We start from the raw sequence: 56695 nt of genomic DNA on the forward strand, positions 1-56695 counted from the left end.
CGCATGACCGAGGACTGGCGCCACCGCTACAACCATCAACGTCCCCATCGCTCACTCGGCGGACTCTCGCCCGTCGCGTTTGCCATGGCATCATCAACTACCTCTATTTCCGGGTGACTCGGGAAAACGAGGACGCTTCATTTGCTCGTGAACCCGAGCTCGGCGCTCGGCCGACACAGTTCGCGTCTCGGCCGCTCCACCTCAAACGTCCGACCAGAGCCGGCTTCCCAGGGAGAAAGTGCGCTAGGCATGGATCAGCCCAGGCCAGCGCGGCGACGGCATATCGCCTTCACGCAAGCCACGTTCTACGATGCGTTTCCCTCGCCACGGCAGACGACGAAGCCATGCTGCAGTACGCATTTAAGGTCATCGTTTCGGCCCTCATCATCGTGGCCGTGTCGGAGCTGGGAAAACGCAGTTCATTCTGGGGAGCGCTGCTCACCTCGCTGCCGCTGACGTCGTTGATGGCGTTCATCTGGATCTGGCGCGATACGGGCAACACCGAGGCCATCGCATCGCTGTCGCATGGCATCTTCTGGATGGTGATCGCGGCGTTGCCGCTGTTCCTGATACTGCCGGCCCTGCTCCGTAACGGAGTGGGGTTCTGGTCGGCGCTGGGGCTGTCGTGCCTCGTTACCGTCGGCGTGTATTTCGCGCTGACATGGGTGTTGGGGCGGTTCGGCGTGCGGATCTGATGTTCCGTACCACCGGAGGAAGCCCGACATGCCCAAGTCACTCGATCACATCGCCCTGGTGGTGCGCGAACCCGCACGCAGCGCAGAGTTGTTTGCACAGGTGTTCGACGACGCGCGGGTGGAGCCGGGTGCAGGTGACCACGACACCCTGGTCTGGCTGGGTGGCGTCTGCCTGGTGTTAGTGCGCGGCGAACCGCCGGCCACGCGCAACGGTGACCACATCGCCTTCGCGATGGACAAGGACGAGTTCGCGGTCTGTGCGGAGCGGCTGCATGCGGCAGGCATCGCCTGCCTGATGGCGCGCGGCGACAGCGCGCTGTACTTCGACGACTACGACAACCACGTGTTCGAGCTGGACGTGCTGGAAGGCGGCTGATCCAGGGCGGGACTTAAAGACGTAGACCGCGTTAGCGTTTCGCTATGCCCATGTGGTTCATCAACTCGGAAAGTTGCGATACTCGCGCTCTGGCTTTGTCCAGTAGAGCGCGATTGAGGTGCCGCTCCATCCACCCGGGTTCATGAGCTTCGCCGCCGGTGTGCTCTTCGAACTTATTCTTCATGTGCCGAGTATCGCCTTCGGTTTCGACGCCGAGGATTTGCAACAGCCATGCTTCCAGGCAGGGATTGGCCTCGATCACGCTTACTGGGTGCTTGCCGACGCGGGCTTTTCGCGCTCTTGCGCGTAGCGCATCGTTCCAGTCCTTGTCTGTATCCAACAACAGAACCAGCTTGTCGGTTGCGCGATTGTTCTTCGCGTGGCGCAGTCCGGCCTCGAGCACATTCTTCCCGCCTTTGCCGTTTGCGCTGTGCCACTGCACAGCGCGCCCCAGCGCGTCGGCATAGGTTCGCTTCACAAAACGAACGAACGCAATCTCGGCATCGCCTTCGCAGACGATGAGCAAGGTTTCCCTGACTGTGCGCGTTTTGGCAGGTTGCAGCGGTGTCATAGTTGCGGCACTGCTCCATAAGCGCCGCTCATGTATTTCGCATACAGGTTGTCCTGGCTGCGCACGCCATCCATCGTGTCCAATCGCCAGGCTTCACTCTCGCAGTCCTTCTTTTCGACCAGAACGACCTGCGATTTGCCGAGCAGGCCCATCACTTCAATCGAGTGGCTGGTAAAGATGATCTGGGCTTTGTGCGGATTGGTATGCGGGCTGGCAAACAGATCAAGCAAAGGCTCGATCATGTGCGGGTGCATGTCGCTTTCCAGTTCATCGATCACGGCGATGCCGCCACTGGCCAGCACGCTCAACAGGTACCAGAGTTGTGTGAACGCCGTCCGCGTGCCGCTGGATTCTTCCAGCATTTGCAGCTCGTGCCTGGAACCATCCTTCAAGGTGTGGACACCGAAAACGAGATATTGCGGCGGTAACTTCATGCCATCAGGGAGTTTCATGTCTGGCGACATGGGCATATCTAGTTTCCTGATATCCACGCCGGACAGGCCGAAATCCAGATCGTGCAACAGCGTCTCCATCTGCTTCTTCAAGACAGCATTTTCGTGGAAGAAAATGGATGCATTCAGGAAGCCAAGGTTTGGATCAACCCGGCCAACTTGAATAATGTTGCTGGCGACATACGCGCCGATCAGGTGCTGTGCGACTCCCACGCCATACTGCGCTGCCGTCGAAATCAGCGAGGCGTTTGGGCGGACCTTTTTTGCTTCGGCAGGGTTGAGGTCGAAGCCATCCTGTTTGATGAAGTATTCCTTCGAGGCCTCATCCCAGTTCCGCTCGAACACATAGGAAAACTTTGCATGTTTCTTGTTCGGGCGTTTGTAAACGGCCTCGTACAGGACGCGCTCCGGCGTGGCTTTCAACACGTAACGCCAAAGCGTGCCATTCATATCATCGGCTTCAATTTCGAACTCCACCGGATCGCTTGGAGTGGAGAAATGCGGCTTGATCGGGATTTGTGCGTTCGGCGCGCTTTGCAGGAACGAGTGGTTGATGAACCAACTCAAGAACGCCAAAGGCTTGATCAGCGAAGTCTTGCCAGCACCATTGGCGCCGATTACAGCCAAAGCTGTGGCGAGGCGCTGGCCAGCCGGCGATGATGCGTCCCAGCCGTGCGAACTGGCCTTTTGGGTCAGGGCAAAGGACACCTCGGTTCGTTCCTTGAACGAGAGAAAGTTCTTGAACGCAAAAGAGTGGAGCATGGGTGAACCCGCCGAAGCGACCCAAATACGGCCGTGAAACTCATTTTAAGACAAAATTTTGTCTATTTCAAAGTTTTAATGGCAAAAATGGCCGATGAGACCATCGTCCCGGCCTTTGTCGTGATGGCCATGTTGGATGGCTCGGCGCGCAGATCGGACCGTTCGCGATCCGGGCAAAAGTCGAGATGACGAACGGCGCTCCCTCAAGTCGTCGCCTCGTTAGGTTGCGCTATGCCCAGCCGCCCCAGATCCCGCACCGCCCCGTTCGCCGCATTCGACGCCATTGCCGCATAGGCCTGCAGCGCCACCGAAACCGGTCGCGCACGATCCAGGGGTTTCCACGCCGCACGTCCGCGCGCTTCCATCGCGGCACGGCGCGCTGCGATGACTTCTTCCGGCAGGTCGAGGCGGATGCCGCGATTGGGGATGTCGATGGCGATGGGGTCGCCGTCTTCGACCAGGGCGATCAGGCCGCCTTCGGCGGCTTCCGGCGAAACGTGGCCGATGGAGAGGCCCGAAGTGCCGCCGGAGAAGCGGCCGTCGGTGATCAGCGCGCAGGCTTTGCCCAGGCCCTTCGACTTGAGATAACTGGTGGGGTAGAGCATTTCCTGCATGCCGGGGCCGCCGCGCGGGCCTTCGTAGCGGATCACCACCACGTCGCCGGCCTTCACCTTGTTGCCGAGGATGCCGCTCACCGCGGCTTCCTGGCTTTCGTAGACCTTGGCGGTGCCGTGGAAGACGAGGATGGATTCGTCCACGCCCGCGGTCTTCACGATGCAGCCTTCCGGCGCGAGGTTGCCGAACAGCACGGCGAGGCCGCCGTCCTTGCTGAAGGGGTGTTCGGCGGAACGGATCACGCCGCGCTCGCGGTCGGTGTCCAGCGTTTCCCAGCGCGCGGACTGGCTGAAGGCGGTCTGAGTGGGCACGTTGCCGGGGGCAGCGCGGTAGAAGTGGTGGGTGGCTTCATTGCTGCTGCGGGCAATATCCCACTGCGTCAGCGCGTCGCCCATCGAGGGCGAATGCACGGTGGGGCGCGTGGCGTCGATCAGCCCGGCGCGGTCGAGTTCGCCGAGGATGCCCATGATGCCGCCCGCGCGATGCACGTCCTCCATGTGCACATCGCTCTTGGCGGGCGCCACCTTGCACAGGCAAGGCACGCGGCGCGAGAGGCGGTCGATGTCGGCCATGCCGAAATCCACGCCGCCTTCGCGCGCGGCGGCCAGCAGGTGCAACACGGTATTGGTGGAGCCGCCCATGGCGATGTCCAGGCTCATCGCGTTCTCGAATGCGGCACGGTCGGCGATGCTGCGCGGCAGGACGCTGGCGTCGTCGCCTTCGTACCAGCGGCGCGCGAGTTCGACGACGACATGACCGGCGCGGCGGAACAGCTGCTCGCGGTCGGCGTGCGTGGCCAGCACCGAACCGTTGCCAGGCAGCGCCAGGCCCAGCGCTTCGGTGAGGCAGTTCATCGAGTTGGCGGTGAACATGCCTGAGCAGGAGCCGCAGGTGGGGCAGGCCGAGCGTTCCATCGTCGCCACTTCGGCGTCGCTGTAGCTATCGTCGGCGGCGGCCACCATGGCGTCGATCAGGTCCAGTGCCTTCTGCGTGCCCTTCACCAATGCCTTGCCGGATTCCATCGGGCCGCCGGAGACGAACACCGCGGGGATGTTGAGGCGCATCGCGGCCATCAGCATGCCGGGGGTGATCTTGTCGCAGTTGGAGATGCACACCAGCGCGTCGGCGCAGTGCGCATTGACCATGTACTCCACGCTGTCGGCGATCAGCTCGCGCGAAGGCAGCGAATACAGCATGCCGCTGTGGCCCATGGCGATGCCGTCGTCCACCGCGATGGTATTGAACTCCTTGGCCACGCCGCCGGCCGCTTCGATCTCCCGCGCCACCAACTGGCCGAGGTCCTTCAGGTGCACATGGCCGGGCACGAACTGGGTGAAGCTGTTGGCCACCGCGATGATGGGCTTGCCGAAGTCCCCGTCCTTCATGCCGGTGGCGCGCCACAGGCTGCGCGCGCCGGCCATGTTGCGGCCGTGGGTGGTGGTGCGGGAACGGTAGGCAGGCATGGGTTTCGTGCTCCGGGGATCGATAGGGGTGTGTTGTCAGCTGCGCAGCAGCAGGCGGTAGGCGGCGTTGTCGCTTTCGTCGCAGTGCGGATAGCCCAGCGATTCGAGAAAGCTTTGCAACGCGGCCTGTTCATCCGCCGGCGCCTGGATGCCGACCAGGATGCGACCCTGATCGGCGCCGTGGTTGCGGTAGTGGAACAGGCTGATGTTCCAGTCCGGGTGCAGCTGCGCGAGGAAGTCGGGCAGCGCGCCGGGGCGCTCGGGGAAATCGAAACGGTACAGGCGTTCGTCCTGCGCCAGCGGTGAGCGGCCGCCCACCATGTGGCGCAGGTGCAGCTTGGCCAGTTCGTCGTCGCTGAGGTCGAGCACGGCGAAGTCCTGCGCGCGGAACGCGGCCACCACGGCGGCGCGCTCGTCGCGGCTGGCGGTCTGCACGCCTACGAAGATGTGTGCTTGCCGTGCGTCGCCGATACGGTAGTTGAACTCAGTGATGCTGCGCCGGCCCAGTGCGTCGCAGAAGCGGCGGAAGCTACCGCGCTCCTCGGGGATGGTCACCGCGAACAGGGCTTCGCGCTGTTCGCCGGCCTCGGCGCGTTCGGCGACGAAGCGCAGCCGTTCGAAGTTCATGTTCGCCCCGGAGACGATGGCGACCAGCGTGGCGTCGCGCAGCTCGTGGGTCGTGGCGTATTGCTTCAACCCGGCCAGCGCCAGTGCGCCGGAAGGTTCGGGCACGCTGCGGGTTTCCTGGTAGACGTCGCGGATCGCGGCGCAGATCGCGTCGCCGTCCACGCGCAGCATCGCGTCCACGTGGCGGCTGCAGAGCTCGAAGGTGAGCGCGCCCACCTGCTTCACCGCAGTGCCGTCGGCGAACAGGCCCACCTCGGGCAGCGCCACACGCACGCCGGTTTCCAGCGAACACGCCATCGCGTCGGAATCCGCCGCCTGCACGCCGATCACCTTCGTCTGCGGCGACAGCGTCTTGATGTAGCCGGCGATGCCGGCGAGCAGGCCGCCGCCACCCACCGGCACGAGTACTGCATCAGGAGCTGTGGGCAACTGGCGCAGCAGCTCCATGCCCACGGTGGCCTGGCCGGCGATCACGTCGATATCGTCGAAGGGATGCACGAACACCAGGCCGCGTTCGGCCTCGATGCGCGCGGCGGCGGCTTGCGCGTCGCTGTAGGAATCGCCGGTGAGCAGCACTTCCACGAACTCGCCGCCGAAGCGGCGCACCGCGTCCACCTTCACCTGTGGCGCGGTCATCGGCATCACGATCACCGCGCGGATGCCGAGCTTCGCCGCGGCCAGCGCCACGCCCTGCGCATGGTTGCCGGCGGAGGCGGCGATCACGCCGCTCGCCCGTTCGGCCGCACTCAGCGCGGCCATCTTGTTGTACGCGCCGCGCAGCTTGAACGAGAACACCGGCTGCAGGTCTTCGCGCTTCAGCAGCACGCGGTTGCCGAAGCGCGCGGAGAGCAGCGCGGCAGGCTCCAGTGGTGTTTCGCGCGCTACCTCGTACACCCGTGCAGCCAGTGTGCGGCGCAACAGGTCCAGATCGGCAGGCGAGTCATCGGCCTGCGCGCGCGTGGCGAGCAGGGCAGTCATGCAGGCGTGGCGGCGAGCAGGCCGCCGTCGCGGCCGCCGACCAGCGACAGGCTGTTGGCGTCCAGCACGTCCACCAGCTTGCGCACCTGGCGCAGGATCTGCTGCAGCGTGCCTTCGTCGCCGTGCAGCACCAGGGTGAGCTGCGACACCGCGGGGTCGTGCGTGGCGGCCACGGTTAGCGTGTCGATGTTGACGTGGCGCGCGGCGAACAGGCCCGCCACGCGCACCAGCGCGCCGGATTCGTTCTGCAGCAGGATGGAGAGGGTGTGTTTCATGGCAGTGCTCCGCAAGACAAACCGCGAACCTTCAAGAGTGGAATCCCTCTCCCTTCGGAAGAGGGCGCCGGCAGGCGGGTGAGGGTTCGGGCGAAGCGAGGCGCTTCGCCTTGGCCGAACCCTCATCCGGCCCTGACTCGCGCCATCCCTGGCGCTCGCCCCTGCGGGGCCGGCTTCGCCGTTCCGCCGGCGCATCCGCACCGGCAGGTCGGGCCAGCTACATTCGGTACATCCATGTGCCTCACCCTACGGGCGGCTGCGCCGTGCAAATCGGCAGTCCTGCCGATTTGTCTCCCGGAGGGAGAAGGGATGAAGCTCAGAACATCGATGTCGAAGGAACCTCGATTGCTTCGACCGGAGCCGCCCCCCGCGAAGCGATGAAATCCCCTGTGATCATCTGCGCATAGGTCGCGCCCGGTCCCACCATCGGATACACGCCGGCGTCGGGGTCGATCACCACCTCGAGGAAGGCCGGGCCGTCGAAGGCGAGGAAGTCGGCGACGGTGGATTCCAGCTGCGCCTTGTCGTCGAGGCGGCATGCCCATTCGAAGCCGTCGGCCTGCGCGGCGAGCACGAAGTTCTTCTTGTGCAGGCTCTTGTCGGAGGCGGAGAAGCGGCCCTTGAAGAACAGCTTCTGCCATTGCCGCACCATGCCGTCGCCGCTGTTGTTGAGCACCACGATCTTCAGCGGCAGGCCGTAGGTGGTGACGGTTTCCATCTCGCCCAGGTTCATGCGGATGCTGGCGTCGCCGTCGATGTCGATCACCAGCGCGTCGGGCCGCGCGAACTGCGCGCCGATCGCCGCGGGCAGGCCGAAGCCCATCGTGCCCATCGAGCCGGAGGTGAGCCAATGGCGCGGCGCGCGGAAATCGAAGTACTGCGCGGCCCACATCTGGTGCTGGCCCACGCCGGTGCTGACGATGGCGCGGCCCTGCGTGATGCGGTTGATCGCCTCGATCACCGCATAGGGCTGGATCAGCGCGCTGTCGCGGTCGTAGTTCATCGCGTGGTCGCGCTTCAGTGCGGCGACGTGCGCATGCCATTCCGCGAGTTGTGGTTGCAGGCCGCGTGCGCGGCCCCAGGCGGTGAGCCGTTCCAGCGCGGGAACCAGCTGGCCCATGTGGTGCCAGTCCACCGCCTTCACCTTGGCGATCTCGGCGGGGTCGATGTCGATCTGCGCGATGAACTTTGCGCGCGGCGCGAACTTGTCGGGCACGCCCGCGACGCGATCGTCGAAGCGTGCGCCCAGCGTGAACACGAAATCGCAGTCTTCCACTGCATAGTTGGCGAAGGCGGTGCCGTGCATGCCCAGCATGTGCAGCGCCAGCGGCGCCGTGCTGTCGCAGGCGCCCAGGCCCATCAGGGTGGTGGTGACGGGCAGGCCGAAGGTGTCGGCGAATTCGCGCATGGCGGTCGCCGCCTCGGCCGCGATCACGCCGCCACCGGCATAGATCAGCGGGCGTCTGGCCTGCATCAGCGCATCGAAGAAGGCGGCGCAGGCGGCATCGTCCAGTCGCGCGTTCTCGACGGTGCGCAGCCGCGAGCGGTAGCCGGGGATGGGCAGTCGGCAGGCGCCGTCGAAGTGCAGCGCGGCGTTCTGCACATCCTTCGGCACGTCCACCACCACCGGGCCGGGGCGGCCGCTGCGCGCGATCTCGAACGCGGTGCGCAGCGTGGCCTCCAGTTGCGCGACATCGGTGACCAGGAACACATGCTTGGCGCAGGCGCTCATGATGTTGCTCACCGGCGCTTCCTGGAACGCGTCGGTGCCCAGCGCGGGCGTGGCCACCTGGCCGCAGACCACCACCATCGGCGTGGAATCGGCCATCGCGTCGCGTACCGGCGTCACCGTGTTGGTGGCGCCGGGGCCGGAGGTGACGATGGCCACGCCCACTTTGCCGGAGGCGCGTGCATAGCCCGCCGCCATGAAGCCCGCGCCCTGCTCGTTGGCCGGCACGATCAGCGGCATCGGTTCGCGGCCGTCGGCCGTGATGTGCTCGGCGTTGTAGCGGAACACCGCGTCGTACACCGGCAGGATGGCGCCCCCGGAATAGCCGAACAGCACGCCCGCGCCTTCGTCGGCCAGTACCTGCACGATCGCCTCCGCGCCGGTCATGGCGTGGCCGGCGAACGGGTGCTGGTCGAGGGTGGGAGCCGCGAGAGCGGTCTGCGCTGAAGTGGTCACGTCGGGTTCCTGTGGGTGGATGCGTGCTTTTCTTTGTCGTCATCCCGGTGCAGGCCGGAATGACGAATTGCATTCGTCAATTGCGGATCAGGTCGCGTTCGACCGCGGGATGCACCGGCACGCCGAAGGTGGCGATGATCTGCAGGTCCTGCTCCAGCGTGGAGAAGCGTTCCCAGGCGATGCCGTTTACGTCGGTGCTGCTGCTGAAGCCCTGCGCGCTGTCGTCCTCGAAGCCGAGCTGGCAGATCTGGCCGGCTTTCTCCGGCTGCTGGCGGATCGAGAAATTGAGATTGTCGGTGCGCCACATCGCATAGATACCGTAGACCAGGGCCTGCGGCGGCTGGCCGAGGCGCTTGCTGTAGTCGGCGATGGAGGCGTCCAGGTCGGCGACGGCCAGGGCAATGTGGAAGCGTTTCATGGCGTACCTCGTACTCGTTGGTGCATGGAAAACGGGCCGCGCGCATCGCGCGCGACCCGGCGTTGCGTCAACCGACCTTCTTCAGCGCCTCGGCCGGCTTGGCGGCATTGGGCTGCAGCCACGGCATGCGCGCGCGCAGCTTGTGGCCCACCTGCTCGACCGGGTGGTCGAGGTCGGCCTGCTTGAACTTCCGGTAGTTCGGCAGGCCGGCGTTGTACTCGGCGATCCAGTTGCGCGCGAAGGTGCCGTCCTGGATGTCGGTCAGCACGCCCTTCATGCGTTCCTTCACGCCGGCGTCGATCACGCGCGGGCCGCTGACGTAGTCGCCGTACTGCGCGGTCTCGGAGACGAACTCCAGCATCTTGGTGATGCCGCCTTCGTAGAACAGGTCGACGATCAGCTTCAGTTCGTGCAGCACTTCGTAGTAGGCGATCTCAGGCTGGTAGCCGGCTTCCACCAGCGTCTCGAAGCCGGCCTGCACCAGCGACGAAGCGCCGCCGCACAACACGGCCTGCTCGCCGAACAGGTCGGTCTCGGTCTCTTCCTTGAAGTCGGTCTTGATCAGCATGGCGCGACCGCCGCCGATGCCGTCGGCGTAGCTGATGGCCTTGACTTGTGCATGGCCGGACACGTCCTGGTAGACCGCCCAGATGCAGGGCACGCCGCGGCCGCGTTCGTACTCGGTGCGCACCAGCGCGCCAGGGCCCTTGGGCGCGACCAGGATCACGTCGATGTCCTTGCGCGGCTCGATCTGCTTGAAGTGCACGTTGAAACCGTGCGCGAACAGCAGCGCGGCGCCGGGCTTGATGTTCGGCTCGATGCTTTCCTTGTAGAGCTTGGGCTGCACCATGTCGGGAGTGAGCACGGCGACCAGGTCGGCGTTGGTCACCGCGTGCGCCGGTTCGACCACCTTGAAGCCGTCGGCTTCGGCCTTGGCCCAGGTGGGGCCGCCGGGACGCAGCCCCACGACCACGTCGAGACCGGAGTCGCGCAGGTTGAGGGCGTGGGCGCGGCCCTGGCTGCCGTAGCCCAGGACGGCGATGCGCGCCTTGGCCAGCGTGTCGTTGGTGGTGTTGCTGCTCATGCGGTGACTCCTTCGTTGATGGCGATGCGTGCGTGTGTGGTTGGGACGTGGCGGGTGATGGTTGCCTCCCCTGTGCGCGCAACGGCGCCGAGTCGGGGGCGACGACGGGACATGGCCGGGGAGTAGGCGGCCGTCGTCAGGGGCGCCGCGCGCGGCGCACAGGGGAGGACAAGGGTGGCGACGGCGCGAACGCCTTCGCCGTGGAAACGGGGGCGCGTGCTCAGCCGCATGCGCGCGCTCCGTCGAAATAGCTGCGGTGGGTGGTGGCGTAATCCGCCAGCGCCTTGAGCACGGCGTCGCGTACTTCGACGGTGCCGGCGTCGCCGCCGACGTCGCGGGTGCGCGGGCCATGCTGCAGCACGTGGTCGATGGCGGCTTCCACCGCCTGGGCTTCTGCCTCCAGTCGCAACGAATGGCGCAGCAGCAGTGCGACGGAAAGGATGGTGCCCACGGGATTGGCCACGCCCTTGCCCGCGATATCGGGGGCGGAGCCGTGGATGGGCTCGTACAGGCCGTTGCTGCCTTCGCCCAGCGAGGCCGAGGGCAGCAGGCCCAGCGAACCGGCCAGTGCGGCGGCCTCGTCGGTGAGGATGTCGCCGAACAGGTTCTCGGTGACCACCACGTCGTAGCTGCCGGGGCGCGTCAGCAGCAGCATGGCCATCGAATCGACCAGCTGGTGCTCCAGCGTCACGTCGGGGTAGTCGGCGGCGATGCGGGTGACGGTGCGCCGCCACAGCCGCGAGGTCTCCAGCACGTTGGCCTTGTCCACCGAAGTGACATGCCTGCGACGGGCGCGTGCCAGCTCGAAGGCGCGGCGCGTCACGCGCTCGACTTCGGCCACGGTGTACTTGCACTCGTCGGTGGCGGCGTCGGCGGTTTTCGTCTTGGCGCCGAAGTACGCGCCGCCGGTCAGCTCGCGCACGAACAGTACGTCCACGTCCTTGAGCTTCTCGTTCTTCAGCGGCGACAGGTCGGCCAGCGCGGGATGCACGGTGAGCGGGCGCAGGTTGGCGTACACGCCCAGCGCAGCGCGCAAGGCCAGCAGGCCCTGTTCGGGACGCACCGGCGCGTTCGGGTCCGACCACTTCGGGCCGCCCACAGCGCCCAGCAGCACCGCGTCAGCCGCCTTGCAGGCATCCAGCGCATCGGCAGGCAGCGGTTCGCCGGTGGCGTCGATGGCGGCGCCGCCGATCAGCTGTTCGTCGAACGCGAACTCGTGCTCGTAGTGCGCGGCCACTGCTTCGAGCACGGCGACCGCCGCGGCGGTGACCTCGGGGCCGACGCCGTCGCCGGGCAGGGTGACGATGTTCGCTTTCATGCTGCTTGCTCCTGTTGTTCGTAATGGGCGATCAACTTCTCGTTTTGCAGCAGGTAGCCGAGCTGGTCCACGCCGTTGAGCAGGCAGTGGCGTGCGAACGGCTCCAGAGTGAAGCTGATGCGGCCGCCATCAGGCAGGACGATGTACTGGCCCTGCACGTCGATGCTCAGTTCGACGCCCGGGTTGGCCAGCAGCCATTGGTGCTCCGCGGAGGAAACCACGATCGCGAGCAGGCCGTTCTTCAGCGCGTTGTTGCGGAAGATGTCCGCGATCTCGCTGCACAGCACCGCCTGGATGCCGTAGTCCAACAACGCCCACGGCGCGTGCTCGCGCGAAGAGCCGCAGCCGAAGTTGCGGCCGGCAACGACGATGGCGCAACCCTTGGCTTCCGGCTTGTTGAGCGGGAAGGCCGGGTTGTCGCTGCCGTCCGGCAGGTAGCGCCAGTCGTTGAAGCACAGCTTGCCCAGGCCCGTGCGCGTGGTGGTGGTGAGAAAGCGCGCCGGGATGATGCGATCGGTGTCGATGTTCTCGTCCGCCATCACGGCGGTGCGGGAATGGATGCGGGTGACGGGCTTCATGCGGCCTGCTCCTGGTTCAGGTAGTCGCGCGGGTCGGCGATCGCGCCGGCCACGGCGGAGGCCGCGGCGGTGGCGGGGCTGGCCAGCACGGTACGTGCGCCCTTGCCCTGGCGGCCTTCGAAGTTGCGGTTGGAGGTGGAGACGACGAGCTGGCCGGGCTGCGCCAGATCGCCGTTCATCGCGATGCACATCGAGCAACCGGGGATGCGCCATTCGGCGCCGGCGGCGCGGAACACTTCGTGCAGGCCTTCGGCTTCGGCATCGCGGCGCACGGCTTCGGAGCCCGGCACCACCAGCATGCGCACGCCACTGGCGACATGACGACCGCGCAGCACGCTCGCCGCCTCGCGCAGGTCGGACAGGCGCGAGTTGGTGCAGCTGCCGACGAACACCACGTCCACCTTGGAGCCCTGCATGGGCTGGCCGGCGCGGCTCTGCATGTAGTCCAGCGCGCGCTGTTCCATCGCATTGCGCGCGGCGGGCACCGGTGCGTCCATCGCGATGGCCATGCCGGGGTGGGTGCCGTAGGTGACGGTGGGCTTCACCGTACCGGCGTCGATGCGCACTTCGCGGTCGTAGCGCGCGCCGTCGTCGGTCTTCAGCGTGCGCCAGTGCGCCACCGCGCGGTCCCATGCTTCGCCCTGCGCCACGCGCGGGCGGCCCTGCAGCCACGCGAAGGTGGTTTCGTCGGGAGCGATCAGGCCGGCGCGCGCACCGGCTTCGATCGACATGTTGCACACCGTCATGCGCTCTTCCATCGACAGCTTCTCGATGGCCGCGCCGCGGTACTCGATGACGTGGCCAGTGCCGCCGTCCACGCCGATGTGGCCGATGATGTGCAGGATCAGATCCTTCGCGCCCACGCCTTTCGGCAGTTCACCGTCGACGTGGATCGCCAGCGTCTTCGGCTTGCGCTGCAGCAGGCATTGCGTGGCCATCACGTGGCCCACTTCGGTGGTGCCGATGCCGAAGGCCAGCGCGCCGAACGCGCCGTGCGTGGAGGTGTGGCTGTCGCCGCAGACGATGGTGTTGCCCGGCTGCGTGGCACCCAGCTCGGGGCCGATCACGTGCACGATGCCGCGCTCGCTGCTGTCCCAGCCGTGCAGTTCGACGCCGAACTCGCGGCAGTTTTCCTCCAGCTGCGCGACCTGTGCCTTGGCCTCGGCGTTGGCGTAGGGGCGCTCGCCGTCCGCGCCGGCAGGCAGGGTAGGCGTGGAATGGTCCAGCGTGGCCAGCGTGCGATCCGTGCGGCGCAGCTTGAGGCCGCGCGAGCGCAGTTCGTCGAAGGCCTGCGGCGAGGTGACTTCGTGCACCAGATGCAGGTCGATGTAGATGATCGCCGGGGTGTCGGCGGTCTCGGGGGCGACCACGTGGGCGTCCCAGATTTTTTCGAACAGTGTGCGTGCAGCCGTCATGCCGGGATCTCCAGAGAAGCGGGCTTTTCCTGATGAGTGCGGGCATGGATGCCCGCTTCTTGACCTTGGTGGCCATGGACGGCCACAGAGGCAGCTCCATGGATGGCCGCTTTTTGATCTTCGCGGTCATGGACGACCGCACTGGTAAACCCTTGGCCCAGGGTCGCCGCGCGAGTCGGATCAACCACATCCAACCAGCCCCACTTGTCGTGGGTGCGGCCATCGAACAGACCGAAGAACGCCTCGCGCAGCGCGCGCGTCACCGGGCCGGGCTTGCCGTTGCCCACGGATTTGCGGTCCACCGAACGCACCGGGGTGATCTCGGCGGCGGTGCCGGTCATGAACATTTCGTCGGCGGTGTACAGCGCCTCGCGCGGCAGTTCGCGTTCTTCCGCTTCGATGCCCAGATCGGCAGCCAGCGTGAGCACGCTGTCGCGGGTGATGCCGGCGAGGATGCCGGCGCTGGAAGGCGGCGTGACCAGCTTGCCGCGCTTGACCAGGAACAGGTTCTCGCCGGCGCCTTCGCTGAGCAGGCCGTTGTGGCCCAGCGCGATGCCTTCGTCGTAGCCGCCGCGGCGCGCTTCCAGCCCGATCAGCTGGCTGCTGAGGTAGTTGCCGCCGGCCTTGGCCCAGCTCGGGATGGTGTTCGGCGCGGGGCGGTTCCACGAGGACACGCACACGTCCGCGCCGCGCTCGGCGGCGTCGCCGAGGTAGGCGCCCCACGCCATCGCCATGATCGCCACGTCCACCGGCGCGCCATCGCGCGGCAGCACGCCCAGGCCGCCGGCGCCGCGGAACACGATGGGGCGCACGTAGGCGGATTGCATGCCGTTGGCGCGGATCACCTCGTGGCAGGCGGCGTCGATTTCGGCTTCGCTGTAGCCGACGTCGATCTCGTACACCTTGGCCGATTCGAACAGGCGGCGCGTGTGGTCGGCGAGGCGGAAGTAGGCCGGGCCGTTCGGCGTGGCGTACACGCGCTCGCCCTCGAACACCGAGGAGCCGTAATGCAGCGCGTGCGTGCTGACGTGGACGTTGGCTTCGGCCCAGGGCTTGATGCGACCGTTGTGCCAGAGGAAGGCGGTATGGCTCATGGATGGTTCTCCTTTTGCGCGCTTCCCTGCGCGCGAAGATCAAAAAGCGGCCTTCCATGGCCGCACTCTTCAATGGATGACTCGGGTCGGCTCTGCGCAGCCTGCCGTTCGATGCGGTTGACGATGGCCAGCGCGGCTTGCGCGGCGGCTTCGACGATGTCGGTGCTCACGCCGTGGCCGCGCCAGTCGCGTTCGCCGTGGCGTGCGGTGAGCTGGGCCTGGCCCTGGGCGTCGCCGCCCGCGCTCACCGCGCGCACCTGGAATTCGGTGACGTCCAGCGTGTTGCCGGTGACGCGTTCGATGGCGCGCAGCACCGCGTCCACCGGACCGTCGCCGATCGCCGCCTCGCCGGTTTCGCGGCCGTCGTCGTGGCGCAGCTTCACCGACGCCGAGGCGCTGCCGCCCAGGTGCGTGTTGCTGCTCAGCTGCACCAGTCGCCACGGGCCCAGCGCTTCCGGGTCCTGGCCCAGCGCGATGGCTTCCAGGTCCTCGTCGTGGATCTCGCGCTTCTTGTCGGCCAGGGTCTTGAAGCGCGCGAAGATCACGTCCATCGCGGCCTCGTCGGGGTCATGTCCCAACACCTGCAGGCGCTGGCGCAGCGCGGCGCGGCCCGAGTGCTTGCCCAATACCAGCTTGGTCTCGGCGATGCCCACGTCCTGCGGACGCATGATTTCGTAGGTGCCGCGGTGCTTGAGCATGCCGTGCTGGTGGATGCCCGACTCGTGCGCGAAGGCGTTGGCGCCCACGATGGCCTTGTTGCGCTGCACGTTCTGGCCGGTCAGTTCGCTGAGCAGGCGCGAGGCGGGGTAGAGCTTGCGGGTGTCGATGCGCGTGTCGGTGCCGAACCAGGTGCCGCGCACCTTCATCGCCATCACGATTTCTTCCAGCGCCGCGTTGCCCGCGCGCTCGCCAATGCCGTTGATGGTGCATTCCACCTGGCGCGCGCCCGCGCTCACGGCGGCGAGGCTGTTGGCCACACCCAGGCCCAAATCGTTGTGGCAGTGGCTGGAGAACACCACGTGTTTGCCGCGTTTGACGTTGGCGATCAGGTAGGCGAAGCGCTCGGCGATTTCCGTCGGCGTCATGTAGCCCACGGTGTCCGGCGCGTTCAGCGTGGTGGCGCCCGCGGCGGCGGCGGCGTCGAACACCTCGACCAGGAACTCCGGCTCGGTGCGCATCGCGTCCTCGGCCGAGAATTCCACCTCGTGCGCCAGCTGCATGGCGCGTTCCACCGCGGTGACGGCGGTGTCCAGCACCTGCTGCTTGCTCATGTTGAGCTTGTGCTCGCGGTGCAGCGGGCTCGTGGAGAGAAACACGTGGATGCGCGAGCGTTTGGCCGATTCCAGCGCGCGACCGGCGCTGTCGATGTCGCCCGGAACGCAGCGCGCCAGGGCACAGGCGGTGGTTTGCGTGAGCGTGCCGGCGATCTGCGCGACCGCGGCGAAGTCATCCGGTGAAGCCTGCGGGAAGCCCGCTTCGAGCACGTCCACACCCAGCGCTTCGAGCATCTGCGCCATGCGAAGCTTGGCGCGCCGGTCCATCGAGAAGCCGGGCGTCTGCTCGCCGTCGCGCAAGGTGGTGTCGAAGATGCGCACGTGTTCGGCGGCTACGTCGCCGATATCGCTTTGCGGGTCGTTCTGCTGGTTTTCCATTGCTGGCTCCGCTGTGTGGGTGCGGCGCCGAGGGCAACAAAAAACCCCGCTCCATTTCTGGTGCGGGGTTCTTTGGGTGTTTTCAGGTTCTTTCTAGCTACCTGGACACATGCCCTCAGCCCGCACCTCCGTTGGTAATAAGGAGTACGAGTACAAGGGCAAGAAGGAGCGTGCCGCGAAGCCGCAGCAGGCCCGCAACCGTCGGAGGACGGTTCAATGCGGCGGTGCTGCGGTGGCTGTTGCGCTGCGACATGCCATCGACCGTACGCCTGAGCTTTCAGCCTGTCAACATTTTTTTCATGACGATTTTTCAGAAGCCGTCTGGAGTCGCGTTTTGGACGTATGGATGGATGGCCGTCCAAACGCCTGCACTCCTAGGGCTTGGATCAGGTGCCGCGGACGGGCATGAAAGCGTTTTCTGGAAAGGCGCACATTCTGTCCCGCATAGTGGTTGGACGACCCAGCCGGCACAGCGTGCGTGTACGTGGAATGTCGCATTGCGACAAATCATTGAATCGCAAGAAGAACTCTGAAATCTATGACTGCGATGCTAATCATTGGCCACTTGGCCAGGTGCTGCTTCCGTGTTGCAGCAAAAGTGTCTACAAACATCCTCTTTACAAGTCTTCATGAAAACGTTTACGTTCAGCCCACCTTGCGCCTGGGAGGCGCGGAGCGGGGAAAACAAGTGACGGCAACGATCAAGGATGTTGCACGCGAAGCCAAGGTCTCGGTGGCCTCGGTGTCGCGCGCGTTGAATGGCGCAGGTGGCGTTACGCCTGAGACTGAGAAGCGCATCCGCGAGGCCGCGGCACGCCTGCGCTACGTGCCGCACGGGGCTGCCCGCAGCCTGATCACCAAGCGTACGCATACGGTGGGCGCGCTGATGCCCGACCTGCATGGCGAGTTCTTCTCCGAACTGATCCGAGGCATCGACCTGGAAGCGCGCTCGCACGGACTGCACCTGCTTGTCTCCAGTTCGCACGATGGCGCGGAGGATGCCGCCGCGGCGTTGCGCGCGATGCAGGGCCGGGTGGACGGCATCGTGATCCTGTCGTCGCCGCGGGTGGACGCTGCCTTCCTCGAGGCCAACCTGCCGGACGGCCTGCCCGCGGTTCTGCTCAACAGCGAGGTGAAGGCCGGCGCAGCGGCGGTACTGAATATCGACAACTTCGCCGGCACCTACGCCATGGTGCGCCATCTGGTCGGCGTCGGGCACGACCGCATCGCGTTCGTCAGCGGGCCGAAGGACAACTTCGACGCCCGGCAGCGCGAAGCGGGATTCCGCGCGGCGATGGCCAAACTGGCACCGGGGACGTCGCTGCGCATCGTGAGCGGAGACTTCGGCGAATCGTCCGGGTACCGGGCCGGCCTCGAACTGCTGGCGTCGAAAGTGCGCCCGCAGGCCGTATTTGCAGCCAACGACATGATGGCCGTGGGCTGCCTGCAAGCCTTCAAGGAAGCCGGGATCGACGTGCCGGGCGAGATCGCCCTGGCAGGCTTCGACGACATCCCGATCGCGCGTTACGTCACGCCGCCGTTGAGCACGGTGCGCGTGCGCATCGCTGAATTGGGCAAGAACGCCATGGATCTGCTGGCCGACCTGATAAATCGCCCCGGGTCGTCGGCTGCATCGGTGCACACGCTCGGCTGCGACATCGTCGTACGCGAGTCGTGCGGAGGACATCGGGGCGGAACCTCAGCCACCACAACCAAGAAAATCCACCGCCCGTCGAACAGATGACGAAACTGGAGGGGAGCTCATGAGCAGTCGCAGGTCTTTCAAGAAGCGTTTGTTGCCGGCAGCCGTCATCACGGCAATGCTGGCCTCGGCGCCCGGCATCGTGATGGCGCAGACGTCCGACGCCACCTTGCGCGGCAACGCCGCGCCCAATACGAATGTCACGGTCAAGAACGTCGCCACCGGCGCCACGCGTGTCACCCAGTCGGGCAAGGACGGCAGCTTCGCGATCGTCGGGCTGCCGTCGGGCACCTATTCGGTGCAGACCGGTGCCGGCGTGCAGAAGACGGTCCAGTTGAACGTGGCGTCGATCAGCACGGTCGACCTGACCTCTGCCACGACCTCGCCGGCCAATGCCAAGACGCTGGGCGGCATATCGGTGAACGCGACCACCACGGAACTGCCGGAAGTAACCACGTCCGAAGTCGGCAACATCGTCTCGATGCGCGATATCACGGCATTGCCGGAGGCTTCGCGCAACTTCCTGGAGCTTGCCGACATCGTGCCGGGCATGGTGTTCACGCGCAATTCCGACGGCACTACCAGCCTCCGTTCCGGGGCCCAGGCCAGCAGCAACATCAACGTGTACATCGATGGTGTCGGCCAGAAGAATTACGTGCTTTCCGGCGGCATCACCGGCCAGAACGCCAGCCAAGGCAACCCGTTCCCGCAGCTGGCGATCGGTTCGTACAAGGTCATCACCTCCAACTACAAGGCGGAGTACGACCAGATATCCTCGGCCGCGATCACGGCTGAAACCAAGTCCGGCACCAACGAGTACCACGGCGACGTGTTCGGCAACTTTACCAACACCCGCATGCGTGCTGAGACTCCCACCGAGGAAGTCACGAAGGACAAGACGCCGTCGCACGAAAAGGACTACGGCTTCGATTTCGGTGGCCCGATCGTGAAGGACTTGGCGCATTTCTATGTCGCCTACGAAGGCAAGGAATTCGACAGCCCCACCACCATCGCGCCCGGTGTCGCCGGCTACACCAGCGACCTGCCCGCCAGCGTGCAATCGCAGCTGGGAGCGGGCAGCCTGCCGTTCAAGGAAGATGACTGGTTCGGCAAGCTGGACTTCGAACCGACCGAGCATGACCGTTTCGAGTTGAGCGGCAAATATCGCGACGAGACCTCCATCAGCGGCCTGGGCGGTGTCGATACCACCACGGCGGGGCTCAACACGATCAATACCGACAAGCGCGTCGATCTGCGCTGGGACCACAGCGCCTACAGCTGGTTCAACCGCCTGCAGCTTACCTACGAAGACGCGTTCTTCGCGCCCACGCCGATCATCCTCGGCGATGGCAGTGCGTACACGCTTACCGGTGCACAGCTGAACACCACCATCGTGCAGACCGGCAACTCCCCATTGGCCCAGCAGAACAAGGGCCAGAAGGGTCCGGCGATCCAGGACGACCTGACCTTCAACGACCTGGAGTGGAACGGCGACCACGTCATCAAGATGGGCTTCAAGTACAAGGCCGTGAAGCTCACCGCGCAGGACGCGGGCGATTCCAACGCGCTCTACAACTATGCAGTGACGAGCGCCGGTACGGAGTCGATCCCGTACCAGGTGCAGTTCGGTTCGCCAACACCAGGACTGAGTCCGGTGGCCACCAGCTCGGACAAGCAGTTCGGCGCCTACGTGCAGGACGACTGGACGGTAGACGATCACCTGACCTTGAACGTCGGTGTGCGTTGGGACTACGAGAAGACGCCGTCCTATCTCGATTACGTGACCCCCGCGAATGTGGTGGCGGCTTTCCAACAGCAGTATCCGGGCGGCCCGGCGGGGGAAACCTACGCGCAGGCACTGGCACTGGGTGGCGTGAACGTCAATGACTACATCAGCACCGGGCACAACCGTCATGCGCAGACCAACGAGTGGCAGCCGCGCTTCGGCTTCTCCTACGACATCAACGGCGACCAGAAGCATGTGATCTTCGGCGGCATCGGCCGTTCCTACGACCGCGACCTGTATGAGTCGCTGCAGGTCGAGCAGACCAAGTCAGTGTTGTCGCAGCCTACCTTGCTCTTCAACACACCCGACGTGCCCTGCACGGTCGGCGTGGGCAGTTGCTATGCGTGGAATCCGGCCTATTTCAACATCGCGACCTTGCAGGCCCTGGTAGCCGGATCCACGGCCGGCAAGGAAGTCGACATGGTCAACAACAATCTCAAGGCGCCGTATTCCGACCAGTTCAGCATCGGCATGCGCAACCAGATCGGCGACTGGAACACCAGTGCGACGTTCACCGACATCCGCAGCTACGACGGCCTGGTGTACACGCTGGGCAATCGCTACCCCACCGGCGCGTTCTGGGAGAACGGCAGCCAGGCCTGGAGCGACGGCATTCCCGGATTCGGCAGCATGATCATCGGCAACAACGGACTGGAGACGCGCGCCGACGAGATCCTGCTGTCAGCCGACAAGCCGTACACGCCGGAATCGCACTGGGGGGCGACGATTGCCTACACCTATTCGCACACCAGTCAGAACAACGACAACGCCGATCCCACGGACCAGTACGCGTTCGACTACGCCACGATAGGCGACTACCCGTTCACCTCGTCCGGCGTCGCCAAGCACCGCTTCGTGGCAACCGGTACGTTCGACGGCCCGTGGGGCTTCGTGCTTGGCGCCAAACTGACTCTGGCCACACCGGTTCCCGACCTCAATCTTGCCTGCTATGGGGCGACGCCCACGAATGTGGATAGTGACGGCATTGCCGGCAGCGGTTGCCGGTCCGTAGCGATCGCGCCGCCGGGCAACGGGCGCTTCCTGATCGGTGGCAAGATCTTCGGCGAGCGCGACCTGGACTTTCAGGCTACCAAGAACTTCAAGATCTACGGCAACCTCAATGCCTACGTGCGTTTCGACCTGATCAACGCGTTCAACTGGAACAACTACACGTCTTACATAGAAACCTGGGGAGCGAATGGCGTGATGAGTCGCACGCCGGTGGTCTACGCCACCACGGAGAACTACGGCGCTACCGGCATCGCACCCAACATCACGGGCTATCCGCGCATGGTCAAGGTTTCGATGGGTCTGAGCTTCTGATGATCCTGGCCGGGGTGCCTTGCGCACCCCGGCTCCCGTCGGGTTGCCCGCCATCGAGACGATTTAATGACCGACATGCGCATCAAACGTATCGTCATCGCCGGCGGCGGAACCGCGGGTTGGATGGCGGCGGCGGCGTGCTCCAAGGTGCTGGGTGGCGATTGCGCCATCCGGCTGGTGGAGTCCGAGGAAATCGGTACTGTCGGCGTCGGCGAAGGCACGGTGCCGCACCTCAAGTTGTTCAACGATCTGCTCGGGGTCGACGACATCGAGTTCGTCCGCAACACCCAGGGCACGTTCAAGCTCGGCGTCGAGTTCAAGGACTGGGCGCGGCTTGGCGACAGCTACTTCCACGGTTTCGGCGACATCGGCCACGGCATCAGCCTGCTGCCGTTCCACCAGTTCTGGATCAAGGCCACGCAGTTGGGCTTGGCCGGGGACATCGGCGCTTATTCGCTCAACACGGTGGCTGCGCCGCGCGGCCGCTTCATGCCTTCCGCCAAGGACGTTCCCGCCCATTCGCCGTTGGCGAACGTCGCCTACGCCTACCATTTCGATGCCGGACTGTACGCGCGCTTCCTGCGCCGCTACGCCGAGCAGCGCGGCGTGCGGCGCACCGAAGGCAAGATCGCCAGCGTCGAACTGCGGCCGCACGACGGCTTCGTCTCGGCGCTGGTCATGGAAGGCGGCGAGCGTATCGAAGGCGACCTGTTCGTCGATTGCACCGGCTTCCGCGGGCTGCTGATCGAGCAGACCCTGCATACCGGCTACCACGATTTCTCGCACTGGCTGCCCTGCGACCGCGCGGTGGCGGTGGGTTGCGAGCGGGTGGCGCAGCTCACGCCCTATACCCGTTCCACCGCGCGCACGGCGGGCTGGCAGTGGCGCATCCCGTTGCAGCACCGTACCGGCAACGGGCATGTGTATTGCAGCAAGTACATGAGCGATGACGAAGCCGCCGCCGTGCTGCTGGAGAACCTGGACGGCAAGCCGCTGGGCGATCCGCGCCTGCTGCGCTTCACCACCGGCGCGCGCAAGCAGGCGTGGAACCGCAACGTGGTCGCGCTGGGGCTGGCCGGCGGTTTCCTGGAGCCTTTGGAATCCACCAGCATCTACATGATCCAGTCCGGCATCGCGCGCCTGCTCGACATGTTCCCGCAGCGCGATTTCAGCCCGGTGCTGATCGACCGTTACAACGCGCGTGCGCGCTTCGAGTACGAGCGCATCCGCGATTTCCTGATCCTGCATTACTGCGCCACCGAACGCGACGATTCGCCGTTCTGGAACTACTGCCGCACGATGCCGTTGCCGGAGCAGCTCGACGAATACATCCGCCTGTTCCGCGACAGCGGACGCATCTACCGCGACGGCGAAGAGATGTTCGCCACGCCGAGCTGGGTGCAGGTGATGCTGGGCCAGCGCGTGCTGCCGCAGGGCTACCATCCGCTGGTGGACCAGATGCCGGAGAAAGACCTGGCCGGCTTCATGGCCGGTGTACGTCAGGTGGTGAACTCCTGCGCGGACGCGATGCCGATGCACCAGGCTTTCATCGACAAGGTCTGTCCGGCGCCGGCAATGGAGAACGCCTGAGTTTTTACCGCGGCGTCGGCGTGGCGTCGCGTGTCGATTGATCACTCCACCGACCCGAGGTCCGAATGTCTTCCTCCCCATGGTGCCGGCTGCGTGTCTTCGCGGTTGCCGCCCTCGCGGTGCTTGTCGCAGGCGGCCCGGTACGCGCGGCAGCGTCGATTGCGCCGCCGCAGCCCGATTCCCTGACCTGGCAGAACCTGGCGCCCGACCAGCGGGCCTTCATCGACGACCTCGAACACCGCACCTTCGACTGGTTCTGGCAGAGCGCGGATCCGTACACGGGACTGGTGCCGGATTCATGGCCGAACCACACGTTCTCTTCCATCGCCGCCGTCGGCTTCGGTTTGACGGCCTACGGCATCGGCGTGGAGCGCGGCTACATCACGCGCGAGCAGGCGGTGCAACGAACCCTGACCACGCTGCGTTTCTTTGCCAATGCGCCGCAGAACGGCGGTGAAGACGACACCGCTGGTTATCATGGCTTCTTCTACCACTTCCTCGACATGCAGACGGGCCGCCGCTACGAGCGCGGCGTGGAGCTGTCCAGCGTGGATACGACGCTGCTGATGGGTGGCGTGCTGTTCGCGGAGAGCTATTACGACCGCGATACGCCGCGAGAGAAGGAGATCCGCCAGCTCGCCGACCAGCTCTATCGAGCCATCGACTGGCCGTGGATGCAGGTGCGAAAGCCCTTGATCAGCATGGGCTGGACGCCGGGTGGCCAGTTCATTCCTTCCGACTGGGAAGGCTACGACGAGGGCAAGCTGGTCTACATCCTCGCGCTGGGCTCGCCCACGCATCCGGTGGACGCGGACGCGTGGACCGCGTGGTGCGCGACCTATCCGAAGCAATGGGGCGCGTTCCAGGGCTATACCTTCCTCAACTTCGGCCCGCTGTTCGGCCACCAGTACAGCGAGACGTGGGTGGACTTCCGTGGCATCCGCGACGCATGGGGTCGCGCACACAACCTCGATTACGCGGAGAACGGCCGATTGGCGACCTACGCGCAGCGCTCCTATGCCATCGCCAATCCCGGTCACTGGACGGGTTACGGCGCCGACGTGTGGGGCCTGACCGCCAGCGACGGGCCGGGCGACGTCACCGAGAATTCGCCGCAGGGCGTGCGTCGCTTCAGCAGCTACATGGCGCGCGGCGCGGGGCTGGACGACATCACCGACGACGGCACCATCGCGCCTACCGCGGCGGGTGGCTCCATCGCGTTCGCACCGTCCATCGTGCTGCCTGCGTTGATGACGATGAAGCAGCGCTACGGCCAGTACATCTACAGCCGCTACGGCTTCGTCGACGCCTTCAATCCGAGTTTTCACGGCACATCGGAGGACGGTCATACCTATCCCGGTTTCGGCTGGGCCGACAACCAGCAACTGGGCATCGACCAGGGGCCCATCCTGTTGATGATCGAGAACTGGCGCAGCGGGTTGGTATGGAGCGTGATGAAGAAGAATCCGTACATCCGCCATGGCCTGCAACGCGCCGGCTTCACCGGCGGCTGGCTGGAGCGCCACTGAGGCGGCGCGGATGGGCATGGCATCCGGACGCGGTGCGTGGTTGCGATGGGTCTCCATCACGGTTGCGCTGTGCCTTGCCGGTTGCGGCCCGAGGCACGGCGACACGCTGGTGTTCTGGACGTTCGGTCCCGAGGGCGAAGCCGTCGCCAGCCTTCTGCCGGATTTCGAGCGCACGCATCCCGGTATCCATGTGGAAGTACAGCAGCTGCCGTTGAGCGCGGCGCACCAGAAGCTGCTCACCGCGATTGCCGGGGGTACCACGCCTGATATGGCGCAGCTCGGCAACACCTGGCTGCCGGAGCTGGTGGAGCTGCATGCGCTCGCTCCGCTGCGGCAGCACGTGGATGCCACGCAGACGGTGGTCGCGCCGGATTACTTCACCAGCATCTGGGCGACCAACATCAGCGGCGGCCAGCTGTACGGCATTCCGTGGTACGTGGACACGCGCCTGCTGTTCTACCGCAGCGACCTGTTGAAGCAGGCGGGCTTCGATGCGCCGCCGCGCGACTGGTCCGAGTGGCGGCGCATGCTGGCTGCGCTCAGCCATCCGGAGCGCAAGGTCTACGGCATCCTGCTGCCTACCAACGAGTACGAACAGCTGTTGTCGCTGGCCTTGCAGCAACCCGCCCCCCTGCTGCGCGACGACGACAGCCGTGGCAATTTCGAGAGCGCCGGCTTCCGGCGCGCGCTGGCGTTCTATGTGGACACCTTCCGCCTGCAGCAGGCGCCGGCGGTCACCAACGTGGAAGTGGGCAACCCATGGGACGAATTCGGTCGCGGTGTGTATGCGTTCTATTTCTCGGGGCCGTGGAACGTCGCCGAATTCCGCAAGCGACTGCCGGCGAGCGAGCAGGGCGACTGGGCCACGGCATCGCTGCCCGGGCCGGACGGCCCCGGCGCGGGCCTCGCGGGTGGCGCCAGCCTGGTGGTGTTCCGCGCATCGAAGCATCAGCGCGAGGCATGGGCGCTGGTCGAATATTTGTCGCAGCCGAAAGTACAGCAACGCTTTTACCAGCTCACCGGCGACATGCCGCCACGGCGTAGCAGCTGGAACAGTCCGCTGTTGCAGAATGACGCGGCCATGCACGCTTTTCGCGACCAACTCGAACGCGTGAAACCCACGCCGGCGGTGCCCGAGTGGGAACGCATCGCGGTGATGATGCAGCAGGTCGCCGCGCGCGCCGTGGCCGGCGAGCTGACCGTGGACCAGGCCGCAGCAGAGATGGATCGCCAGGCCGACATCATTCTCGCCAAGCGGCGTTCGCTGCTGGAGGCGCGGCAATGAAGGCATCGCGCGTGGCATGGCTGTTCCTCGCGCCCGCACTGCTGGTGCTGGCCGTGTTCTTCCTGCTGCCGGTGCTCGTTGCGCTTGCCCTCAGCTTCACCGACTACGATCTCTACGCGTTGGCCGACCTGCACAACCTGCGCTTCGTGGCGCTGGGCAATTATTGGGTGCTGTTGCACCGGCCGCAGTTCTGGGCTGCGTTGGGGCATACCTTCTACTTTGTGGGGATGGGCGTGCCGCTGTCGCTGGCCGCCTCGCTGGGTGCGGCCCTGCTGTTGCATTCGCCGCTGGCGCGCTGCAAGGCCTTCTTCCGCACCGCGCTGTTCGCGCCGGTGGTGACCACCGCGGTGGCGACGGCGGTGGTGTGGCGTTACCTGTTCAACACCAAGTACGGCTGGGCCAACCACCTGCTCGGCATGTTCGGCATCCATCCGGTCGACTGGCTGGGCGATCCGCATTGGGCGATGCCCACCATCATCCTGTTCGCGGTGTGGAAGAACTTCGGCTACAACATGATCATCCTGCTCGCCGGCCTGCAGGCGGTGCCCGCCGAGCTGTACGAGGCGGCGTGCATCGACGGTGCCTCGGCCTGGCGGCAGTTCCGCCACATCACCTTGCCGATGCTGGGGCCGACCCTGCTGATGGTGGCCATCCTCACCGTGTCGGGCTATTTCCAGTTGTTCGCCGAGCCCTATGTGATGACCGAGGGCGGCCCCTTGGAGAGCACCACCAGCGTGCTGTATCTGATGTACGAGGACGGCTTCCAGTGGTGGAACCTCGGCGTCGCCACGGCGGAGGCCTTCGTGCTGTTCCTGGTGATGTTCGCGGTGACTGCGGCGATGTTGCGGCTGTCGCGCAAGGCGGTGGCATGAACCCGCGGCTGGCGAAGGCGCTCATCAACGGTCTGCTGCTGGGCGGCGCGGCGGTTGCGCTGTTTCCGCTGCTGTGGATGCTCGCGGTGTCCTTCATGCCGTCCGGCACCTCCAACGCATTGCCGCCACCGCTGTGGCCCGCGCATCCCGTGCTGGACAACTACCGGCAGCTGTTCGGGCACGCGGGCATGGGCCGTTATCTCCTCAACAGCCTGCTGATTTCCGGTGCGATCACGCTGCTGTCGCTGGTGTTCAACCTGCTGGCGGGCTACGCCTTCGCCAAGCTGTGCTTCACGGGGCGCGAGCAGTTGTTCCGCATGCTGCTGGGCCTGCTGGTGGTACCGGCGCAGGTGGCGATGCTGCCGCTGTTCCTGATGTTCAAGTACGCCGGACTGGTGGACACCTACGTGGGCGTGGTGCTGCCGGGCACGGCTTCGGTGCTCGGCATCTTCCTGGTGCGCCAGTACGCACGCGGCCTGCCTGACGAATTGCTGGAGGCCGCGCGCATCGACGGCGCCGGGGAACTGCACATCTTCGTGCGCATCGTGCTGCCGCTGCTGCGGCCGGTGGTGGCGACGCTGGCGATCCTCACTTTTCTCACCGCGTGGAACGACTTCATGTGGCCGCTGATCGAGCTGACCGGGCAGGGGCATTACACGTTGCCGCTAGGGCTGGCCTCGATGGCGCGCGAGCACACGGAGGGTACCGAACAGATGATGGCTGGGTCGGTGCTCACGGTGGTACCGGTGCTGGCGCTGTTCCTGGCGATGCAGCGGCATTATCTCGATGGCCTGCTGCTGGGCAGCGTGAAGGGATGAGTACGAGTAGGCGCCACGATCTGCGAGCCGTCGCTCCGCAGCCGGTAGGGGCAGAGTTTTTTTGCTTGTTCGTTCGCCAGCGGCAAAGCGGCTTCGTCCACCTTCCGGTGGCCGAGCTACTTTCTCTTTGCGTGCTCAAAGAGAAAGTAGCCAAAGAGAAAGAGCACCCCGATGGCGCGCCCTCCAGGCATCCTACCTTCCGGGTGCGCGGGTGGGCTACGGGGTTTTTTGGCGGCACATCCTGGGCTGTCGAAAAACTGGCCGGCATCCCTGCGAGCCGTCCTTCGGACTGTCCTCCATCCGCCCGCCGCGCCATAGGGGCTCCGGAAGCGCAGTGTGCTCCCTGCGCGCAAGAGCAACAGCCTGAGCAAAACCGAACGCGACAGACTGGCCGTGTTTCTGCTTCTGGCGCGCACGATGCGCGCCTGCTCTTCTTGGGCCCCTCGGCGGCGGCGAGGCGTGGACGACAAGGCCGCGCAGCGGGCATCGCCATGGACGGCGATGCCTTTTCGACCGGACAGGATGCCCGGCCGAAAAGCCCGGCCACGCCTCACGGACTTGCCGGGCGGGAAGCCCGGCAAGCGCCTCCGCGGGGTGGCCTTCTCTTTGGGTTACTTTTCTCTTGGCCACGCAAGAGAAAAGTAACTCGGGTGCCGGCAGGCACACGAAACCGCTTTGTTGCTGGCGACAGCATCTGCAGAGTCCTCTTCCACACATGCATGCAGGGAAGCGTGCATGCTTCAGCCGATGCGTGCACCATCGCGTGTGTCGAAGAAATGCAGCCGCTGCGTTGTGATGCCGAACCGCACCGTTTCACCCGGTGCGCAGACGACGCCAGGCGGTGTACGCGCGACCAGCGCGATGTCCCCGTGACGCAGGTTGAGGAAGACCTCGTTGCCCACCGGCTCCAGCACCTCCAGCCGTGCCTTCAGTGCGGCGGCAGGATCGTCGTCAGCGAGCGGATGCAGGTCTTCCGGGCGCAGGCCGAGGACCACCTCGCGGTCGCGCCAGCCAGCCAGCGCATCCGCCTGCGGTGGCGTGCCGAGCCGTATCGCGCCACCCGCCGTGGCCAGCACCAGGCCACCGTCCACCTGCAGCGTGCCGCGCAGCAGGTTCATCGCCGGGCTGCCGAGGAAGCCGGCCACGAACAGGTTGGCGGGACGCTCGTAGAGCTTCATCGGCGTGTCGATCTGCTGGATCGCGCCCTGGTCGAACACCACGATGCGCTGGCCCAGCGTCATCGCCTCGACCTGGTCGTGCGTGACGTAGACCGTGGTGGTGCCGAAGCGGCGATGCAGGCGGGCGATCTCCACGCGCATCGACAGACGCAGCCGCGCGTCCAGGTTGGACAGCGGTTCGTCGAGCAGGAACACCGCGGGCTGGCGCACCATCGCGCGACCCAGCGCCACGCGTTGACGTTGGCCGCCAGACAGCGCGGCAGGGCGCGCGTCCAGCCGTTGTTCCAGCTCCAGCAGGCGCGCCACCTCGTCCACGCGCTTGGCGATTTCCGCACGCGGCATGCCGCGCAGGCGCAGGCCGAAGCCGAGGTTCTCGGCCACCGTCATGTGCGGGTAGAGCGCGTAGTTCTGGAACACCATCGCGATGTCGCGATCCTTCGGCGCTACGTCGTTCACCACGCGGTCGCCGATGCGCAGCGTGCCGGCGCTGATGGTTTCCAGTCCCGCGAGCATGCGCAGCAGGGTGGTCTTGCCGCAGCCGGAGGGGCCGACCAGCACCAGCAGCTCGCCGTCGGCGATGTCGAAGCTGGCGCCAGCGACGCCGACGTGTCCGTTGGGATAGACCTTGCGCACGTGGTCGAGACTGACGGTGGCCATCGGCGTTGCGTGCTCTCTGCTGGTTGTCGCGGCGCGACGGTCGGTGTCGCGGAAAAGGGCGTGCATCCCGGGACGGCGTTCGGCTATTCTCGGGATGTAAACGGTTACATCAAGCCGCAGTGCGGCATTCGAGAGTTTCGGAATCCATGACTCGACGCTACCGCTTTCCGGACGGCTTCCTCTGGGGCGCGGCCACTTCCGCCTATCAGATCGAGGGTTCGCCGCTGGCGGACGGCGCCGGTCCCAGCATCTGGCAGCGCTTTGCGCACACGCCCGGGATGATGGCGAACGGCGACCACGGCAACGTGGCCTGCGACCACTACCACCGCTACAAAGACGACGTGCAGCTGATGCGCGCGCTGGGCCTGCAGAGTTACCGCTTCAGCGTGAACTGGGCGCGTGTATTGCCCGAAGGCACCGGTCGCGTCAATCCGAAGGGGCTGGACTTCTACTCGCGGCTGGTCGACGAACTGCTGGAAAACGGCATCACGCCCAACGCCACGCTGTTCCATTGGGACCTGCCGGCGGCGCTGGACGACCGTGGCGGCTGGCTCAACCGCGACAGCGCGCATTGGTTCGCGGAATACTCCGCAATCATGTTCAAGGCGCTGGACGACCGCGTGCCGTACTGGAGCACGCTCAACGAACCGTGGGTGGTGGTCGATGGCGGCTATTTGAACGGTACGCTGGCGCCCGGTCACCGCAGCCCGTTCGAGGCGCCGATCGCCGCGCACAACCTGATGCGCGCCAGCGGTGCGGGCATCCAGGCCTATCGTGCGCACGGCAAGCATGCGATCGGCGTGGTGTTCAACATCGAGCCCAAGTATCCCGCTTCCGACAGTGCGGAAGACCTCGCCGCCACGCGTCGCGCCAACGCCTACATGAACCAGCAGTTCGCCGATCCGGCGCTGCTCGGCAGCTATCCCGCCGAGCTGGTGGAAGTCTATGGCGATGCGTGGCCGGATTTCCCGCCGGACGATTTCCGATTGACGAAGCAGCCGGTCGATTTCGTCGGCCTCAACTACTACACGCGCGCCGTGGTGCGGCACGACGCCAACGCATTTCCGCTGCGTGCGGCGCCGGTGCCGCAGCCGCAGCACACACGTACCGAAACCGGTTGGGAGGTCTACGAGCAGGGCCTCGTCGACATGCTCACCGGCTTCCGCGAGCGTTACGGCGACATCCCGCTCTACATCACCGAGAACGGCTCCGCCTTCTACGACCCGCCGACCGTGGAAGGCGAGTTGTTGCAGGACCCGCTGCGCGTGGATTACCTGCGCAAGCACCTCCAGGCCGCGCATCGCGCCATCGAGGCCGGCGTGGATCTGCGCGGCTATTACGCGTGGTCGTTGCTGGACAACCTGGAGTGGTCGCTTGGCTACGCCAAGCGCTTCGGCCTGTACCACGTCGATTTCGCCACGCAGAAGCGCACGCCCAAGGCGACCGCGAAACTCTACGCAGGCGTGATCGCAAGTCATGGCGAAGCGCTGGACGCATCCTGAAAGCCCGAATCATGCGCAGCGGCGCAAGGGAGACGACATGAGGAATACGAAGACGATGCTGCGCCGAACCGCATTGGGCCTGCTGGCCGTGAGCCTGTTCGCGGCGGGCATTGCGCAGGCCGCCGCGCCTGCTGCTGGCGACGACGTCCGGATCGTGGTCGACGCAAAGGCGCAGGGCACGCCCTTTCCGCACTACTGGGAACAGATGTTCGGCTCCGGCCGCGCCTCGCTGGCGCTGCGCGACGCCTATCGCAAGGACCTCACGGCGGTGAAGCAGGCCACGGACTTTGGCTACGTACGCTTCCACGGCATCCTCGACGAGGACGTGGGCCTGTTCCATTTGGGAAGGAACGGCCAGCCGTTCTACAACGCTGCCGACAAGTCGGCCAAGGATGCCCAGCCGGTCTACAACTTCTCCTACGTGGACCAGATCTACGACGGTCTGCTCGAGCGTGGTGTGCGTCCCTTCGTCGAGTTGGGCTTCATGCCGGACGAGATGTCATCCGACCCCAAGGCGATCCAGGATTTCTGGTACCGACCCAACGTCGCTCCGCCGAAGGACTATGCGCTGTGGGACGGCATGATCCGCGCCTTCGCCCAGCACCTGGTCGCGCGCTACGGCATCGACGAAGTGTCCAGGTGGTACTTCGAGGTGTGGAACGAGCCGAACATCGGCTTCTGGGCCGGCAACCCCAAGATGGCGACCTACTACACGCTGTATGACCATACCGCGCGCGCGCTGAAGTCGGTGAGTCCGCGCCTGCGCGTGGGCGGCCCGGCCACGGCCCAGGCGGCCGAGGTCGCCGGCTTCCTCAAGCACGTGCACGACGCCAACGTGCCGGTGGATTTCGTCAGCACCCACGTGTACGGCGACGACACGGCGGACAACGTGTTCCACACCAGCGAGAACATTCCGCGCAAGGACATGGTGTGCCGGGCGGTGGACAAGGTGCACAAGGAGGTGCTGGCTTCGCCGTATCCCAGACTGCCGTTCATCATGAGCGAGTTCAACGCTTCCTACGCGAACCTGCCCAATGTCACCGACTCGGTGTACATGGGCCCGTGGCTGGCCAACACCATCCGCGCCTGCGCGGGCAAGGTGAGCGCGATGAGCTACTGGTCGTTCTCCGACGTGTTCGAGGAGGGCGGCGTGGTGCGCACGCCGTTTTACGGCGGCTTCGGCCTGATCGCCGAGGACAATATCCGCAAGCCTTCCTATAACGCGTTCGCGATGCTGCACAAGCTGGGCGACGTGCAGCTGCAGTCGTCCTCCGACTCCGCGCTGGTTACCCGTCGTGCCGACGGCACGCTGGTGCTGGCCTTGTGGAACTATGCGCCGCCAGTGGGCGACACCGCCGACTACACCGTCGGCAAGCCGAAAGGCGACACCAGGCACTTCGAGGTCGACGTGTCCTCGCTGCCGGCGACCGCCGCCGCCACTGTGTGGCGTCTGGACGAAACGCACGGCAACGTCATCGCCACGTTCGACCGGATGGGTCGCCCGGCCTTCCCGTCGCGCGAGCAGATCAGGCAACTGCGCGAGGCCGGCCAGATGGCCGCGCCCGAGCAGGTTGCGCTGCATGGCGGCAAGCTCGCCTTCGACATTCCGCCGCAGGGCCTGGTGGTGGTCGAGGTGCATTGAGGTCGTGCGTTGACATCACGTTTGATTGAGCGCTGCCAGTGAGTCCCTCTCCCCTCGGGAGAGGGTGGCGGCAGCCAGAAGAGGGTTAGGTCGGAGCGAAACGCGGCCGTATCACCGAACCCTCACCCCCGACCCCTCTCCAAGAGAGAGGTGGAAATCGGCAGGAGGACACATGGAGCCGCTAGACCGTCCCGTCTGGACCAGCCTGACCACCCTGCATGCCGGCCTCGCGCTGGGCGATGCGCTGGCGAAGTGCTACCTGCCGGAGGTCAACCGCTTCGCTTCCGCGCGCGACGACAGCGACGAGGCGCTTGCGGCTTTGGCCGTGCTGGTGCGGCCGGCCAATCTGGTGTTCGTGCTGCAGATGCCGGAGATACGCATCCCGCCCGGACTGGTGGCGAGCAAGACCGCCAAGGGCGTGCAGATGGTGGCCGCCGCATCGCTCGCTGCAGAGGCCGGCCCGGACGAAGTGCTGTCGCTGGGCGACGCGGATGCGCCGGAGATGCTGGCGCTGGCCACGCTCACCCAACCCGGACCGTTCCTGCGCCAGACCCACCGGATGGGGCAATTCGTCGGCATCCGCATCGATGGCCGGCTTGCCGCGATGGCCGGTGAGCGTTTCCGTTTTCCCGGCCATACCGAAGTCAGCGGCGTGTGCACGCATCCGGATTTCCGGGGGCGCGGGCTGGCGGGACGCCTGTCCCGCCACGTTGCAGCCAGCATCGCCGCGCGCGGCGACACAGCCTTCCTGCATGCGTGGAAAACCAACACGGCAGCGATCCGCCTCTACGAAAAACTGGGCTTCCGCCTGCGTTGCGAAGTGAACGTAGCGGTGCTGCAGTGCGAGGCCGGGCTTGCCTGATTCCGCCCGGCCGATATCAGGCCCGCTCGAGCAACCAATGTTTCAATGCCTCGTCGGTTACGGACAACGGCTCTGCGCTGGCCGAACGTTGCAGCATCGCCGCGAGTGCCGGCGGTACATCGACGGCGCGGCCGATCAGCGGCTCCACCACCTGCTCGAACTTCGCCGGATGCGCGGTGGCGACCACGGCCCACGGCCTGTCGTCGCCCTGATCGCGCAGGCGGTCGAGCAGGTGCATGGCGGTGGCGGTGTGCGGGCAGAATGGTTCGCCGTGTTCGCTCGCATGCAGGGTGATGGTGCGGCGGATGGGGGCATCGTCCACGCTTTCAGCATGCAGTGTGCGGCGCAGTGCCATGTCGTCGCCGAAGGTCCAGCGCAGGCGTTCGAAATTGCTGGGTGCGCCCACGTCCATCGCATTGGCCAGCGTGGCGACGGCTTCGCGTGGCGCGTAGTCGTCGCCAGAGAAAAATTCGGGCAAGGTGGCGTTGGCGTTGCAAGCCAGCCGGACCTCGCCCAGCGGCAGGCCCATCGCGCGCACCCACAGGCAGGCCAGCGCGTTGCCGAGGTTGCCGGTGGGCACGAGGAAGTTCAGCGGTTCGCCGTGTTTGCGCCAGAAGCCGAGCGCCGCATGCGCGTAGTAGCTCATCTGCGGCAACAAACGACCGAGGCTGATGCTGTTGGCGGAACTGAGCGGCACGGCGCGTTGCAGCTCGGTGTCGTTCAGCGCAGCCTTCACCATGCGCTGGCAATCGTCGAAGCGCCCCGCCACGCGCAGCGCCTGCACGTTGTCGCCGAAGCAGCCAAGCTGATGCGCCTGTCGCGGCGAGACGAGGCCGTCGGGATACAGGATCGTCACGCGCACATTTGGCTGGCGATGGAACGCCGCACCCACCGCTGCGCCGGTGTCGCCCGAAGTGGCGACCAGGATGGTGAGCGGTCGATCATCCGCGCGCGGAAGCCGACGCAAACAGGCGGCGAGGAAGCGCGCACCTACGTCCTTGAATGCCGCCGTCGGGCCGTGGAACAACTCCAGCACGTGCGCATCGCCATACGGCAGCGGGCGCAACGGCACCGCGAAATCCAGCGCTTCGGCGCAGATCGCCGGAAGTTCACCAGCCAGCGCATCCCCCGCGAAGAACGGCGCGAGCAAGGTAGCGGCGGTGTCCGCCAATGAGCCCCGCGGATCGAAATCCGTCGGAGCCAGCGTCGGCAATCGCTCCGGCACATACAGGCCGCCATCCGGCGCCAGCCCTGCGGCAACGGCTTCGCTCAAAGTGGCGGATGGCGCACGACTGCGCGTACTGAGATAACGCAACGAATCACGCATGGCTCACACCACCCATGCACGATTGCCTGACATCCTCAGTCTCCAGATACGGCGCGGTGTGGCTGTCTCGTCTATCGTGTAGGCGGAAGTAGTTCCAAGTTCCTCGACACGGCTTGTTTGTAGTTCCGGCGTATCGAACTAGGCCGTTTCTCTTGGCTACTTCTCTTTGGGCCCGCAAAGAGAAGTAGCTCGGGCGCCGGCTGGCGTCCGAAAGCCCGCCGCAGGCGAGCCAAACTGCAGGAGCGACAAGTCGTCGCGAGCACCCACCCCTCATCTCAGAGGGCATAGGACGACAAAGCGCATGTTTCATGCTGCCACTCCATCGTCCACCAAACGCGCCGCCGGCCCATCAATCGGCGCAACAAACGCATCGCTATCCAGCCCGACTTCCCCGAACGCCGCCTGCATCGCCACGGCAGCCGCCTCCGCCTCGTCGCGACGCTCGAACCAACCGAACACGCTGGGGCCGCCACCGGAAATGCTGGCCCCCAACGCACGATGATCAAGCGCCGCCTGCTTCACGCGCCCGAAGTTCGGCACCAGCGGCGCCCGCCGCGGTTCCACCAGCACATCCTTCAAGCCATCGCGCACCAACGTGGCATCACCCCGATAGCATCCGGCCAGGAGCAGCGAAAGATTCGCACTCTGCGCCACGAACTCGCCCAGCACGTAATGGCCCGCCAGCGCCGCGCGCGCCTTGCGCGTCTCCAGCACGAAATGCGGATGCACCAGCGCGCAATGCCAGTCGGAGGGCACCGGCACGCGCAACACGCGGTCGTGTGTCGCCAGCACCAGGCCGCCGAGCAATTGCGGACCCACGTTGTCGCCGTGGCGGCCGCCGCTGGCCACCGCCTCGCCATCCATCGCGAAGCCGTACAGAGACTCGCGTGGCAGCGGCGTGTCCAGCAGCGCGTTCGCCGCCACCAGCGCGGCCACGCAGGAGGCCGCCGAGCCGGCCATGCCCGAGCCCAGCGCGATGCCCTTGTGCAGCACGATCTCGAAGCCGTGGTGCAGGCCCAGTGCCTTGCGTAGCGCGAGCAGGGCGGCGCCGGCGGTGTTGTGCTGCGCATCGAGCGGAAGCTCATGCTCGGTGCCGTGGATCGCCGCGATGCGCACGACGGGTTCGTCGATGCGGCGTACTTCGGCGCGGTCGCCGGCGCCAGCCATGCTGTGGCCGAGGATGTCGAAGCCCACGCCGACGTTGCCGACGCAGGCGGGCGCGAACGCGGCGGCATGGGTGCGGCGATGGACTGGACGGGAGGTCGAGGGCTTCATGGCTTCCTGCAACAGGGTAGGGGCGTTCATGCGCGCGGCTCCAGCGATTCGGCGATGCGCAGCAGGTCGGCGAACACGCCGGCCGCGGTCACTTCCGGTCCGGCGCCGGGGCCTTGCACGAGCAGGGGATTGTCGCAGTAACGGCGCGTGCGGAATTGCACCACGTTGTCGGTGAGCCGCGTGTGCGCGAACGGATGCGAGGCGGGCAGCACCTCCAGTCGCACGCTGGCGCGGCCATGGCGGTCGAGGCTGGCGACGTGGCGCAGCACGCCGCCGCAGGTCTGCGCCTCGGCGAGTTTCGCGGCCATTGGCGCGTCGAGTTCGTGCAGGCGCTGCATGAATTCATCCACGGGCAGCGTCGCCAGCGCAGGCGGCACCAGGCTTTCCACCGCCACCTGTTCCAGCGACAGCGGACGGCCAGCCTCGCGCGCGAGGATCACCAGCTTGCGCGCCACGTCGAGGCCGGAGAGGTCCTCGCGCGGATCAGGTTCGGTATAGCCGAGCGCGTGTGCCTCGCGCAGCAGCACGGAGAACGGCTGGCTGCCGTCGTGCCGGTTGCACAGCCAGGCCAGGGTGCCGGAAAACATGCCCTCGATAACCAACAGTTCGTCGCCGGTGTCGAGCAGGTCGCGCAGGGTCTGCACCACCGGCAGGCCGGCGCAGACGGTGGCCTCGTAGCGGAAGCGCGCGCCGCTGGCGCAGGCGGCGCGGATCGCCTGCCAGCGTTCCAGCGGACCGCTGCCGGCCAGTTTGTTCGGTGTCACCACGTGCAGGCCGGCGGCCAGCCAGTGCGGGTAGTGCGCGGCGACCGCTTCGCTGGCGCTGCAGTCGATCAGCAGTGCGTGGCGGTCGTCGTTGCCGCGCACGTGGGCAGCGAATGCATCCAGGTCGTTCGGCCGCCAGATCTGAGCGCCGGCGTGGCGGCCGTTGAGTTCGGCGTCGTCGCAGTCCAGCCACATGCGCTTGCTGGCTACCACGCCGCAGAGTTTCAGCTCCAACGCATGGTCGCGCGCCAGTCTCGGCTGCGCGCTGCGCAGTTGCTCCAGCAGTGCCCCGCCGACCCGGCCGGGACCGATCACGCCGACCGCCAGCGTGCGCCGCCCGGTGGTGCCGGCACGCGGCATCGCCAGCGGAGGCAACGCATGGTGGGGGACTTGCTCGATGGCACAATTGATCACGACGGCCTCTCCGTTGGAGGCCCGTCCTGTCTGGCGTGTCGGTGTGTGCCGGCCCGCCTCGTCGAGGGCGGGCCGTTGCGTGGGAAAAATCAGCTACGCACGACGCTCCGCCCGGACCGGGTACCGGTACCGGTGGTAATCGTGGTGGTAATGGTGCTGGCGATGTCGCCCGCGCGCGACGTCATGCGGCCGGCGGAAACCGGGGCGTAGTGCATGCGTGCGGGTGCGGAAAGCGGCGACATGGCATCGACACTAAGCCCTATGTTGCACTGCAGTCAATAGGTGCATCTGCAACTGTTCCGCCGCCATCGTCAACGGCGTGCGGTCGCTGCCAGCCGTCGCGGCGACGGCTTCGACCTTCCCGTTTTCGATTACCTGCCAGGTAATCGCCTTGCCGCGGCAGCGACCGCAAGCTGTGCCCACACCCACCACGGAGCACAACCATGAGCGCCACCCGCGAACTGATCGAAAACTACATCCGCAGCTGGAACGAGACCGATCCGCTGCGTCGTCGCGTGCTGATCGAGCGCGTCTACGCCGAGCACGTGACCTACACCGACCCGATGGCGCAGGTGCGTGGCTGGGAAGGTATCGACGCCACCATCGCCGCGGTGCAAGGCATGTTTCCCGGCCACCGCTTCGCCCTTGCCGGCGTGGTGGACGCGCATCACGACCTGGCCCGCTTCCAGTGGCAGCTGAGCGCCCCGGGCGACGACGAACCGCTGGTGATCGGTTTCGACGTGGCGGAACTGGACGAGGGCCGCGTGCGCCGCGTCCACGGCTTCCTGGACAAGGTGCCGCAGGCGGCCTGAACCGGCCGCGCCGCACCTGTCTCCCCCCATCTCTCTTTGCCGGAGTACGCCATGAGCCATTTCACCACCACCGACGGCACGCAGCTGTTCTACCGCGACTGCGGCCGCGGCCAGCCCATCGTGTTCGTCGCTTCCTGGGCGCTGGATTCGCGCGCCTGGGGTCCGTACATGCTGCATTTCCAGGAACTCGGCTATCGCTGTATCGCACTGGACCGGCGCGGCCACGGCCGTTCGGACGATCCCGGCCACGGCTACCGGCTGGACCGCCTCGCCGACGATCTGGCGGAACTGCTCGAACACCTGGACCTGCGCGACGTCAGCTTGGTTGCGCACTCGATGGCCAGCGGCGAAGCCACACGCTACCTCGCGCGGCACGGCCGCGGACGCGTCGCCCGCGCGGTCTTCCTTGCTCCGACCGCGCCCAGCTACGTCGAAGGCAGCCGCGAGCCGTGGAGCATGGACGAGCCCACCACCGCGGCCGTGCTCGCCGCGATTCGCCGCGATCTGCCGTACTGGCTGACCGACAACGCGAACGACTTCTTCCTGCCCGCCGAAACCGGGACCACGCCGGAATACATGCAGTACACCATCGACATGATCTGCGGCGTTTCGCTGCAGGCGCTGGTGGAATGCTTCCGCGCCAAGCGCGTGGACTTGCGCGAGGAGTTGCGCAACTTGCCGGTGCCGCTGCTGGTGATCCATGGCAATCGCGATGTGAGCGAGCCGGTGCAGCAGGGACGCGCCACCGCGGCGATGGTGCCGGACGGCCGGTTCCTGGAGTACGACGGCGCCCCGCACGGGTTCTACCACACGCATTACGAGCGGCTGGTGGCCGACATCCACGCATTCCTGCGCGAGGCCGGAGTCATGCCTCGTGCTGCCTGACCATCGGCCACCGACCACTGGCATCATTGCCGCATGAACGTTCAGACCATCGACGCCGACCGCCCCGTCGGCGACCTGCTGCGAGAGTGGCGCCGCCATCGGCGCCTCTCCCAGCTCGAACTCGCCACCGGTGCGGAACTCTCCACCCGACACCTCAGCTTCGTCGAGTCCGGCCGTGCGCTACCCAGCCGCGACATGATCCTGCGACTAGCCGAATACCTCGACGTGCCGCTGCGCGAACGCAACGCTCTGCTGGTCGCCGCGGGCTTTGCGCCCGCGTTCCGCCAGCGCACCTTGGACGATCCCGCGCTTGCCGCGGCACGCGCCACCATCGATCTGTTGCTGAAGGGGCTGGAGCCCTATCCGGCACTGGCAGTCGACCGCTATTGGCAGCTCGTCGCCAGCAACCAGGCGACCCTGCGCCTGCTTGGTGGCGTGGCGCCCATGTTGCTGGAGCCGCCGATCAACGTGCTTCGCCTGAGCCTGCACCCCGCCGGACTCGCGCCGCGCATCCGCAACCTGGGTCAATGGCGCGCCCATCTGTTGCACCGCCTGCGCCAGCAGATCGATGCCAGCAACGACCCCGTGCTCATCGCGTTGCTGCGCGAACTGCAAGCCATGCCGGCTCCGGAGGGTGCCGGCGAGGTGGATGTGCAGACGTCCATCGCCGTACCCATGCAGCTGGAGCTGGATGGCCAGCTGCTCTCCATGCTCAGTACCACCACGGTGTTCGGCACGCCGGTCGACATTACCCTGGCCGAGCTGGCGCTGGAGGCCTTCGTGCCTGCCGATGCGCCGACGGCGGAGTGTCTGCGGCGCATGTCGGAGTCGCACGAACCCGCCGTGTCGCCCTGAGCGGAGGACCGTCCGCCAGCGTGGACTGCCTGCGCCATGCACGGATGGATCGGATCGCAGCCTTGCGGCGTACGTGGCATCCTGCATCGCCATTGGCTCGTCGTTTCCGGGCCATGGGACCCCGTCATGCGCTTGTGGTCGCTGCATCCGCGTTACCTGGATGCCAAGGGTCTGGTGGCCCTGTGGCGCGAGGCCTTGCTGGCGCGCGCGGTATTGCGTGGCGCCACGCGCGGCTATCGCCACCATCCGCAGCTCGACCGGTTTCGCGAGCATCCGGCGCCGCGGCAGGCGATCAATGCCTACCTCGCCGCGGTTTACGCCGAGGCGCAGGCGCGTGGCTATCGCTTCGACCGCGGCCGCTTCGGTCCGGTGCGCGGGGAAGTGGCCATGCTGCCGTTGAACGACGGCCAGCTCGACTTGGAATGGCGGCACTTGCTCGCCAAGCTGGCGCTGCGCGATCCGGCGCGGCATGCGTGCTGGCAGGGGCTGGCCCGACCGGACTGCCACCCGTTGTTTCGCCTGCGGCGCGGCCCGGTGGCGGCGTGGGAGCGCGCCATCGGCTAGCGCGTCTTAATGCGACAGGTCGATCGCGTAGGTGGCCGTGCCGTCGCCGTGATCCTTCAACGCGCGGATGTTGTCGAGGCCGTCGGTTTCGGCGATTGCCTGCTTGCCGCTGGCGCTGGTGAACACCACCGGACCCGCGGTCCTGAGCTTCGCGAAGCGCCAGGAGCGGGCGGGCAGGTCGCGCATGCCGATGTCGCGATGCTGCTGCAGCCAGCGCGCCACGATCTCGCGCGTGCCGTCGGGCGCTGCAAGCACGATGTTGCTGCCGTCCAGGCCCGGGAAGCGGCCGCCGCCGCTGGCGCGGTAGTTGTTGGTTACCACGACGAAGGGCTGGTCGGGTTTCACCGGCTTGCCATCGAATGTCAGCGACACGATGCGCTGGCCCGCCGGCTTGGCCACGTCGATGACGTAGTGGATACCGCCCTGGAGCTGGTCGAAGTTGAAGCCGGGGAAATGGCCGTTGATCAGCGGCTGCGCATCGGTCTTTGCCGGATCAATGCGATTGAAGCGCGTGGCGGATTCTTCCAACCATGCCTTCACTCCCGCGCCGTCGATCTTCACCGCGGCGAGCGTGTTCGGATAGAAGTACAGGTCGGCCGCGCTGCGCAAGGTGAGCGGGCCGGGCGCCACATCGGTGTAGTCGTCCGGGCCGCCGAAGCCGGTGCGGAACGCGGCGGCGGCGGAAAGCACCGGCACATTTGCAAGTTCCGGATGCAGGCGCGGCAGCTCGGTGCGCACGTAGTCGCGCTGCGCTGCATTGACCACCGCCAGTGCCGTCATGTCGCCCTCGTCGGCGAAGTAGCTGCTCATGCGTATGCGGCTGGCGCCGATCGGCGTGTTCACGTAGGCCACCGCGGCCTGCTGCACCGTTGCCACCAGCGGCGCGATGGCGGGGTCGGCCGCCACGCAGCTGGCGGCGTCGCCGGGCTTGCTGCAGATCGGGCGTACTTCGCTGTGCGTCTGGCGCTTGTCGATGGTCCAGCGGCCGTCGCGGCGATCCAGCGCCAGTTCGATCACGCCGAGATCCTTGCCGAAGAAGCCGCCCATCACTGCCGGCACGCCGCGCACGAAGCCGCGCACGGCATCCACGTCCTGCATGTGAGCGAAGCGCGGGCCGGGGAATTCGGTATGCGAATGGCCGAGCAGAAGCACGTCGATGCCGGGCACGCCGGCGAGATGCCAGCCGGCGTTCTCCATCGCGGGCGTGTACGGCGCGGTGTCGAGGCCGCCGTGCACGACCGCCACCACCAGGTCCGGATGCTGCGCCTGGATCTGTGGCAGGTATTTCTTTGCCGCTTCCACCACGCCGTCCACGGTGACCTTGCCGGCGAGATTTTGCTTGTCCCACTGCATGATCGGTGGCGGGGTGAAGCCGATGATCGCCACGCGCAGCGGCACATTCTCCGTCTTGCCGTCAGGCAGCTGCACGGCGATGGGTTTGCTGACGATCGTCCACGGCTTGAAGATCGGCGCGCCGTCGCGCGCGCTGTCCACGTTCGCCAGCACCAGCGGAAAATGCGGGTCGGCGCAATGCTGCTGCGCGCCGCCATCCACGTTCATCGGCGTGCCGGTGACCTGCGAGAGCCAGCCCAGGCCGTAGTTGAACTCGTGGTTGCCGATGGTGCCGCCGTCGTAGCCCACCGCGTCCATCGCCCGGTAGATCGCCAGTTCCCGGTCGCAGGGCATTCTCTGTACCTGCGCCTGCCAGTCGGCCAACACGGTGCCCTGGATGGTGTCGCCGCTGTCGAACAGGAAGTTGTTCGGGAACTGCTTGCGCGCCTGCTCGATCAGCGTGGCGGTGCGCTCGAAGCCCAGCGTGGGGTCGGCCTTCTGCTTGTAATAGTCGTAGCTGAGGACGTTAGAGTGGATGTCGGTGGTTTCCAGGATCGCCACCGTGGCGCGCGCACCGTCTGGCAGCGTCGATGCCTGCAGCGGTTGCAGGGCGCACGCGGCGAGCAGGGCGGTGGCAAGGAGCGCGGGCGTGGTGCGGTGTGGCGACATGGCGGGATCGGATGGATACGGGAAATCGCCAAGCTAGCAGATCGATATGACGGGCGCGCCCCCGCAAGAGGACGCATCGTGCTTTGCCGCCCGCGCGGGAAATCGCGACAATGGCGTGCTGGCTTCGCGCCATCCCTCCTCGCCGTCAGAGAGTCGCCGACCATGTCCGATACGCCGAAGATCATCTACACCCTCACCGACGAAGCACCGTACCTTGCCACGGCGTCGCTGCTGCCCATCGTGGAGGCGTTCGCCGCCACTGCCGGCATCGCGGTGGAAACGCGCGACATCTCGTTGGCCGGGCGCATCCTGGCGCAGTTCCCGGATCGTCTGAAGGACGGGCAGAAGATCGGCGACCACCTCGCCGAACTGGGCAAGCTCGCCACCACACCGGACGCCAACATCATCAAGCTGCCGAACATCAGCGCCTCGGTGCCGCAGCTCAAGGCCGCGATCAAGGAGCTGCAGTCGCAGGGCTATGCGTTGCCGGATTACCCGGACGTGCCGCAGAACGATTCGGAGAAGGACGCCAAGGCGCGCTATGACAAGGTGAAGGGCAGCGCGGTGAATCCGGTGCTGCGCGAAGGCAATTCCGACCGACGCGCGCCGCTCTCGGTGAAGAATTACGCGCGCAAGCATCCGCACAAGATGGGCGCATGGAGCGCGGATTCGCAGACCCACGTGTCGCACATGGACGGCGGCGATTTCTACGGCAGCGAAAAGTCCGTAGTGGTGGACGCGCCGGCCACGGTGAAGATCGAGTGGTTCGGCAAGGACGGCTCCAGCAAGGTGCTGAAGGAGAAGGTCGCGCTGAAGGCCGGCGAGATCCTCGACGCCGCGGTGATGAGCCGCAAGGCGCTGGCCAGCTTCATCGATGCGCAGGTCGCCGACGCCAAGGCGCAGGGCGTGCTGTTCTCGGTGCACCTCAAGGCGACCATGATGAAGGTGTCCGACCCCATCATGTTCGGCGTGGTGGTGAACGAGTTCTACAAGGACGTGATCGCGAAGCACGCCGACGTGCTGAAGCAGGCGGGCTTCGATGCCAACAACGGCATCGGCGACCTGTACGCGCGCCTCGGCAGCCTGCCGGCGGAGACGCAGGCGGCGATCAAGGCCGACATCGCGGCCGAATACGCGCAGCGCCCGGCGCTGGCGATGGTGAATTCCGACAAGGGCATCACCAACCTGCACGTGCCCAGCGACGTCATCATCGACGCCTCGATGCCGGCGATGATCCGCGACTCCGGCAAGATGTGGAACGCCGAAGGCAAGCAGCAGGACTGCAAGGCCATCATCCCCGATCGCAGCTACGCGGGCGTATACGCGGCCACCATCGCCGACTGCAAGGCGCACGGCGCGTTCGATCCTGCGACCATGGGCAGCGTGCCCAACGTGGGCCTGATGGCGCAGGCCGCCGAGGAATACGGCTCGCACGACAAGACCTTTCAGATCGCCGCCGACGGCGTGGTGAAGGTGACCGACGAAGCCGGCAAGGTGCTGCACGAACACGCGGTGGAAGCCGGCGACATCTGGCGCGCCTGCCAGACCAAGGATGCGCCGATCCAGGATTGGGTGAAGCTCGCGGTGTCGCGTGCGCGCCTCAGCGACACGCCGGCAGTGTTCTGGCTCGATCCGCAGCGCGCGCACGATCGCGAGATCATCAAGAAGGTCGAGCGCTACCTCAAGGACCATGACGCCAGCGGCCTCGACGGCAAGCCGCTTCAAATCAGCATCCTCGACCCGGTGGCGGCGACCAAGTTCTCGCTGGAGCGCATCCGCAAGGGCCAGGACACCATCTCGGTGACCGGCAACGTGCTGCGCGACTACCTCACCGACCTGTTCCCGATCATGGAGCTGGGCACCAGCGCCAAGATGCTTTCCATCGTGCCGCTGATGGCCGGTGGTGGCCTGTTCGAGACCGGCGCCGGCGGCTCCGCACCCAAGCACGTGCAGCAGTTCCTCGAAGAGGACTACCTGCGTTGGGACTCGCTGGGCGAATTCCTGGCCCTGCAGGCGTCGCTGGAGTTCGTGGGCGACAAGACCGGCGACGCGCGCGTGAAAGTGCTGGCGAAGACGTTGGATGAGGCCAACGGCAAGGTGCTGGGCAACGACCGCTCGCCCGCCCGCAAGGTCGGTGAGCTGGACAACCGCGGCAGCCATTTCTACCTCGCCCTGTACTGGGCGCAGGCACTGGCCGCGCAGGACAATCACGCGGAACTGAAGGCGGAGTTCGCGCCGCTGGCGAAGATCCTCACCGAGAACGAGGCGAAGATCGTTGGCGAGCTCAACGGAGCGCAGGGCAAGCCGGTGGACATCCATGGCTACTACCACCCGGACCTGGATCTCATCGGCAAGGCGATGCGCCCGAGCGTAACCTTCAACGGCGCTCTGGCGACGCTGAAGTAATCCGATGCCGCCAACGCCGGAACGCAGTGCGGACGATCGCCGTCGCCGTGCTGCGTACCGGCGCGATGAGGCCGCCATCCGCGACCGGTTCGTTTGCATCGCGCACCCGCTGCCCTCATGGACGCACGAATGCAGCGGGTCAGACTGCGTGGCGAGAGATTTCTAGCGGCTTCGAAACCGCACGATACTCATTGGTAATTCTGGAGATTCCCGAGCGGAAATGGAGCACATGATCCGGGCATCCTGGCTACTGTTGCTGCTTTGCATCCTTGCCGGGCCGATGCGCGCGCAGACGGCCGCCGCACCCGCCCACGCATCCACGGCCGCCGTCACGCTGGCCCCGGTCAGCGTCACCGGCGTGCAGCTCGGACCGGGCCTGTGGAAGGTGAGCCGGGAAGGGCATGTGCTGTGGGTGCTTGGCACGCTGACGCCGCTGCCCGAGCACATGAAGTGGCGTTCGGCGCCGGTGGAAAAGGCCTTGGCGCAATCGCAGGAACTGCTCGAAGTGCCGGCGGCCCGTCTCAGGCTGGACACCAGCGCCTTCGGCAAGCTGCTGTTGCTGCCGTCTGCATACGACGCGCGCAGGAACCCCGACGACGCCACCCTGCAGCAGTTGTTGCCGTCACAGACGTATGCACGTTGGCAGGCAATGCAGGACCAGTACGGCGTGCACGGCTGGGGCAGCGCGCACTGGCGTCCGATCGTGGCAGCGTTCGAGCTTTACAAGGCGGCGTTGGCCAAGGGAGGGCTGACCGACGCGGACGAGGTCGCGCATGCCATCGAAAAGCTGGCACGGCGACACGGTGTGAAGCGCACGCCGGTCGAGTACGAAATAGTGGTCGCGCATCCGCGCGACGCAGACGAGACCATCCGTGAAACCCAGCAGCAGGACATCGGCTGCCTGCAGGAGACCATGGACATGGTGGCGCATGGCGTGGATGAATTGGCAGTGCGCGCCAACGCCTGGTCCAGCGGCGATGTTGCCGCGCTGCGCGGCACTTCGCAGGAAGTCGCCCGCGAGGCATGCGTGGTTGCTGCGATGAACGCCGATTTTGCGCGACAACTGGATATGCGCGATCTTCCCTCGCGGATCGATGCCACCTGGCTCTACGCGGCAGAGCAGGCGCTGGCGCGCAATGCAACCACCTTCGCCACGTTGCCGATGGACAAGCTGCTGTCGCCCGATGGACCCCTCGCGCGGCTCGAAGCGGAAGGCTACGTCGTTCAGCCGCCGGACGAAGCTGATCCGTAAGAGCTTGCTCGCGATCGCGCGTGTCCGTTCAAGCGTCGTTGTCCCGTTCGGGTGAACATCCATCAACCGGCGCGGTCAGAGCGCTGCCGACGGGCGGCTCTCGCCTGGATGCCGATACCCGTTATTGACCACGAGGAAGAACCTGATGCGCCCCTGGATTGTGCTGTTGAGCCTGATGCTGGTCGTGTCGGCCGCCGCTGCCGCGCCGATGCAGACGTCGCCGGCGAGGCCCTCGACGGCAGCGCCGCCGGTACCGGCCAACGTGCCGTTGCTGGCACCGACGGTCGTCACTGGCGTGGTATCCGGGCCGGGCCTGTGGAAGGTGAGCAAGGATGGCCATGTGCTGTGGGTACTGGGCACGCTATCGCCGCTGCCCGCCCATATGCAGTGGGAATCGCACCAGGTGGAACAGGTGATCGCACGCTCGAAGCAGGTGTTGACGCAACCGAGGCTCGAGTTGAAGGCGGATATCGGTTTCTTCGGCAAGCTGTTCCTCTTGCCCAGCGCCTATGGCGCGCGCAAGAACCCGGACGGCAAATCGCTGAACCAGGTGATGGATGCGCCCACTTACGCGCGATGGTTGGCCTTGAAACGGAAGTACATCGGCGACGACAGCGGCATCGAGCGTTGGCGACCGCTGTTCGCGGCGCAGGAGCTGTACAAGAAGGCGCTCAAGGCGAATGACCTCAGCAACGATGGCGGCGTGTCGGGCACGGTGGCTGCACTGGTGAAGAGCGGAGGCATGGCCGAAACGCCCGTGCAATACCGCGTGGAGATCCAGCATCCGGGCGACGCGCTCAAGGCCTTCAAGGCTGCCGCGCCCAGCGATATCGAATGCTTCAACCGCACGCTGGATGCCGTCGAACACGACTTGCCGGCGATGGCCGAACGCGCCAACGCCTGGGCCACCGGCGATCTCGAAGCGTTGCGGACGCAGCCCGACAGCCATCGCCGTGATGCTTGCGTCAATGCGATCACCAGCGCCGGCTTCGCGCGACAGCTGGGTCTGGCGGACATACCCGCGCAGCTGGAGGCCGCATGGCTGGCGGCTGCGCGTGATGCCCTGACGAAGAACGACACCAGCTTCGCCATGTTGCCAATGGACGAATTGATGGCGACGGACGGCTATCTCGCCAAGCTGGCCGCACAGGGCTATACGGTGGAGTCGCCGGAACAGCAGGACGCGACGGAGCCGGATATCGGGGCCGCCCCGGCCACATCGAGATAGCTCATAGGCGTTTGCGCGTTTTCCCGCCAGGGCGTATTTATCTCCATAGCGCCATGGGGCGCCGTGAACTGGGTCGACGGATGCGCGTCATCGGATGGCTAGCCGGGTTGTTCATCGTGCTTCATGGGGTGGCGATCATATGCTTCCCGAACCATGCGATGGGCGTTTCGTACGTATTCCTGATGGCGGCGCCGATGTTGGCGATGCTGACGGTGCTCCACCGCCACCGTCGCGGGCAGGCGCACTCTCCGCACCCGGGCTGGGTCCTGCTGGCGGCCAGCATGGCCTTGTGGACGCTTGGCATGCTGGGGAGTCTCATCCAGGATGTGGTGCTGGACCTCAACGTGTTGGCTCCAGCCGGCATCATGCTGGTCTACACGTTGTATGGCGTACCGATCACCTACGCCATCGCCACCGTGGGCACCGATGCATCGACGTGGGTACAGCGCGGCATCGACGCGTTTCTCGCGCTTGCCCTGGGATTGCTCTATTTCGCCCTGATCCAGGCGTTGAACGCGTTGAACGTCGTCGGCAACGACGTCTCGCCGCCGCTGATCGCGCATCTGTTCGACCTGGAGAACGCGTACCTGGCCATTACGGCACTTATCCGCTTCTTCGCCAGCGACTCCAGATCCCAACGCGAGTTCTTCGGGGTGTTGGTGATCTACGCCGTCAGCTACGCGCTGGTGGCGTTCTACTACAACCATCATGTGGCGATGGATGTGGCGCCGCGAACGGGTTCACTCTATGACCTCGTGGTCGACGTGCCGTTCATGCTGCTGGCGGTGAGCAGCCTGGCGCCCCCGTTGAAGGGCGTGTCGAGATCGTCGCTGGTGCCGGCGCGCTTCGTGCGCACCGCCAGCCCGCAGTTGCTTGCGCTGTCCGTATTGGTGGTGGCGATCTTCCTGATGCAGCATCGCTTTGTCTTGGGGGCGGCCGGCGTAGTGGCGACCTTGCTGGGATCAGGACTGCGCGGCGTGCTGGGAGAGGTGCGCCGTGCGCAGATCGAAGCGCAGTTGCGCGACGACCAGGAACGGTTGGTGGAACTGGCGCACATCGACGTGCTTACCGGGGTCGCCAACCGGCGCGCTTTCGAGGAGGCCTATGCGCGCATGTACGCGACTGCCATCCGCAATCGGCGAGGCATCTCGCTGCTGATGATCGACGTCGATCGCTTCAAGCAATACAACGACCGCTATGGGCACCCCGCCGGCGACCGCTGCCTGCAGTCCGTGGCAGGGGTCCTGCAGGACCTGGAAAAGCGGCGCTCGGATGTGCTGGCGCGCTACGGTGGCGAGGAATTCGTGCTGCTGATGCCGGACACCACGCGTGCCGGCGCGCTGCTGGTGGCGCAATGCCTGTGCGACGCGGTAAGGCAACTGGGCATCGAGCACGCGGACAGTCCGTCCGGCCAGGTGACGGTCAGCATCGGCGGTGCCTCGCTGGACGCCACAAATGGAACGACGGGTCGGGAGCTGATCGAGGCCGCCGACCGCGCTCTGTATATCGCCAAGGAGGCTGGCCGGGATCGGGTCGAATGGGCCTGACCGCGACTACATCCCGCTGGCCTGGTCCAGTGCGGCGATCTCGTCCGCGCGCAAGGTGAGCGACAGCGCACCCATGATCTCCGCGAGCTGCGCCACGCTGGTCGCGCTGGCAATCGGCGCGGTGATGCCCGGATGCGCGATCAGCCATGCCAGCGCCACCTGTGCGGACGTGGCCCGGTGTGCGGCAGCCACCGCGTCGAGCACATCCAGCACGCGCAGGCCGTGCGGGTTGAGGTAGCGCTTGGCCGCGCCGCCGCGCGCGCTGCTCTTGGCGAGGTCGGCCGCGCTGCGGTACTTGCCGGAGAGGAAGCCGCTGGCGAGCGCGTAGTAGCAGACCACGCCCAGACCTTCCTCGCGTACCAGCGGTTCGAGTTCCACCTCGTAGCCGGCGCGCGCGACGAGGTTGTACTCCGGCTGCAGGCATTCGTAGCGGGGCAGGTTGTGCTGCTTCGACAGCGCCAGCGCGTCGGCGACGCGATCGGCGCGGAAGTTGGAGGCGCCGATGGCGCGCACCTTGCCCTCTTCGATCAGCCGCGCGAATTCGCCCAGCGTTTCGTGCATGGGCACGCTGGCGTCGTCTTCGTGCGCGAAGTAGAGATCGATGCGGTCGGTCTGCAGGCGCTGCAGCGAACCTTCCACCGCGGCGCGGATGTTGACTGGGGAGAGGCCGGGATGCTCGGCCCATTTCGCCACCTTGGTGGCGAGCAGCACGCGGTCGCGCTTGCCGCTCTGCTTCAGCCATTTGCCGATGATGGTTTCGGATTCGCCGCCTGCATTGCCGGGTACCCAGGCCGAGTAGACATCCGCGGTGTCGACCATGTTGCCGCCGCCGTCGACGAAGGCATCGAGCAGTTGGAACGCGTGCGCCTCGTCGACACTCCAGCCGAACACGTTGCCGCCGAACACCAGCGGGGCGATGGAAAGCGGCGAGCGGCCGAGCGGGCGGTTCTGCATGAATATCTCCTGGCGCTATGCGGCTGGATGGAGCCGTGGGCGCCGATTCAGCTCGTTCCCTCGGCGGCGACCATGACGAAGTGCTGGACCAGCGGTTCGAACTCCAGCAGATAGTCCCGGTCCTCGGGGTAGTACTTGGCCTTCAGCAACTCGTCTCCGGCGAAAGCGCGAATGCTTTCCTCCGAATCCCAGTGCGTCACCGTCATGAAGTGCGTGACCTCGGCATCATCCCGCCGAAGCACGGCGACAAATCGGTTGCCGGGAACGGAACGGTAGTCCGGAATGGCGCGTCGCTCAAGGAAGCCCGCGTAGGCATCGGCCTTGGAGCGTGGCGTGATCCCGTGCCATATGCGACAGATCATGGTGTTCTCCTGCCATCGCCGCCGGCAAGCGGCTTGTCTTCGACTTCCATCGGACCACGAAATGTTGCCGGCGACGAGGTCCACGGTGCCGCCATGAAGCCGATGTGGAGTCTGCAAGAACGATGAGGCCTTGTGGGTGTCCGCTCGGGCTTGCGAGATGAAACCGACCGCCAGCCGGACGGATCCGAACTGGCAGTCGCTCCTCCCTGCATTGTCAGGGCGAGTTGATGAGAAACAGGTAGCGCGCGGAGCGGGTAACGGCGCCCCACGAGTTCCGCCTGGCCGCGGCCTCCGGCGTGGTCAGCCGCTTGACCGCGTCACGCAGGGGCAGGGGCTGCTGATCCTCATCGGTCAGCTGGCGGACGAGTTCGGGGGAATGCACATGGCCGTGCTGCAGCAGCAGGCCGACGAAGGGCGAGCGCATGGTGAATTCCTTGCAAGTTGGGGTGGGGATGGATGCAAGGTAAGGCCTGGCGTGATGCCGAAAAAGCGATATCTTCGCAAGCCTGACTTGAGGATCATTCAAGATGACGCGGCTCTCGCTGGACCTGTTGCAGCAGTTCGTGCTGGTCGCCCGCCACGGCAAGCTGTCGCGCGCCGCGGAGCAGGCCCATCTCACGGTGAGTGCGCTCAGCCACCAGATGCGCCAGCTGGAGGAACGGCTGGGCCGACGCCTGCTCGAGCGTGGCCCACGCGGAGTAAGCCTCACCGTGGAAGGCTGCCGCCTGTTCGATGCAGTGGGCGTGCACTTCGACGGCATCGAGCACGCCTTGCTGCGCTACCGTGAATACCGTCACGACGCACTCACCTTGAGTGCAAGCCCCGGCATCATGTCGAGCTGGCTGATGCCACGGTTGCCACGCATGGTGGCGTCGCATCCGGACCTGGAGCTCAATCTGCAGTCCTCGTCGGCACTGGTGGATTTCGAGCGGGAGCCGGTGGACTGCGCATTGCGCTACGGGCGCGGCGAATGGCCGGGCCTGCACGCCGACCGGCTGTTCGCCGAGTGGCTTGCGCCGGTAGCGACGCCAGAACTGGTGGCGCGCATGGGCGGAGCCAACCCCGAAGACCTCAGCGACTGGCCGCTGCTGGGCGACCCGAATCCGGCCGATCGCTGGCGCGACTGGTTCGCGCGCTATGGCGGCAGGCTGCCCTCGCGCCGGGTGGCGAACTTCGACAGCCTCGATGCCGCGCGTCATGCAGCGCTGGAAGGTCTCGGGGTCGGCCTGGGCCGCATGGTGACCTCGAAGTCGCTGATCGACGCCGGCATGCTGGTGGTGTTGGGCCACAACTATATGCCAGTGCCGGAGGCGTACTGGCTCGTGTACCCGCCGCGCTCGCAGGAGCATCGCGGGTTGCAGGCCTTCCGCGAGTGGCTGCTGGCCGAGGCGAAGACCTTCCGCGAGCAGATGCACGTATGGGAGCCGGATGCGGTGCTCCCCGTCGCCTGACCCGCATTGCGTAAAATGCAGATGCGCGACCGTGCGCAAATCATGACTCTTTTTTACCGCGTCATATAAGGATCTCCTATGCAACGTACCGCCATCCTCGTCGACGGCGCCTTCTTCCTTGCGCGCTACCGGAAAGTATGGGGCGAGCGCGACGCCAACGACGCGCGCACCGTGGCCAAGACCGTATTCGGCATGGCACTGGAGCATCTGAAGGCGCTGGACCGTCCGCGCGAATCGCTGTACCGCATCTTCTTCTACGACTGCCCGCCGCTGGAAAAGAGCTTCGTGCGTCCGGTGAGCGGCGACGTCGTGGATTTCGGGCGCAGCGGCGCCGCAGCGTTCCGTCGCGAGCTGCACGATCAATTGCGCCGCCAGCGCAAGATGGCGCTGCGGCTGGGCCGGCTCGCCGAACGCGGCGAATGGAAGCTGAAGTCCCATGCCATGCAGCAGCTGCGCGACGGCAACCTGCACTGGGACGATCTGGGCGACGAGCACTACGAGCCGGACATGCGCCAGACCCAGGTGGACATGAAGATCGGCATCGACATTGCCGCGCTGGCCTACAAGCAGCTGGTGGACCAGATCGTGCTGGTGGCGGGCGATGCGGATTTCATTCCCGCTGCGAAGCTGGCGCGGCGCGAAGGGATCGACTTCATCCTCGACCCGATGTGGCAGGGCATCGCTTCGGACCTGCACGAGCACATCGACGGCTTGCAATCGGTGTGCCCGCGACCGTTCTGAGCCGGTTCGGCCTGTCATCACTCCGCGCCCGCCATCCCGCATACTGGGCGGACCATATCCATGCACAGGAGCCTTCCATGAAACATCCAATGATTTTTGGGGCCGGCGCAGCGCTGCTGTTGACCATGGGCATGGCTACCTCGCCCAGCCACGCGCAACAGGCAATGCCACATCAGCCGGCGGCCGCGTCGGTGCCGCCGGGGAGTGCCAGCCGGCTCGACGCCGCTATCGCTGGCAACTGGCGCACGCCGACGAATCGCGCGCGCGACCTCTACCGCCATCCCAAGGCCACGCTGCAGTTCTTCGGCGTGCAGGCCAACCAGACGGTGGTCGAGATCATCCCGGGCGGTGGCTGGTACACCGAGATCCTGGCACCGCTGCTGCGCGACCGCGGCCATTACATCGCCGCCGTGGAAGCGCCTGCCGGTGGCGAAGCGAAGCGCGACGACGACGCGCTGCGCAGGAAGTTCGCCGCCAACCCGGCCGAATACGGCAAGGCCCATGTCGTCGAGTTCGATCCCAAGGCGCCGGTGTTCGGTCCGCCCGGCTCGGCCGACCGGGTGCTGACGTTCCGCAACGTGCACAACTGGGCGGAAGCCGGCACCGCAGAGGCGATGTTCAAGGCGTTCTTCGCCGTGCTGCGCCCGGGCGGCGTACTCGGCGTGACCGACCATCGCGCGGCGCCGGGCGCCACCCTGGATGCAGTAATGTCCAGCGGCTATCTGCCCACCGACTATGTGATTAAGCTTGCCACCGACGCCGGCTTCAAGCTCGAGGGCCAGAGCGAGATCAACGCGAACCCGAAGGACACCAAGGACTATCCGAAGGGCGTATGGACCTTGCCGCCCACGCTGACGCTGGGCAACCAGGATCGGGCGAAGTACCTGGCCATCGGCGAATCGGATCGCATGACGCTGCGCTTCGTGAAGCCGGCTGCGGCGCACTAAGTCGCTGTCGCACATGCAGCCGTCATGTTGATTGCGCTCAACAAGCCCTACGGCGTGTTGTGCCAGTTCACCAGCGACGACGGTCGGCCCACGCTGACCGACTACGTGCGACAGAAGGGCGTCTACGCAGCCGGTCGGCTGGACCACGACAGCGAGGGTTTGCTGCTGCTCACCGACGATGGCCCGCTCGCGCACCGCCTTACCGACCCGCGTCACAAGCAGCCAAAGACCTACCTGGTGCAGGTGGATGGAACGATCGACGACGCAGCGCTCACCGCGCTGCGTCGCGGCGTGGTGCTGAACGATGGCCCCACGTTGCCGGCGCTCGCCGAGCATGCCGACGAACCGGATTGGCTGTGGCCGCGCGACCCGCCGGTACGCTTCCGCAAGGCCATCCCCACCAGCTGGCTCACCGTCACCCTGCGCGAAGGTCGCAACCGCCAGGTGCGCCGCATGACCGCCGCGGTGGGCTTCCCTACGCTGCGGCTGATCCGCTTGCGCATCGGGGAGCATGCACTGGATGGTCTTGCGCCGGGCGAGTGGCGGCAGCTTTAGAGGCGCGCTCCAAATTTCTGCGCAACTGTATTGGCGGCTATCTGGAGATCCCCGAGCTTACCGATACGGCTCGGTGCGACCGCCGCGTCTATCGCGTAGGCGGGAGTGGCCCCAACGTTTTCGACGCAGTCTGCTTGCAGTCCCAGCGGATTGAATGAGGCCATTTCTCTGGGTTACTTCGGAGTTGCTCCGGACATCTCTGTTTCTTGCGACAACACAGAGCACGCTATTGCGTACTCGAAGAGAAGGTTTGCACAGGCGCCAAACCGGTGCATTCAATCGCCGAGGACGATGCCAAGTCGGCGCAGTTCGCTGCGCCCGGGCGGCGTCAACAGCAGGGCGCGTGAACCGTCATGGCGGCGCAGCCAATCGCGGCGCAGCAGATGTTCGGTGATCGCCACGCCCAATGAGCCGCCGAGGTGGAAGCGGCGCTCGGTCCAATCCAGGCACCCGCGTCCCGCCAGCGCCTGCCCGGCTCCGTGCGGAAGCAGGCCGGCCGTTTGCAGTGCTTCAATCCCCGTGGCGGTAAGCCGCACCGACTGTTCGCCAAGCTCGATCCAGGCCTGCCGGCGCAGTGCTTCATAAAACGCCACGCCCAACCGTCCGGCGAGGTGGCGATAGCAGGTGCGGGCAAAGGCCAGCGGCCGCGTTCCGGCCGTGGATTTCGGAAGACATTGCTGCGGCGCGCGTAACAGGGGAAGCGCTTCTAGCACCTGCACGACCTGGTCGTTGGCCACGCGGAAATAGCGATGCCTGCCCTGATCCAGCACTTGCAATAGACCGCCTTCCACCAGCCGACCCAGGTGCGCGCTGGCCGTGCTGGGTGCGATGCCGGCCATGCGCGCCAGTTCGCCTGCGGGCCGCGCACGCCCATCCACCAGGGCCAGCAGGATTGCCGCACGCGACGGGTCGGCGAGCAGGCTGCCGATCTCGGCGAGCTGGTAGCGGGTGGGGGCGGCGTGCATGGACGCATGCTAACGCGCCGTTGCCGCTGACACTTCGTTGGCCGCCGAAACATGAAGGGTGCCGCTGCCGCGACGATGGTGTCCATGCAAACGCCCATTCCCATTCGCACCATCCATCCGCGCATCCTTTATTTCGGCACGCCGGTGCTGTTGATCGCCACGCGCAACGAAGACGGCAGCGCCAACCTGACGCCAATGTCCTCGGCCTGGGCGCTGGCCGACCGCATCGTGCTGGGCCTGGCCGAAGGCGGCCAGGGCCTGGCCAATCTGCGGCGCGAACGCGAATGCACCTTGAACGTGGCAGGGCCGGAACAATGGCGCGCGGTGGAGGCGCTGGCGCCGACCACCGGCTGCGATCCGGTGCCGGACTGGAAGGCGGGCTATCGCCACGTGGCCGACAAGTTCGCGCTGGCCGGACTGACGCCGCTGCCTTCGGAGCAGGTGCGGGCGCCGCGCGTCGCGGAATGTCCGTTGCAGATGGAGGCGCGCGTGGCGGCGTGTCACGCACGTTCCGTCGACGACTGGAAAAACGACGCTGGCGGCTTCGTCACCGTGGAGACGGAAGTGCTGCGGGTATATGCGCACGAAGAGATGGTTCTCGACGGCGGCAACCACATCGATCCGCAGCGCTTCCGCCCCCTGCTGTACGTATTTCGTCATTACGTCGGCGGCGGTCCGACGCTGGGACGCACCTTCAAGGCCGAGGTGTAGCCTGGCGCCTGTTCACGATCTTTCCGCAAAGAGCACACGAGTCCATGCGGCTCTTGCAGGAGCGCATCCTGTACGCGGAAGGTTTTCCGCGAGACCTGGTCAAGAGCAGTCGCGCACAGGGTGCGCTCCTACAGCTGGCACGGTGAAAGATTGTGAACAGGCTCTTGGGCCGCGGCGAGGTCGAGGCCGAAGAAACGGCAATTGTTGGCGGTGGTCAGCGCCGCGGTCTGCACGGGACTCTCGCCACGGTCGCGCGACTTCGATGCAGAATGTGTTGCAGGTACATCGGTTCGTTGCGGCGGTGGCAAGGCTGCATACACATGGTGCGCGACAACAGGTGTATGGCGCGTCGGTTTCTATCATCTGGCGGAACGCGCGAACTTTAACAGGCTGTTGGGAAGCGACACCTCTCGAGTTGCGCGATGGCTTTCATAGATCGTACGGCACCATCATCGGCGGTTTCACTTCGCCCTTTGGCGATCTCTGCATCGAACAGCCGATCCCGGTTGAAGGAGAAGGTGGGGTGATCCCATGCCGCATCGTCGATGTTCAGGCCCACGAACCGACGGAACAGCAGGTTGTTGTTGAGCTGCTCCATCAGCACCCGCTCGCTGCGCGCACTTGTAGATCACTCGCAGCAGCGAGGCGCGCAGCGGGCGCTCCAGAGGAATCGGGGTACGACCGCCGACGGCGTGGCGGGAAGACAGCACGTCATCGAGTTCCCTCAGGATCGCATCGACCAGTACGAACAACTTGCGGATCGGGTGGTCGGCTGGCATGCGCTCGTCCACCGACATGTACGAGAACATGCCAAGTTGCTGGACATCGGTGCCGCGCGTACAACCACGACCTGATGACTATGGGGGCTATGATGGTCGCCGCTTCGGGATATTTCTCAACAGCCTGCTAAGGCAAGCAGCTGCGCGCGGCCATCCGCGTCGGGCTATGATGACGTGCGCGCTGAACCATGGCATCGAAGTCATGGAGTATGAAGCGCAGAAGACAGGTTTCGACATCGACCAGTTGCACACCACGGTGCGGGAAAGGCTTGCAAGCATTGCGCGCCCGTGGAACGGACGCCGGGATTATTCGATGCATGGTGGTTTTGCGATCAGGAATATTCTTGCATGCATGCTGCGGATGAGAAGCAGGATCAAATCGCGACGGCAGGTTTGTTTCACTTGATGGATTCCGAATCTCGAGGTGTGTTCAATGTCGTCGGCTGATCCAACCGCTTCCACCGAGAGTGAAGGTTTTTTGCGGCTCGTTCTCCTAGAAGACGACGATCTTTTGCGCGAGCACGTTCTGGCCCCAAAACTTCGTCGGTTCGGTTTCGAAGTGCGGACTTCGGGAAGCATGGCGGAAATGTCTGAAG

Annotated in this window: 50 protein-coding genes (1 of these 50 cut by a window edge); 27 read left to right on the top strand and 23 right to left on the bottom strand. The window is 66.0% G+C overall.

The window, feature by feature from the left end; all coding sequences use genetic code 11:
* Positions 1-344 precede the first annotated feature (344 nt).
* Positions 345-695: a DUF3147 family protein gene (locus IHE49_RS14930; RefSeq protein WP_192159327.1), complete on the top strand. Its 351-nt coding sequence runs from the start codon at positions 345-347 to the stop codon at positions 693-695.
* Positions 696-723: 28 nt separating this feature from the next.
* Positions 724-1071, top strand: coding sequence for a hypothetical protein (locus IHE49_RS14935; protein WP_192159329.1), 348 nt, complete (start codon positions 724-726; stop codon positions 1069-1071).
* 31 nt (positions 1072-1102) lie between these two features.
* Here IHE49_RS14935 and IHE49_RS14940 read toward each other — a convergent pair whose 3' ends face one another.
* The 13 genes from IHE49_RS14940 to IHE49_RS15000 all read right to left on the bottom strand — a co-directional run bounded on the left by IHE49_RS14940 (position 1103) and on the right by IHE49_RS15000 (position 16558).
* Complete coding sequence (locus IHE49_RS14940) at positions 1103-1642, bottom strand: RloB domain-containing protein (protein WP_192159331.1); 540 nt, start codon at positions 1640-1642, stop codon at positions 1103-1105.
* Positions 1639-2856 (bottom strand): ATP-binding protein, encoded by a 1218-nt coding sequence (locus tag IHE49_RS14945; protein WP_192159333.1) that lies wholly within the window; start codon positions 2854-2856, stop codon positions 1639-1641. Before IHE49_RS14945 ends, IHE49_RS14940 begins: the two co-directional genes overlap by 4 nt.
* A 203-nt stretch (positions 2857-3059) precedes the next feature.
* Complete coding sequence (gene ilvD, locus IHE49_RS14950) at positions 3060-4934, bottom strand: dihydroxy-acid dehydratase (protein WP_192159335.1); 1875 nt, start codon at positions 4932-4934, stop codon at positions 3060-3062.
* A gap of 36 nt (positions 4935-4970) precedes the next feature.
* Positions 4971-6539, bottom strand: coding sequence for a threonine ammonia-lyase, biosynthetic (ilvA, locus tag IHE49_RS14955; RefSeq protein ID WP_192159337.1), 1569 nt, complete (start codon positions 6537-6539; stop codon positions 4971-4973).
* Entirely contained in the window at positions 6536-6814 is a 279-nt protein-coding gene (gene ilvN / locus IHE49_RS14960) for an acetolactate synthase small subunit (protein ID WP_192159339.1), read from the bottom strand. The genes ilvA and ilvN overlap by 4 nt, the downstream gene beginning before the upstream one ends.
* Positions 6815-7130: 316 nt before the next feature.
* Positions 7131-8930, bottom strand: coding sequence for a biosynthetic-type acetolactate synthase large subunit (gene ilvB, locus IHE49_RS14965; protein WP_192159501.1), 1800 nt, complete (start codon positions 8928-8930; stop codon positions 7131-7133).
* A 145-nt stretch (positions 8931-9075) separates the two neighbouring features.
* The gene (locus IHE49_RS14970; protein WP_192159341.1) at positions 9076-9417 is read right to left on the bottom strand and encodes a hypothetical protein; all 342 of its coding nucleotides are present in this window, start codon (positions 9415-9417) and stop codon (positions 9076-9078) included.
* 67 nt (positions 9418-9484) lie between these two features.
* Positions 9485-10501 (bottom strand): ketol-acid reductoisomerase, encoded by a 1017-nt coding sequence (gene ilvC, locus IHE49_RS14975; protein ID WP_192159343.1) that lies wholly within the window; start codon positions 10499-10501, stop codon positions 9485-9487.
* Between the two features lie 220 nt (positions 10502-10721).
* Positions 10722-11819, bottom strand: a complete 1098-nt coding sequence (gene leuB, locus IHE49_RS14980; RefSeq protein WP_192159345.1) for a 3-isopropylmalate dehydrogenase — start codon at positions 11817-11819, stop codon at positions 10722-10724.
* Entirely contained in the window at positions 11816-12397 is a 582-nt protein-coding gene (gene leuD, locus IHE49_RS14985; RefSeq protein WP_192159347.1) for a 3-isopropylmalate dehydratase small subunit, read from the bottom strand. Before leuD ends, leuB begins: the two co-directional genes overlap by 4 nt.
* Positions 12394-13812 (bottom strand): 3-isopropylmalate dehydratase large subunit, encoded by a 1419-nt coding sequence (gene leuC, locus IHE49_RS14990; RefSeq protein ID WP_192159349.1) that lies wholly within the window; start codon positions 13810-13812, stop codon positions 12394-12396. Before leuC ends, leuD begins: the two co-directional genes overlap by 4 nt.
* Positions 13809-14906: a branched-chain amino acid transaminase gene (locus IHE49_RS14995; protein ID WP_192159351.1), complete on the bottom strand. Its 1098-nt coding sequence runs from the start codon at positions 14904-14906 to the stop codon at positions 13809-13811. Before IHE49_RS14995 ends, leuC begins: the two co-directional genes overlap by 4 nt.
* Positions 14903-16558: a 2-isopropylmalate synthase gene (locus IHE49_RS15000; RefSeq protein ID WP_192159353.1), complete on the bottom strand. Its 1656-nt coding sequence runs from the start codon at positions 16556-16558 to the stop codon at positions 14903-14905. The genes IHE49_RS14995 and IHE49_RS15000 overlap by 4 nt, the downstream gene beginning before the upstream one ends.
* Positions 16559-17246: 688 nt before the next feature.
* Between IHE49_RS15000 and IHE49_RS15005 the strand changes: the two genes are divergently transcribed.
* The 7 genes from IHE49_RS15005 (at position 17247) to IHE49_RS15035 (ending at position 27463) form a co-directional block, all read left to right on the top strand.
* Positions 17247-18302, top strand: a complete 1056-nt coding sequence (locus IHE49_RS15005) for a LacI family DNA-binding transcriptional regulator (protein WP_343227586.1) — start codon at positions 17247-17249, stop codon at positions 18300-18302.
* 19 nt (positions 18303-18321) lie between these two features.
* Positions 18322-21369 (top strand): TonB-dependent receptor, encoded by a 3048-nt coding sequence (locus IHE49_RS15010; RefSeq protein ID WP_225578478.1) that lies wholly within the window; start codon positions 18322-18324, stop codon positions 21367-21369.
* Between the two features lie 66 nt (positions 21370-21435).
* A complete protein-coding gene (locus tag IHE49_RS15015) occupies positions 21436-22959 on the top strand; it encodes a tryptophan halogenase family protein (protein ID WP_192159355.1) in 1524 nt (507 codons plus the stop codon).
* A gap of 65 nt (positions 22960-23024) precedes the next feature.
* Positions 23025-24488, top strand: a complete 1464-nt coding sequence (locus IHE49_RS15020; RefSeq protein ID WP_192159357.1) for a glucoamylase family protein — start codon at positions 23025-23027, stop codon at positions 24486-24488.
* A gap of 16 nt (positions 24489-24504) precedes the next feature.
* Positions 24505-25773: a sugar ABC transporter substrate-binding protein gene (locus IHE49_RS15025; RefSeq protein WP_192159359.1), complete on the top strand. Its 1269-nt coding sequence runs from the start codon at positions 24505-24507 to the stop codon at positions 25771-25773.
* The gene (locus tag IHE49_RS15030) at positions 25770-26645 is read left to right on the top strand and encodes a sugar ABC transporter permease (protein WP_192159361.1); all 876 of its coding nucleotides are present in this window, start codon (positions 25770-25772) and stop codon (positions 26643-26645) included. Before IHE49_RS15025 ends, IHE49_RS15030 begins: the two co-directional genes overlap by 4 nt.
* Positions 26642-27463 carry a carbohydrate ABC transporter permease gene (locus tag IHE49_RS15035; RefSeq protein WP_192159363.1) on the top strand — a complete coding sequence of 274 codons (822 nt, stop codon included), beginning with the start codon at positions 26642-26644 and terminating at the stop codon, positions 27461-27463. The genes IHE49_RS15030 and IHE49_RS15035 overlap by 4 nt, the downstream gene beginning before the upstream one ends.
* Before the next feature lie 740 nt (positions 27464-28203).
* On the opposite strand, the gene ugpC is transcribed toward IHE49_RS15035, so the two are convergent.
* Positions 28204-29298: a sn-glycerol-3-phosphate ABC transporter ATP-binding protein UgpC gene (gene ugpC / locus IHE49_RS15040; RefSeq protein ID WP_192159365.1), complete on the bottom strand. Its 1095-nt coding sequence runs from the start codon at positions 29296-29298 to the stop codon at positions 28204-28206.
* 146 nt (positions 29299-29444) lie between these two features.
* Between ugpC and IHE49_RS15045 the strand changes: the two genes are divergently transcribed.
* From IHE49_RS15045 to IHE49_RS15055, 3 genes are all read left to right on the top strand, one after another.
* Positions 29445-30800: a GH1 family beta-glucosidase gene (locus tag IHE49_RS15045; RefSeq protein WP_192159367.1), complete on the top strand. Its 1356-nt coding sequence runs from the start codon at positions 29445-29447 to the stop codon at positions 30798-30800.
* A 37-nt stretch (positions 30801-30837) separates the two neighbouring features.
* Positions 30838-32442, top strand: coding sequence for a glycosyl hydrolase family 39 (locus tag IHE49_RS15050; RefSeq protein WP_192159369.1), 1605 nt, complete (start codon positions 30838-30840; stop codon positions 32440-32442).
* A 172-nt stretch (positions 32443-32614) separates the two neighbouring features.
* The gene (locus IHE49_RS15055) at positions 32615-33304 is read left to right on the top strand and encodes a GNAT family N-acetyltransferase (RefSeq protein ID WP_192159371.1); all 690 of its coding nucleotides are present in this window, start codon (positions 32615-32617) and stop codon (positions 33302-33304) included.
* Positions 33305-33320: 16 nt separating this feature from the next.
* Here IHE49_RS15055 and thrC read toward each other — a convergent pair whose 3' ends face one another.
* The 3 genes from thrC to IHE49_RS15070 form a co-directional block, all read right to left on the bottom strand.
* Positions 33321-34631, bottom strand: a complete 1311-nt coding sequence (gene thrC / locus IHE49_RS15060; protein ID WP_192159373.1) for a threonine synthase — start codon at positions 34629-34631, stop codon at positions 33321-33323.
* A gap of 306 nt (positions 34632-34937) precedes the next feature.
* Complete coding sequence (locus tag IHE49_RS15065) at positions 34938-35906, bottom strand: homoserine kinase (RefSeq protein ID WP_192159507.1); 969 nt, start codon at positions 35904-35906, stop codon at positions 34938-34940.
* A 26-nt stretch (positions 35907-35932) separates the two neighbouring features.
* On the bottom strand, positions 35933-37030 hold the full coding sequence (locus IHE49_RS15070) for a homoserine dehydrogenase (RefSeq protein WP_192159509.1): 1098 nt from the start codon (positions 37028-37030) through the stop codon (positions 35933-35935).
* A 497-nt stretch (positions 37031-37527) separates the two neighbouring features.
* On the opposite strand from IHE49_RS15070, the gene IHE49_RS15075 reads away from it, so the two are divergent.
* The 4 genes from IHE49_RS15075 to IHE49_RS15090 all read left to right on the top strand — a co-directional run bounded on the left by IHE49_RS15075 (position 37528) and on the right by IHE49_RS15090 (position 40200).
* Positions 37528-37896: a nuclear transport factor 2 family protein gene (locus IHE49_RS15075; RefSeq protein WP_192159375.1), complete on the top strand. Its 369-nt coding sequence runs from the start codon at positions 37528-37530 to the stop codon at positions 37894-37896.
* Between the two features lie 51 nt (positions 37897-37947).
* Positions 37948-38781 carry an alpha/beta hydrolase gene (locus IHE49_RS15080; protein ID WP_192159377.1) on the top strand — a complete coding sequence of 278 codons (834 nt, stop codon included), beginning with the start codon at positions 37948-37950 and terminating at the stop codon, positions 38779-38781.
* 33 nt (positions 38782-38814) lie between these two features.
* Positions 38815-39636 carry a helix-turn-helix transcriptional regulator gene (locus tag IHE49_RS15085; RefSeq protein ID WP_192159379.1) on the top strand — a complete coding sequence of 274 codons (822 nt, stop codon included), beginning with the start codon at positions 38815-38817 and terminating at the stop codon, positions 39634-39636.
* A 126-nt stretch (positions 39637-39762) separates the two neighbouring features.
* Entirely contained in the window at positions 39763-40200 is a 438-nt protein-coding gene (locus tag IHE49_RS15090) for a pyrimidine dimer DNA glycosylase/endonuclease V (protein WP_192159381.1), read from the top strand.
* A 6-nt stretch (positions 40201-40206) separates the two neighbouring features.
* Here IHE49_RS15090 and IHE49_RS15095 read toward each other — a convergent pair whose 3' ends face one another.
* Positions 40207-42201 carry a bifunctional 2',3'-cyclic-nucleotide 2'-phosphodiesterase/3'-nucleotidase gene (locus tag IHE49_RS15095; protein WP_192159383.1) on the bottom strand — a complete coding sequence of 665 codons (1995 nt, stop codon included), beginning with the start codon at positions 42199-42201 and terminating at the stop codon, positions 40207-40209.
* A gap of 162 nt (positions 42202-42363) precedes the next feature.
* On the opposite strand from IHE49_RS15095, the gene IHE49_RS15100 reads away from it, so the two are divergent.
* From IHE49_RS15100 to IHE49_RS15115, 4 genes are all read left to right on the top strand, one after another.
* Entirely contained in the window at positions 42364-44607 is a 2244-nt protein-coding gene (locus IHE49_RS15100; RefSeq protein WP_192159385.1) for an NADP-dependent isocitrate dehydrogenase, read from the top strand.
* Positions 44608-44836: 229 nt separating this feature from the next.
* On the top strand, positions 44837-45859 hold the full coding sequence (locus tag IHE49_RS15105; RefSeq protein ID WP_225578479.1) for a TraB/GumN family protein: 1023 nt from the start codon (positions 44837-44839) through the stop codon (positions 45857-45859).
* Positions 45860-46004: 145 nt separating this feature from the next.
* Positions 46005-47087: a TraB/GumN family protein gene (locus IHE49_RS15110; RefSeq protein ID WP_192159389.1), complete on the top strand. Its 1083-nt coding sequence runs from the start codon at positions 46005-46007 to the stop codon at positions 47085-47087.
* A gap of 158 nt (positions 47088-47245) precedes the next feature.
* Positions 47246-48634: a GGDEF domain-containing protein gene (locus IHE49_RS15115; protein WP_192159391.1), complete on the top strand. Its 1389-nt coding sequence runs from the start codon at positions 47246-47248 to the stop codon at positions 48632-48634.
* 6 nt (positions 48635-48640) lie between these two features.
* On the opposite strand, the gene IHE49_RS15120 is transcribed toward IHE49_RS15115, so the two are convergent.
* The 3 genes from IHE49_RS15120 to IHE49_RS15130 all read right to left on the bottom strand — a co-directional run bounded on the left by IHE49_RS15120 (position 48641) and on the right by IHE49_RS15130 (position 50374).
* Positions 48641-49588 carry an aldo/keto reductase gene (locus IHE49_RS15120; RefSeq protein ID WP_192159393.1) on the bottom strand — a complete coding sequence of 316 codons (948 nt, stop codon included), beginning with the start codon at positions 49586-49588 and terminating at the stop codon, positions 48641-48643.
* Positions 49589-49635: 47 nt separating this feature from the next.
* Positions 49636-50034 carry a hypothetical protein gene (locus IHE49_RS15125; protein WP_225578480.1) on the bottom strand — a complete coding sequence of 133 codons (399 nt, stop codon included), beginning with the start codon at positions 50032-50034 and terminating at the stop codon, positions 49636-49638.
* Positions 50035-50164: 130 nt separating this feature from the next.
* Positions 50165-50374, bottom strand: a complete 210-nt coding sequence (locus IHE49_RS15130; RefSeq protein ID WP_192159395.1) for a hypothetical protein — start codon at positions 50372-50374, stop codon at positions 50165-50167.
* A gap of 103 nt (positions 50375-50477) precedes the next feature.
* On the opposite strand from IHE49_RS15130, the gene IHE49_RS15135 reads away from it, so the two are divergent.
* From IHE49_RS15135 to IHE49_RS15150, 4 genes are all read left to right on the top strand, one after another.
* Complete coding sequence (locus tag IHE49_RS15135) at positions 50478-51401, top strand: LysR substrate-binding domain-containing protein (protein ID WP_192159397.1); 924 nt, start codon at positions 50478-50480, stop codon at positions 51399-51401.
* 78 nt (positions 51402-51479) lie between these two features.
* Positions 51480-52142, top strand: a complete 663-nt coding sequence (locus tag IHE49_RS15140) for an NYN domain-containing protein (protein ID WP_192159399.1) — start codon at positions 51480-51482, stop codon at positions 52140-52142.
* A gap of 164 nt (positions 52143-52306) precedes the next feature.
* On the top strand, positions 52307-53089 hold the full coding sequence (locus tag IHE49_RS15145) for a methyltransferase (protein WP_225578487.1): 783 nt from the start codon (positions 52307-52309) through the stop codon (positions 53087-53089).
* A 24-nt stretch (positions 53090-53113) separates the two neighbouring features.
* Positions 53114-53644, top strand: coding sequence for a pseudouridine synthase (locus IHE49_RS15150; RefSeq protein WP_192159401.1), 531 nt, complete (start codon positions 53114-53116; stop codon positions 53642-53644).
* A gap of 275 nt (positions 53645-53919) precedes the next feature.
* Here the strand turns inward: IHE49_RS15150 and IHE49_RS15155 are convergent, their stop codons facing one another.
* Complete coding sequence (locus tag IHE49_RS15155; RefSeq protein ID WP_192159403.1) at positions 53920-54609, bottom strand: winged helix-turn-helix domain-containing protein; 690 nt, start codon at positions 54607-54609, stop codon at positions 53920-53922.
* An 84-nt stretch (positions 54610-54693) separates the two neighbouring features.
* On the opposite strand from IHE49_RS15155, the gene IHE49_RS15160 reads away from it, so the two are divergent.
* On the top strand, positions 54694-55320 hold the full coding sequence (locus IHE49_RS15160) for a flavin reductase family protein (protein ID WP_192159405.1): 627 nt from the start codon (positions 54694-54696) through the stop codon (positions 55318-55320).
* Between the two features lie 382 nt (positions 55321-55702).
* Here IHE49_RS15160 and IHE49_RS15165 read toward each other — a convergent pair whose 3' ends face one another.
* A complete protein-coding gene (locus IHE49_RS15165; protein WP_192159407.1) occupies positions 55703-55918 on the bottom strand; it encodes a transposase in 216 nt (71 codons plus the stop codon).
* Between the two features lie 179 nt (positions 55919-56097).
* Here IHE49_RS15165 and IHE49_RS15170 point away from each other — a divergent pair, with 179 nt between their 5' ends.
* Together IHE49_RS15170 and IHE49_RS15175 are read left to right on the top strand one after the other, a co-directional pair.
* The gene (locus IHE49_RS15170; RefSeq protein WP_192159409.1) at positions 56098-56505 is read left to right on the top strand and encodes a hypothetical protein; all 408 of its coding nucleotides are present in this window, start codon (positions 56098-56100) and stop codon (positions 56503-56505) included.
* A gap of 27 nt (positions 56506-56532) precedes the next feature.
* Positions 56533-56695, top strand: the beginning of a protein-coding gene (locus IHE49_RS15175) for a response regulator transcription factor (RefSeq protein ID WP_192159411.1). It continues 554 nt past the right edge of the window; the window shows 163 of its 717 coding nt (coding positions 1-163); its start codon is at positions 56533-56535; its stop codon lies off the right edge, out of view.

Origin of the sequence: Rhodanobacter sp. 7MK24 (assembly GCF_014842995.1) — a bacterium.
GTDB lineage: Bacteria > Pseudomonadota > Gammaproteobacteria > Xanthomonadales > Rhodanobacteraceae > Rhodanobacter_A.

Coding starts and splice junctions, on each gene's coding strand:
- IHE49_RS14930 (WP_192159327.1), top strand. CDS start 345: ATGCTGCAGTACGCATTTAAGGTCATCGTTTCGGCCCTCATCATCGTG.
- IHE49_RS14935 (WP_192159329.1), top strand. CDS start 724: ATGCCCAAGTCACTCGATCACATCGCCCTGGTGGTGCGCGAACCCGCA.
- IHE49_RS14940 (WP_192159331.1), bottom strand. CDS start 1,642: ATGACACCGCTGCAACCTGCCAAAACGCGCACAGTCAGGGAAACCTTG.
- IHE49_RS14945 (WP_192159333.1), bottom strand. CDS start 2,856: ATGCTCCACTCTTTTGCGTTCAAGAACTTTCTCTCGTTCAAGGAACGA.
- ilvD (WP_192159335.1), bottom strand. CDS start 4,934: ATGCCTGCCTACCGTTCCCGCACCACCACCCACGGCCGCAACATGGCC.
- ilvA (WP_192159337.1), bottom strand. CDS start 6,539: ATGACTGCCCTGCTCGCCACGCGCGCGCAGGCCGATGACTCGCCTGCC.
- ilvN (WP_192159339.1), bottom strand. CDS start 6,814: ATGAAACACACCCTCTCCATCCTGCTGCAGAACGAATCCGGCGCGCTG.
- ilvB (WP_192159501.1), bottom strand. CDS start 8,930: ATGACCGGCGCGGAGGCGATCGTGCAGGTACTGGCCGACGAAGGCGCG.
- IHE49_RS14970 (WP_192159341.1), bottom strand. CDS start 9,417: ATGAAACGCTTCCACATTGCCCTGGCCGTCGCCGACCTGGACGCCTCC.
- ilvC (WP_192159343.1), bottom strand. CDS start 10,501: ATGAGCAGCAACACCACCAACGACACGCTGGCCAAGGCGCGCATCGCC.
- leuB (WP_192159345.1), bottom strand. CDS start 11,819: ATGAAAGCGAACATCGTCACCCTGCCCGGCGACGGCGTCGGCCCCGAG.
- leuD (WP_192159347.1), bottom strand. CDS start 12,397: ATGAAGCCCGTCACCCGCATCCATTCCCGCACCGCCGTGATGGCGGAC.
- leuC (WP_192159349.1), bottom strand. CDS start 13,812: ATGACGGCTGCACGCACACTGTTCGAAAAAATCTGGGACGCCCACGTG.
- IHE49_RS14995 (WP_192159351.1), bottom strand. CDS start 14,906: ATGAGCCATACCGCCTTCCTCTGGCACAACGGTCGCATCAAGCCCTGG.
- IHE49_RS15000 (WP_192159353.1), bottom strand. CDS start 16,558: ATGGAAAACCAGCAGAACGACCCGCAAAGCGATATCGGCGACGTAGCC.
- IHE49_RS15010 (WP_225578478.1), top strand. CDS start 18,322: ATGAGCAGTCGCAGGTCTTTCAAGAAGCGTTTGTTGCCGGCAGCCGTC.
- IHE49_RS15015 (WP_192159355.1), top strand. CDS start 21,436: ATGACCGACATGCGCATCAAACGTATCGTCATCGCCGGCGGCGGAACC.
- IHE49_RS15020 (WP_192159357.1), top strand. CDS start 23,025: ATGTCTTCCTCCCCATGGTGCCGGCTGCGTGTCTTCGCGGTTGCCGCC.
- IHE49_RS15025 (WP_192159359.1), top strand. CDS start 24,505: ATGGCATCCGGACGCGGTGCGTGGTTGCGATGGGTCTCCATCACGGTT.
- IHE49_RS15030 (WP_192159361.1), top strand. CDS start 25,770: ATGAAGGCATCGCGCGTGGCATGGCTGTTCCTCGCGCCCGCACTGCTG.
- IHE49_RS15035 (WP_192159363.1), top strand. CDS start 26,642: ATGAACCCGCGGCTGGCGAAGGCGCTCATCAACGGTCTGCTGCTGGGC.
- ugpC (WP_192159365.1), bottom strand. CDS start 29,298: ATGGCCACCGTCAGTCTCGACCACGTGCGCAAGGTCTATCCCAACGGA.
- IHE49_RS15045 (WP_192159367.1), top strand. CDS start 29,445: ATGACTCGACGCTACCGCTTTCCGGACGGCTTCCTCTGGGGCGCGGCC.
- IHE49_RS15050 (WP_192159369.1), top strand. CDS start 30,838: ATGAGGAATACGAAGACGATGCTGCGCCGAACCGCATTGGGCCTGCTG.
- IHE49_RS15055 (WP_192159371.1), top strand. CDS start 32,615: ATGGAGCCGCTAGACCGTCCCGTCTGGACCAGCCTGACCACCCTGCAT.
- thrC (WP_192159373.1), bottom strand. CDS start 34,631: ATGCGTGATTCGTTGCGTTATCTCAGTACGCGCAGTCGTGCGCCATCC.
- IHE49_RS15065 (WP_192159507.1), bottom strand. CDS start 35,906: ATGAAGCCCTCGACCTCCCGTCCAGTCCATCGCCGCACCCATGCCGCC.
- IHE49_RS15070 (WP_192159509.1), bottom strand. CDS start 37,030: ATGCCGCGTGCCGGCACCACCGGGCGGCGCACGCTGGCGGTCGGCGTG.
- IHE49_RS15075 (WP_192159375.1), top strand. CDS start 37,528: ATGAGCGCCACCCGCGAACTGATCGAAAACTACATCCGCAGCTGGAAC.
- IHE49_RS15080 (WP_192159377.1), top strand. CDS start 37,948: ATGAGCCATTTCACCACCACCGACGGCACGCAGCTGTTCTACCGCGAC.
- IHE49_RS15085 (WP_192159379.1), top strand. CDS start 38,815: ATGAACGTTCAGACCATCGACGCCGACCGCCCCGTCGGCGACCTGCTG.
- IHE49_RS15090 (WP_192159381.1), top strand. CDS start 39,763: ATGCGCTTGTGGTCGCTGCATCCGCGTTACCTGGATGCCAAGGGTCTG.
- IHE49_RS15095 (WP_192159383.1), bottom strand. CDS start 42,201: ATGTCGCCACACCGCACCACGCCCGCGCTCCTTGCCACCGCCCTGCTC.
- IHE49_RS15100 (WP_192159385.1), top strand. CDS start 42,364: ATGTCCGATACGCCGAAGATCATCTACACCCTCACCGACGAAGCACCG.
- IHE49_RS15105 (WP_225578479.1), top strand. CDS start 44,837: ATGATCCGGGCATCCTGGCTACTGTTGCTGCTTTGCATCCTTGCCGGG.
- IHE49_RS15110 (WP_192159389.1), top strand. CDS start 46,005: ATGCGCCCCTGGATTGTGCTGTTGAGCCTGATGCTGGTCGTGTCGGCC.
- IHE49_RS15115 (WP_192159391.1), top strand. CDS start 47,246: ATGGGCGTTTCGTACGTATTCCTGATGGCGGCGCCGATGTTGGCGATG.
- IHE49_RS15120 (WP_192159393.1), bottom strand. CDS start 49,588: ATGCAGAACCGCCCGCTCGGCCGCTCGCCGCTTTCCATCGCCCCGCTG.
- IHE49_RS15130 (WP_192159395.1), bottom strand. CDS start 50,374: ATGCGCTCGCCCTTCGTCGGCCTGCTGCTGCAGCACGGCCATGTGCAT.
- IHE49_RS15135 (WP_192159397.1), top strand. CDS start 50,478: ATGACGCGGCTCTCGCTGGACCTGTTGCAGCAGTTCGTGCTGGTCGCC.
- IHE49_RS15140 (WP_192159399.1), top strand. CDS start 51,480: ATGCAACGTACCGCCATCCTCGTCGACGGCGCCTTCTTCCTTGCGCGC.
- IHE49_RS15145 (WP_225578487.1), top strand. CDS start 52,307: ATGCCACATCAGCCGGCGGCCGCGTCGGTGCCGCCGGGGAGTGCCAGC.
- IHE49_RS15150 (WP_192159401.1), top strand. CDS start 53,114: ATGTTGATTGCGCTCAACAAGCCCTACGGCGTGTTGTGCCAGTTCACC.
- IHE49_RS15155 (WP_192159403.1), bottom strand. CDS start 54,609: ATGCACGCCGCCCCCACCCGCTACCAGCTCGCCGAGATCGGCAGCCTG.
- IHE49_RS15160 (WP_192159405.1), top strand. CDS start 54,694: ATGCAAACGCCCATTCCCATTCGCACCATCCATCCGCGCATCCTTTAT.
- IHE49_RS15165 (WP_192159407.1), bottom strand. CDS start 55,918: ATGGAGCAGCTCAACAACAACCTGCTGTTCCGTCGGTTCGTGGGCCTG.
- IHE49_RS15170 (WP_192159409.1), top strand. CDS start 56,098: ATGCGCTCGTCCACCGACATGTACGAGAACATGCCAAGTTGCTGGACA.